General features: G+C 41.8%; 64 protein-coding genes and 1 pseudogene (1 of these 65 running past the window's edge). 10 read left to right on the top strand and 55 right to left on the bottom strand.

What is annotated here, in order from left to right; genetic code table 11:
* The 14 genes and pseudogenes from QFZ77_RS00005 to QFZ77_RS00060 form a co-directional block, all read right to left on the bottom strand.
* A partial coding sequence (locus tag QFZ77_RS00005) for a hypothetical protein (protein WP_307434293.1) occupies window positions 1-1,453 on the bottom strand: 1,453 nt, incomplete at its 3' end.
* 462 nt (window positions 1,454-1,915) lie between these two features.
* The gene (locus QFZ77_RS00010; RefSeq protein ID WP_307434297.1) at window positions 1,916-2,182 is read right to left on the bottom strand and encodes a hypothetical protein; all 267 of its coding nucleotides are present in this window, start codon (window positions 2,180-2,182) and stop codon (window positions 1,916-1,918) included.
* A gap of 74 nt (window positions 2,183-2,256) precedes the next feature.
* Window positions 2,257-2,610, bottom strand: coding sequence for a hypothetical protein (locus QFZ77_RS00015; RefSeq protein ID WP_307434300.1), 354 nt, complete (start codon window positions 2,608-2,610; stop codon window positions 2,257-2,259).
* 336 nt (window positions 2,611-2,946) lie between these two features.
* Window positions 2,947-3,309 (bottom strand): hypothetical protein, encoded by a 363-nt coding sequence (locus tag QFZ77_RS00020; RefSeq protein WP_307434303.1) that lies wholly within the window; start codon window positions 3,307-3,309, stop codon window positions 2,947-2,949.
* Window positions 3,239-3,388, bottom strand: a pseudogene (locus QFZ77_RS37680) (hypothetical protein); the annotation flags it as partial. The pseudogene QFZ77_RS37680 and the gene QFZ77_RS00020, both read right to left, overlap by 71 nt.
* 208 nt (window positions 3,389-3,596) lie before the next feature.
* On the bottom strand, window positions 3,597-3,956 hold the full coding sequence (locus tag QFZ77_RS37685; protein ID WP_373462545.1) for an HNH endonuclease: 360 nt from the start codon (window positions 3,954-3,956) through the stop codon (window positions 3,597-3,599).
* A 285-nt stretch (window positions 3,957-4,241) separates the two neighbouring features.
* Window positions 4,242-4,964, bottom strand: coding sequence for an endonuclease/exonuclease/phosphatase family protein (locus QFZ77_RS00025; protein ID WP_307434306.1), 723 nt, complete (start codon window positions 4,962-4,964; stop codon window positions 4,242-4,244).
* Between the two features lie 83 nt (window positions 4,965-5,047).
* Complete coding sequence (locus tag QFZ77_RS00030) at window positions 5,048-5,239, bottom strand: zinc-ribbon domain-containing protein (protein ID WP_307434309.1); 192 nt, start codon at window positions 5,237-5,239, stop codon at window positions 5,048-5,050.
* Window positions 5,240-5,922: 683 nt separating this feature from the next.
* Entirely contained in the window at window positions 5,923-6,414 is a 492-nt protein-coding gene (locus tag QFZ77_RS00035; RefSeq protein WP_307434312.1) for a hypothetical protein, read from the bottom strand.
* A gap of 298 nt (window positions 6,415-6,712) precedes the next feature.
* Complete coding sequence (locus QFZ77_RS00040) at window positions 6,713-7,045, bottom strand: hypothetical protein (RefSeq protein ID WP_307434315.1); 333 nt, start codon at window positions 7,043-7,045, stop codon at window positions 6,713-6,715.
* 119 nt (window positions 7,046-7,164) lie between these two features.
* Window positions 7,165-7,335 (bottom strand): hypothetical protein, encoded by a 171-nt coding sequence (locus tag QFZ77_RS00045; protein ID WP_307434320.1) that lies wholly within the window; start codon window positions 7,333-7,335, stop codon window positions 7,165-7,167.
* Window positions 7,336-7,643: 308 nt separating this feature from the next.
* Complete coding sequence (gene rlmD / locus QFZ77_RS00050; RefSeq protein WP_373462546.1) at window positions 7,644-9,212, bottom strand: 23S rRNA (uracil(1939)-C(5))-methyltransferase RlmD; 1,569 nt, start codon at window positions 9,210-9,212, stop codon at window positions 7,644-7,646.
* Window positions 9,213-9,459: 247 nt separating this feature from the next.
* A complete protein-coding gene (locus tag QFZ77_RS00055) occupies window positions 9,460-9,756 on the bottom strand; it encodes a helix-turn-helix domain-containing protein (RefSeq protein WP_307434323.1) in 297 nt (98 codons plus the stop codon).
* A gap of 194 nt (window positions 9,757-9,950) precedes the next feature.
* Window positions 9,951-10,313 carry a hypothetical protein gene (locus QFZ77_RS00060; RefSeq protein ID WP_307434325.1) on the bottom strand — a complete coding sequence of 121 codons (363 nt, stop codon included), beginning with the start codon at window positions 10,311-10,313 and terminating at the stop codon, window positions 9,951-9,953.
* Between the two features lie 151 nt (window positions 10,314-10,464).
* On the opposite strand from QFZ77_RS00060, the gene QFZ77_RS00065 reads away from it, so the two are divergent.
* Window positions 10,465-10,815 carry a helix-turn-helix domain-containing protein gene (locus tag QFZ77_RS00065; RefSeq protein WP_307434327.1) on the top strand — a complete coding sequence of 117 codons (351 nt, stop codon included), beginning with the start codon at window positions 10,465-10,467 and terminating at the stop codon, window positions 10,813-10,815.
* A gap of 16 nt (window positions 10,816-10,831) precedes the next feature.
* Here QFZ77_RS00065 and QFZ77_RS00070 read toward each other — a convergent pair whose 3' ends face one another.
* A complete protein-coding gene (locus QFZ77_RS00070; RefSeq protein WP_307434331.1) occupies window positions 10,832-11,197 on the bottom strand; it encodes a hypothetical protein in 366 nt (121 codons plus the stop codon).
* 144 nt (window positions 11,198-11,341) lie between these two features.
* Between QFZ77_RS00070 and QFZ77_RS00075 the strand changes: the two genes are divergently transcribed.
* Window positions 11,342-13,201: a TnsD family Tn7-like transposition protein gene (locus QFZ77_RS00075; RefSeq protein WP_307434334.1), complete on the top strand. Its 1,860-nt coding sequence runs from the start codon at window positions 11,342-11,344 to the stop codon at window positions 13,199-13,201.
* Window positions 13,202-13,366: 165 nt separating this feature from the next.
* On the opposite strand, the gene QFZ77_RS00080 is transcribed toward QFZ77_RS00075, so the two are convergent.
* From QFZ77_RS00080 to QFZ77_RS00095, 4 genes are read right to left on the bottom strand one after another with little or no spacing between them, the layout of a single operon-like run.
* Window positions 13,367-14,323, bottom strand: a complete 957-nt coding sequence (locus tag QFZ77_RS00080; protein WP_307434337.1) for a TnsD family Tn7-like transposition protein — start codon at window positions 14,321-14,323, stop codon at window positions 13,367-13,369.
* A gap of 4 nt (window positions 14,324-14,327) precedes the next feature.
* The gene (locus tag QFZ77_RS00085) at window positions 14,328-16,076 is read right to left on the bottom strand and encodes an ATP-binding protein (RefSeq protein WP_307434341.1); all 1,749 of its coding nucleotides are present in this window, start codon (window positions 16,074-16,076) and stop codon (window positions 14,328-14,330) included.
* Window positions 16,073-18,235: a transposase gene (locus QFZ77_RS00090; RefSeq protein ID WP_307434344.1), complete on the bottom strand. Its 2,163-nt coding sequence runs from the start codon at window positions 18,233-18,235 to the stop codon at window positions 16,073-16,075. The genes QFZ77_RS00085 and QFZ77_RS00090 overlap by 4 nt, the downstream gene beginning before the upstream one ends.
* Window positions 18,232-19,041 carry a TnsA endonuclease C-terminal domain-containing protein gene (locus QFZ77_RS00095; protein WP_307434347.1) on the bottom strand — a complete coding sequence of 270 codons (810 nt, stop codon included), beginning with the start codon at window positions 19,039-19,041 and terminating at the stop codon, window positions 18,232-18,234. Before QFZ77_RS00095 ends, QFZ77_RS00090 begins: the two co-directional genes overlap by 4 nt.
* 330 nt (window positions 19,042-19,371) lie before the next feature.
* On the opposite strand from QFZ77_RS00095, the gene QFZ77_RS00100 reads away from it, so the two are divergent.
* From QFZ77_RS00100 to clpP, 3 genes are read left to right on the top strand one after another with little or no spacing between them, the layout of a single operon-like run.
* Window positions 19,372-19,956, top strand: a complete 585-nt coding sequence (locus QFZ77_RS00100; RefSeq protein ID WP_060649270.1) for an ArsR/SmtB family transcription factor — start codon at window positions 19,372-19,374, stop codon at window positions 19,954-19,956.
* 13 nt (window positions 19,957-19,969) lie between these two features.
* Window positions 19,970-20,263 carry a hypothetical protein gene (locus tag QFZ77_RS00105; protein WP_171644946.1) on the top strand — a complete coding sequence of 98 codons (294 nt, stop codon included), beginning with the start codon at window positions 19,970-19,972 and terminating at the stop codon, window positions 20,261-20,263.
* Between the two features lie 31 nt (window positions 20,264-20,294).
* Entirely contained in the window at window positions 20,295-20,876 is a 582-nt protein-coding gene (clpP, locus tag QFZ77_RS00110; protein WP_047684586.1) for an ATP-dependent Clp endopeptidase proteolytic subunit ClpP, read from the top strand.
* Between the two features lie 119 nt (window positions 20,877-20,995).
* Here the strand turns inward: clpP and QFZ77_RS00115 are convergent, their stop codons facing one another.
* From QFZ77_RS00115 to QFZ77_RS00235, 26 genes are all read right to left on the bottom strand, one after another.
* A complete protein-coding gene (locus tag QFZ77_RS00115) occupies window positions 20,996-21,820 on the bottom strand; it encodes a carbohydrate ABC transporter permease (RefSeq protein WP_307434352.1) in 825 nt (274 codons plus the stop codon).
* A gap of 22 nt (window positions 21,821-21,842) precedes the next feature.
* A complete protein-coding gene (locus QFZ77_RS00120) occupies window positions 21,843-22,718 on the bottom strand; it encodes a carbohydrate ABC transporter permease (protein ID WP_307434355.1) in 876 nt (291 codons plus the stop codon).
* A 73-nt stretch (window positions 22,719-22,791) separates the two neighbouring features.
* A complete protein-coding gene (locus QFZ77_RS00125; RefSeq protein ID WP_307434358.1) occupies window positions 22,792-24,117 on the bottom strand; it encodes an ABC transporter substrate-binding protein in 1,326 nt (441 codons plus the stop codon).
* Window positions 24,118-24,225: 108 nt separating this feature from the next.
* A complete protein-coding gene (locus QFZ77_RS00130) occupies window positions 24,226-25,503 on the bottom strand; it encodes a helix-turn-helix domain-containing protein (protein ID WP_307434360.1) in 1,278 nt (425 codons plus the stop codon).
* Window positions 25,427-25,687 carry a response regulator gene (locus tag QFZ77_RS37690; protein WP_373462547.1) on the bottom strand — a complete coding sequence of 87 codons (261 nt, stop codon included), beginning with the start codon at window positions 25,685-25,687 and terminating at the stop codon, window positions 25,427-25,429. Before QFZ77_RS37690 ends, QFZ77_RS00130 begins: the two co-directional genes overlap by 77 nt.
* Window positions 25,659-27,446: a cache domain-containing sensor histidine kinase gene (locus tag QFZ77_RS00135; protein ID WP_307434365.1), complete on the bottom strand. Its 1,788-nt coding sequence runs from the start codon at window positions 27,444-27,446 to the stop codon at window positions 25,659-25,661. Before QFZ77_RS00135 ends, QFZ77_RS37690 begins: the two co-directional genes overlap by 29 nt.
* Before the next feature lie 111 nt (window positions 27,447-27,557).
* A complete protein-coding gene (locus tag QFZ77_RS00140; protein ID WP_307434368.1) occupies window positions 27,558-28,739 on the bottom strand; it encodes a M24 family metallopeptidase in 1,182 nt (393 codons plus the stop codon).
* A 62-nt stretch (window positions 28,740-28,801) separates the two neighbouring features.
* The gene (locus QFZ77_RS00145; RefSeq protein WP_307434370.1) at window positions 28,802-29,284 is read right to left on the bottom strand and encodes a hypothetical protein; all 483 of its coding nucleotides are present in this window, start codon (window positions 29,282-29,284) and stop codon (window positions 28,802-28,804) included.
* 17 nt (window positions 29,285-29,301) lie between these two features.
* On the bottom strand, window positions 29,302-29,727 hold the full coding sequence (locus QFZ77_RS00150; protein WP_307434373.1) for a hypothetical protein: 426 nt from the start codon (window positions 29,725-29,727) through the stop codon (window positions 29,302-29,304).
* Window positions 29,724-29,870: a hypothetical protein gene (locus QFZ77_RS00155; RefSeq protein WP_307434376.1), complete on the bottom strand. Its 147-nt coding sequence runs from the start codon at window positions 29,868-29,870 to the stop codon at window positions 29,724-29,726. The genes QFZ77_RS00150 and QFZ77_RS00155 overlap by 4 nt, the downstream gene beginning before the upstream one ends.
* Window positions 29,871-29,886: 16 nt before the next feature.
* Window positions 29,887-30,036 carry a hypothetical protein gene (locus QFZ77_RS00160; RefSeq protein ID WP_164484210.1) on the bottom strand — a complete coding sequence of 50 codons (150 nt, stop codon included), beginning with the start codon at window positions 30,034-30,036 and terminating at the stop codon, window positions 29,887-29,889.
* Between the two features lie 15 nt (window positions 30,037-30,051).
* Window positions 30,052-30,951 (bottom strand): hypothetical protein, encoded by a 900-nt coding sequence (locus QFZ77_RS00165; protein ID WP_307434384.1) that lies wholly within the window; start codon window positions 30,949-30,951, stop codon window positions 30,052-30,054.
* 13 nt (window positions 30,952-30,964) lie between these two features.
* Window positions 30,965-31,897 (bottom strand): hypothetical protein, encoded by a 933-nt coding sequence (locus QFZ77_RS00170; protein ID WP_307434386.1) that lies wholly within the window; start codon window positions 31,895-31,897, stop codon window positions 30,965-30,967.
* A 2-nt stretch (window positions 31,898-31,899) separates the two neighbouring features.
* A complete protein-coding gene (locus tag QFZ77_RS00175; protein ID WP_307434389.1) occupies window positions 31,900-33,468 on the bottom strand; it encodes an ATPase, T2SS/T4P/T4SS family in 1,569 nt (522 codons plus the stop codon).
* Between the two features lie 25 nt (window positions 33,469-33,493).
* Window positions 33,494-34,729, bottom strand: a complete 1,236-nt coding sequence (locus QFZ77_RS00180; protein WP_307434391.1) for a CpaE/TadZ family protein — start codon at window positions 34,727-34,729, stop codon at window positions 33,494-33,496.
* A gap of 70 nt (window positions 34,730-34,799) precedes the next feature.
* Entirely contained in the window at window positions 34,800-35,507 is a 708-nt protein-coding gene (locus tag QFZ77_RS00185) for a CpaB family protein (protein WP_307434394.1), read from the bottom strand.
* A gap of 413 nt (window positions 35,508-35,920) precedes the next feature.
* A complete protein-coding gene (locus QFZ77_RS00190; RefSeq protein ID WP_307434397.1) occupies window positions 35,921-36,880 on the bottom strand; it encodes a PfkB family carbohydrate kinase in 960 nt (319 codons plus the stop codon).
* Window positions 36,881-36,887: 7 nt separating this feature from the next.
* A complete protein-coding gene (locus tag QFZ77_RS00195) occupies window positions 36,888-37,484 on the bottom strand; it encodes a TetR/AcrR family transcriptional regulator (RefSeq protein WP_307434400.1) in 597 nt (198 codons plus the stop codon).
* A gap of 27 nt (window positions 37,485-37,511) precedes the next feature.
* Window positions 37,512-38,675, bottom strand: a complete 1,164-nt coding sequence (locus tag QFZ77_RS00200; protein WP_307434403.1) for a YhgE/Pip domain-containing protein — start codon at window positions 38,673-38,675, stop codon at window positions 37,512-37,514.
* A gap of 474 nt (window positions 38,676-39,149) precedes the next feature.
* On the bottom strand, window positions 39,150-40,493 hold the full coding sequence (locus QFZ77_RS00205) for a NosD domain-containing protein (RefSeq protein WP_307434406.1): 1,344 nt from the start codon (window positions 40,491-40,493) through the stop codon (window positions 39,150-39,152).
* A gap of 322 nt (window positions 40,494-40,815) precedes the next feature.
* Window positions 40,816-41,115 carry an ROK family protein gene (locus QFZ77_RS00210; RefSeq protein WP_307434409.1) on the bottom strand — a complete coding sequence of 100 codons (300 nt, stop codon included), beginning with the start codon at window positions 41,113-41,115 and terminating at the stop codon, window positions 40,816-40,818.
* A 49-nt stretch (window positions 41,116-41,164) separates the two neighbouring features.
* Entirely contained in the window at window positions 41,165-42,664 is a 1,500-nt protein-coding gene (locus QFZ77_RS00215; RefSeq protein WP_307434412.1) for a glycoside hydrolase family 32 protein, read from the bottom strand.
* 39 nt (window positions 42,665-42,703) lie between these two features.
* The gene (locus tag QFZ77_RS00220) at window positions 42,704-43,549 is read right to left on the bottom strand and encodes a carbohydrate ABC transporter permease (RefSeq protein ID WP_307434415.1); all 846 of its coding nucleotides are present in this window, start codon (window positions 43,547-43,549) and stop codon (window positions 42,704-42,706) included.
* A 16-nt stretch (window positions 43,550-43,565) separates the two neighbouring features.
* Window positions 43,566-44,447 carry a carbohydrate ABC transporter permease gene (locus QFZ77_RS00225; protein ID WP_307434418.1) on the bottom strand — a complete coding sequence of 294 codons (882 nt, stop codon included), beginning with the start codon at window positions 44,445-44,447 and terminating at the stop codon, window positions 43,566-43,568.
* A 69-nt stretch (window positions 44,448-44,516) separates the two neighbouring features.
* Entirely contained in the window at window positions 44,517-45,887 is a 1,371-nt protein-coding gene (locus QFZ77_RS00230; RefSeq protein WP_307434421.1) for an ABC transporter substrate-binding protein, read from the bottom strand.
* Window positions 45,805-46,380, bottom strand: coding sequence for a DUF2961 domain-containing protein (locus QFZ77_RS00235; RefSeq protein WP_307434425.1), 576 nt, complete (start codon window positions 46,378-46,380; stop codon window positions 45,805-45,807). The genes QFZ77_RS00230 and QFZ77_RS00235 overlap by 83 nt, the downstream gene beginning before the upstream one ends.
* Before the next feature lie 191 nt (window positions 46,381-46,571).
* Here QFZ77_RS00235 and QFZ77_RS00240 point away from each other — a divergent pair, with 191 nt between their 5' ends.
* Window positions 46,572-47,465 (top strand): helix-turn-helix domain-containing protein, encoded by an 894-nt coding sequence (locus tag QFZ77_RS00240; RefSeq protein WP_307434428.1) that lies wholly within the window; start codon window positions 46,572-46,574, stop codon window positions 47,463-47,465.
* A 432-nt stretch (window positions 47,466-47,897) separates the two neighbouring features.
* Here QFZ77_RS00240 and QFZ77_RS00245 read toward each other — a convergent pair whose 3' ends face one another.
* The 6 genes from QFZ77_RS00245 to QFZ77_RS00270 all read right to left on the bottom strand — a co-directional run bounded on the left by QFZ77_RS00245 (window position 47,898) and on the right by QFZ77_RS00270 (window position 52,017).
* Window positions 47,898-48,062 (bottom strand): hypothetical protein, encoded by a 165-nt coding sequence (locus tag QFZ77_RS00245; protein WP_307434431.1) that lies wholly within the window; start codon window positions 48,060-48,062, stop codon window positions 47,898-47,900.
* Window positions 48,063-48,529: 467 nt separating this feature from the next.
* Window positions 48,530-48,841, bottom strand: coding sequence for a hypothetical protein (locus QFZ77_RS00250; protein ID WP_307434434.1), 312 nt, complete (start codon window positions 48,839-48,841; stop codon window positions 48,530-48,532).
* Between the two features lie 314 nt (window positions 48,842-49,155).
* Window positions 49,156-49,779, bottom strand: coding sequence for an MBL fold metallo-hydrolase (locus QFZ77_RS00255; protein ID WP_307434437.1), 624 nt, complete (start codon window positions 49,777-49,779; stop codon window positions 49,156-49,158).
* Window positions 49,780-49,790: 11 nt separating this feature from the next.
* Entirely contained in the window at window positions 49,791-50,357 is a 567-nt protein-coding gene (locus QFZ77_RS00260; RefSeq protein ID WP_307434440.1) for a thioredoxin family protein, read from the bottom strand.
* 77 nt (window positions 50,358-50,434) lie between these two features.
* Window positions 50,435-51,034: an undecaprenyl phosphate transporter UptA gene (uptA, locus tag QFZ77_RS00265; RefSeq protein ID WP_307434443.1), complete on the bottom strand. Its 600-nt coding sequence runs from the start codon at window positions 51,032-51,034 to the stop codon at window positions 50,435-50,437.
* A gap of 71 nt (window positions 51,035-51,105) precedes the next feature.
* A complete protein-coding gene (locus QFZ77_RS00270) occupies window positions 51,106-52,017 on the bottom strand; it encodes a LysR family transcriptional regulator (RefSeq protein ID WP_307434446.1) in 912 nt (303 codons plus the stop codon).
* A gap of 119 nt (window positions 52,018-52,136) precedes the next feature.
* Between QFZ77_RS00270 and QFZ77_RS00275 the strand changes: the two genes are divergently transcribed.
* From QFZ77_RS00275 to QFZ77_RS00285, 3 genes are all read left to right on the top strand, one after another.
* The gene (locus tag QFZ77_RS00275) at window positions 52,137-52,613 is read left to right on the top strand and encodes an HPP family protein (protein ID WP_307434449.1); all 477 of its coding nucleotides are present in this window, start codon (window positions 52,137-52,139) and stop codon (window positions 52,611-52,613) included.
* 110 nt (window positions 52,614-52,723) lie between these two features.
* Window positions 52,724-53,170 carry a cupredoxin domain-containing protein gene (locus tag QFZ77_RS00280; RefSeq protein WP_307434452.1) on the top strand — a complete coding sequence of 149 codons (447 nt, stop codon included), beginning with the start codon at window positions 52,724-52,726 and terminating at the stop codon, window positions 53,168-53,170.
* Between the two features lie 190 nt (window positions 53,171-53,360).
* Window positions 53,361-53,678 (top strand): hypothetical protein, encoded by a 318-nt coding sequence (locus QFZ77_RS00285; RefSeq protein ID WP_060649298.1) that lies wholly within the window; start codon window positions 53,361-53,363, stop codon window positions 53,676-53,678.
* Window positions 53,679-53,739: 61 nt separating this feature from the next.
* On the opposite strand, the gene melA is transcribed toward QFZ77_RS00285, so the two are convergent.
* Window positions 53,740-55,038 carry an alpha-glucosidase/alpha-galactosidase gene (gene melA, locus QFZ77_RS00290; RefSeq protein ID WP_307434456.1) on the bottom strand — a complete coding sequence of 433 codons (1,299 nt, stop codon included), beginning with the start codon at window positions 55,036-55,038 and terminating at the stop codon, window positions 53,740-53,742.
* Window positions 55,039-55,185: 147 nt separating this feature from the next.
* Between melA and QFZ77_RS00295 the strand changes: the two genes are divergently transcribed.
* Window positions 55,186-56,040 (top strand): AraC family transcriptional regulator, encoded by an 855-nt coding sequence (locus tag QFZ77_RS00295; protein ID WP_307434459.1) that lies wholly within the window; start codon window positions 55,186-55,188, stop codon window positions 56,038-56,040.
* A gap of 54 nt (window positions 56,041-56,094) precedes the next feature.
* Here QFZ77_RS00295 and QFZ77_RS00300 read toward each other — a convergent pair whose 3' ends face one another.
* The 3 genes from QFZ77_RS00300 to QFZ77_RS00310 all read right to left on the bottom strand — a co-directional run.
* Window positions 56,095-56,511 carry an exosporium protein C gene (locus QFZ77_RS00300; RefSeq protein ID WP_307434461.1) on the bottom strand — a complete coding sequence of 139 codons (417 nt, stop codon included), beginning with the start codon at window positions 56,509-56,511 and terminating at the stop codon, window positions 56,095-56,097.
* Between the two features lie 147 nt (window positions 56,512-56,658).
* Entirely contained in the window at window positions 56,659-56,952 is a 294-nt protein-coding gene (locus QFZ77_RS00305; RefSeq protein ID WP_307434463.1) for a Dabb family protein, read from the bottom strand.
* Between the two features lie 215 nt (window positions 56,953-57,167).
* Window positions 57,168-57,671 carry the 3' portion of an NAD(P)H-binding protein gene (locus tag QFZ77_RS00310; RefSeq protein WP_307434465.1) on the bottom strand. The gene runs 177 nt beyond the window's last position, so the window shows 504 of its 681 coding nt (coding positions 178-681); its start codon lies off the right edge, out of view; it ends in the stop codon at window positions 57,168-57,170.

The raw sequence follows: 57,671 nt of genomic DNA on the forward strand, positions 1-57,671 counted from the left end.
TCAAATTCAGTTGTGGAGTGTTTCCGATTTTCGCCCATCCTGATACCTTCCCACTATCATCAAAAAAAACTAAGGAGTTGCCATAAGTGAAAGATTTTTGATTCGCTGCGTTCGGCGTCCCCATTGCGTCAACAACTTCTTCTTTTGTGGACCCAAGTGTAAATGGGAATGCCCCACTCTTCTTCTCGCCGAGAGATACATTTATTTTTGTACTGCCTATGGTGGCCCAACCTGATACATGCCCTTCATCATTAAAAAAAACTAAAGAATTGCCATATGTATATGATTGCTGATCGGCTGCCGTCGGCGTGCCCATCACATCGACAACTTGACTTTTTGTGGAATCAAGAGTAAATGGCCCTGCCTCGCCCACCTTGTCACCGATCGATACCTTTAGATTCTGAAGACCGATGTTCGCCCAACCAGACACTCTGCCATTGATAAAAAATACAAGTGAGTTAACATAAGTAAAATCATTTTCGGATTTCCTACTAGGTTCTCCCATCACAGAAATGACCTCATCTTTAGAGGAACCTAAAGTAAAATACTCGGCTGCAGACGTTATGTCTATCAAGCTGCCTTCGCTTATCGGAGTGCTTTGCTTCTGAGATGGAGTAGTGGATTGTGTTGGAGTTGGGATTGGAGCTGATTTTTGATTTGATTTTTGTTCATCGATCGGTTTCACAGCGTCCGTATTGATACCGGTGACTGGTCCGTTGCTGTTGCGCGTACTCGATGAACTAGGAGTTCCGGAATTGCTAGGTGCATCGTGGCCACTCTCGTCACCATTTCCGAAACCTGCCTGCCCAAAAGCATCTTTGACCTGGATAGAATCTGAAACGGATTTAGGCGCTGAATTGCCGCCGGAAACTCCTCCGGCGTTGAATTTATTACTGTGATTTGATGGTGCGGTCTTAATTGCGTTGCTTGGCGGTTTTGGACTAGTCATTTCCGAATAGGCTACCCACCCAGTAATACCAAAAAATAATACGATACATGCACCCACAAAGATGTTAAAGACTGATTCAAAAATATTATCGAGAAATTTAATAAACCGAAATGACTTAGGTTCTTTCGGAAACTCTTGATCGATAAAGTAACGATTTCTTCTTAAATTGACATGTGTGTAATCAAATAGTACTCCCCATCTTGCTCGTTCCTTCACTTGGAGAGGATAAACTTGTGCTCCAGCCAAGTTCATCATTTTTGTAAATTGCTCAGATACTGGAACAGTGTCTCTTAGTCGATCGGGAAATGGCTGCTCAATTAAAAGGAATTGTTCAAGAGTGTCATTCCTTGCAATAGCATAAAAAACCACTTCTTTTATTTCTCGTGGAGTTCTAAGATTTATCACGCAGCGGTATTGATCAATGAGTTCCTGATTTCGAATAATCTCTTTCTTCATTGCCTCACGCATATTTACCCTTGCAAGCTCCCGTATGTCCTTTTCCACTGTAACCCGCTCCTGGTATTTTTCATAAGTACTAAGGCATCCCTCCCATATTTATATGTCGCTTCGCGGGCTCAAATTCTCTGTATAGCTTGCTGCCAGTCCCGATAATCATTTTCCAACTGCGCTTTTGCTACTTCAATGCTGCCCTTCATCGCTTTGTAGTCCAGATAATCTTGATGGGCTTGCTCACCTCGATATCAGTTGAAGATACTGGTATGAACATCGACTGATCATTTCCCTTCCTTAGTGTATCTATTATGATTTGGCGCCGCTGTTTTCGGGATTCAATATTTGCCTTGAATTCCTTCCGGATGTCAATAAATTCTTCGTCCATCTTTTCGTTTACCCCTCGGATACCTGCCTTAATTTCCTGTAATACTTCTAGAATCTGTTTTAGATATTGTTAAATCTTCCGATCATCCATAAGCAAGTTTTACAACTCCTTTGATTTGATTGTCTGACCTATGCTAAGCCTACAACGTTAGTCCATAGCAGTACACCATTGATCACTAGTACCCCTACATTCAACCACAGTAGCCCACGTGATCTATTCCAGGACTGATACAGCCCCCATACAGCTACTAAGATTAAGACAACGTTACCACTGGTAATGAGCCTAGTTTCTAAGTCATCTACGTGCGTCAAGAAGGCTATCAGACGTACAATGGCAATGACGAAAAGACATACAATGAATGACTTGAGAATCAAGGCTAGAAATTTCATTTTCATATAAGCTTTAATCCTTTCTTTTAAAACTAATGATAGATACTTATGTGATCTCCCAGGAACCGCTGCCGCTGGCTTCAAATGAATTCTTTGAAAATATTGCTCAAAGCACGACTCAAGCCGGTTCTATTTTTTGTTTTCTGTGTTCGCGTATTCTTCTTTGGTTGCACTTTATTTCTTATTGACTTATTCGTTTGATGTTTTTTCTTTTCTTCTACTGTTTTCACTGTTGCTACTTTTTTGTTTTTTATATTCATTGTCCTATTAAGATCCCAAACTACATCCCCATTTTGAAGTGCTTTTCGTATGATATAACCGCTTTTTTCAAGCTCGGTGAGGCCCATCTTTATAGAACGATCACTATCGACTTGACCCATTGTAAATTGTCTGGGGCGATGTGGATTTGCTAGTTGTGCAAAATATAACTCCATCGTTTTACGAAGATCTCAAGGCGCCTGTTTGGGTTGCCATCGATCTCCAACAAGATAACAGTGGTGTCGAAGTCTACCTACAAATAAAGCAAGAACCCGCTCCTGGAAGCGGGCTTTTCCTTTAATGGCTCTAAAATGATTCATCAACACCATAGCCGGATAAACAGGTAGTCGGCCCCGGATAAGCTGGGGTTTTGCCTAGCGGTTCCCGCCACGCTGTCGAATACATCTTCACCACTGCAGATAGCTTAACATCTCACATGCTGTAGCCCATTCATCTCAACCTAATGCGTCAATGGCGTAATATGTTTCGAAATGGGACGCTTCTCCGCCGTATTACCACCACTTCCACCACTTCTTTTTACGAGTTTCCGTTACCGTAAGCTCATGAACTGGGCTCATAAGCCGTTCCTCCCAATTATTTAGCGGCTGCTCAATATATTGCCGCTGTTCTGAGGCCTGCTCCTCTGCAGCCAGCTGCTGCATTGATTTATACTTTAATCCATCATATTTTTTTCGTAGATCCCTCTTGCGGATTGCACAATTATGCCATGTTTCTGTTCCATTGTCGAAATATTCCAAACGTTCATTGTACAGATAAGTAACGACTCGAAATTCATGCCCATCTTCAATCATTTTTTCGATGGAAGTAAATGTTGCTCCGTGAGTTACCTTCCATCCCTTTTGCTTTAAATTCAAATTTCAGTTCCCCCATGTTATGAATAGCTAAGCTTGAAACAATTACGTCAAATGTATTTTCTCCAAATGGCAATTGTCGTGCATCAGCACACTCTCAATTATCTTAATTGGCTGCCGCCATCGGCTACGTGGCACCGATGTATTAATAAATTCGTGAAGGATTCAATATTTTCCTTTAAAGTGAATTGCTGCACTGCACTTAATGGCCAAATGAATAATCCATTATAAACCACGATAATGCGCATATGTTTGTGTCGCCGGACACCATGGGTGTCCAAAGCACCCTTTTAAAAGAGGAACGACCCCTGATACATACATTTATTTTTGTACTCGACATACTCCAGGCCGATCTTATGTTTAACAATTATTTTCATCCCATTAATCTTTTGTGTAGCGTCTACATGATGAGTTCTACCAGTATTATAGTCAATTCCCATTGCCCCGGCTTGGATCGTTTCGTGACAGTTCGGACACATGACTAACATGTTTTCTTCTCTGTCTGGTCCCCCTACAAACCGCGGTTTAATATGATGAGTCTGAGATATATAGTGTTGAGCTCCAGTATTTCGTTCTCCGCACGTTTGACACTGGTAACCGTCTGCTGTGAATTGCACGAATCCTTGATATTTCCGTAATCTCACCCTCACGGCATTTCATTTAATCGCTAAACGCTTTGATGGATTCAGTGGATTTTGCTTAATTCCGATGTTACCAGTGGGTTGAATCCCATTTGATTTTCCTTCCGCGAATACGCTTTCATATTTTCCTCAGTAAAAATAATATTTCGTAATACACACAATACATTTACTAAAAGATGTTTTCAATCAATTAACTTATAGAGTTTAAGTACAACTAATTAACAATGCATATTAAAACACGACACTTCAAAGAAAGTGTCGTGTTTTAATATGCATTCAATATATAGAGTTCCTCTAAAGGTCCATTATCAGAGGAACGTGATCACTAGATTTGATCCATTCCTCTCGCTTTTCGATAACTATACTCTTTAAATTATCAAGCAATGTTTTTGAACAGAAACAGTAATCGATATGATATGGGGCATTGAGATTTTTCCTAAAAGACAAAGTATGTTGGTTTTCGGCACCAAATTGTAATTGATTATATTCGTGATAACTACTGTGAATTTGATATTCCCTAAACATGGATAGTATGTCTGAAAAACTACCAAGATGAGTTTTAAACTCGTTATCCCAAAAAGTATGGTTGTTAAAGTCACCGACAATAACAGTAGGATGTGATAACAAGTTAGAAAACCCTTGAAACGTACGATAAATTGGACGTACTTTATCTAACACACTATTTCCACCACGATGATTCATGGCCCACACAGCAAACAAATTAAAATTAAAAGTATCTCCTTCGAGCTTGAAAGGTAGTACCCAGCGATTATTATTCGTTAAATCGCATTCCAATTCTGTCAATGTATGAGTTATTGAAAAGTTAAAAACTGATATGCCTTTTTTAACTTTATCCCCACACCAAAAATATTGAGTTGGCCTTCTCTTCAGTCGATCTAGGTCAACTTGCTCGAATTTTTCGCTTTCTTGAATTACGATTATATCAGGCACGAAAGACAAAATGAGATCACATTTTTTCTTAAAGGACTGATTACAGTTCCAAGTTATAATTCTCATTAAGCTGATCTCCTGATTTCATATTTTCAAAGTTTTCCGATAGGATAACGGTTTAGGTTGTCTACTTATTCTTGCTAGTGAAATCAATTTGTAAATAGTAGTATAGCATAATAGTAACGATAGGTAATGTAAACAGCAACAGATAAAACGGCATTGTTAGACAGTCCTTTTTCGGAGCCATACATGACTTGGTCAGGTGTTAAGTACCCGTTCTTAGTAGGATGCCATAATTTTGCTTTATCTGGATTCTTAGATGCCATGGATCTGAATTCCAAATAACGACCTCCTTGATTCCATTCTGAAATTTTCATTAAAATGTGGTTCTAAGCAAGGGTTCTTAAGAAATTGATGGTCTGAACCATAACCTCGCCAACTCAATTTATGTTATTCTTCTGTGATATCCATCCAAAGTTTGAAATTGATTTCATTCCTTTTAGTACACCCTATTTACTGCTGTTATGTTTGTTCAATCGGTCTTGACGTCTCCTTTCTTTAATAACAACTGTATTTCTCTTTATGTTTGCTATTCTTAGATCTTTATCAAACTTTTCCTTTTCGGCCTTTAGAGCCTTCTTTTTCATATAAATATGTAAGATCCAATTAGCAGCGACTAAAAACAAAATCCATACAGGCAAAGAGATATACCAGTAAATAATTAAAGGGGTTAGTAACTCGAGTATTTTAGTTATTAAAAATAATATGAATGGAGACGCAATTAGTGAAAAAAGCATGAATGCGTATAAGTTGAATGCTCGTGTTCCAGTTCCCAATTAATTCCACCCCACATTTGTATTGTTAATTTGGATCATATATCAATAATGGGTGCATTTGGTGAAGCACCGTTTTAGAAGTGTATCAGCATTGTTTTCACTCGACTTCGTTGTAGATGATTGCATGATGTCTATTTACATTCAAACAACATCTTGAAACGATGTGTCCTGATTGTGAATCATTTTTCTTATTGCATAGTTTTAAACCTTCTAGTAATATCTTTACTTCCGACTGGTTTTGTAAAATAATTATCAAAAGCTATTTCTGCTTGTATACGAATAAATTCTTCCGTGTTCCCATTAGTAGTAGTCATTCCATGAAAAGCAATAAACCATGAATAACCGTTATTTCTAGCATCGGTATCAATATTAATACCCTTTTCTCCGTCAAGATCTAAACAAATAGTGAAAGAACCATTATATTTCTTGTTAAATAAGTGACTTTTTATTCTCTCTCTAACGTTATAGCCTTGTCCCCTATAAATAGCTGGATAATTTTTATTACTATCATTTAGAAAACAAGTGCACTTATTTTCACGTAATGTATAGTTGCTGAAGATAATATAGAATCTAGGTTTACGAGGAATTTTTTTTAGATCAGCAATACTCTGTATTTTTGAGATTTCCACATTTGTGTAAGTTCTTTTCGTTGAATACTTTACCTTTTCAAAGAATGCCATACAATCATTTATCAGTTCTTCTTGAGCTAAGCTTAATTTGCAAGCATGTCATTAATTGAGTATTTCGCAATTAACGTAATCTCCCAATTCGGTTTAAATCGTTCAATAAACTAAGGTGCATTAAAGTCATTGAAGTCATTGATAATCAGTGCCTTTTTTAATTGGAACCACTTTTATTTAAACGGACAATACGGAATAGTCTGACTCTGACTTTTCCACAGAGCTTCATGGACAAAAACCATTCATTCTATATTTTTATTATCCATTGTTCACGGAAATTTTTCAGCTGACTCAGAGTTTAATAATAAACAACTGAGTATCCATCTTCTAATTTGCGTAGTTTCAAGAGCCCCTTGTGTGGTAAATCGAATTTCAAATATAGCTTAAAAGCTTCCACAGCTAAATTTTCATCAAGAACAGCATAATTATCGTCTGCCAGATGTAACCCAAGGGGATAAAGCTGTCCCTCGAATCTTTCCATATCGCCAGCACCTAACCAATGATCATCATCATCAAAGTCAGTTAGTCCCTTGGACCAAAGCTCAACTTTTTTGCATACAAATCTATCATCTGCATCTGGAGCGGTTAAAGATATTATAATGGTATCTACTTTCCATTGACTTAGGATCAAAGATACCACGTTTCTTGTATCAACATTGCTTGGATCTACATTTGGATTATTTTTATCTCGCTAACATAATTTTCAAGTGAGTTACGTAATTCAGACAAACCAGAAAATAACTTTTGAACCTATGCCTGCCGTGTCTGAACCAAATGCAAATCATCCCGTAATGCGTTTGTTACAGTAAATCCTTCTTCAATGTGATTGGATATCCGACTTTTAAGTTCCTCAAGCTCCTTAATCAAATCATCGATCTGTTTATCTCTCGCGTCTTCACTGGATATAACTAAATTTGTCATGATGGTCTCCTAAAATTCTTTTTTATGAAGAACATATTCTATTGAAAGTTGGTTGATAATCGGCGTTATTATATTCGTTAATAATTATCGTAATCCTCTAATTGATTTTTTCAAAGAATAAGCCATGTGTATAAAATTGTTAATTTCTACCCTCTTATTAAAAATCCACTTCGACTTCTTGGTTCCTGCACCGAAATCAAACCTCGAGTTAAGCGCCCCCCCCGATCCCAGCAAGGAAATTCGTTCCCGTTTCAAATACAAAAAGTCCCTTTGCATACTAGTGCAAAGGGACTTTTTATTTTCTACTGTTACTTCTCCGTATTCTTATTGCCTTCCCATACTAACAGTGAACAACACTCAACATGCACTGTGTGTGGGAACATATCCACAGGCGTCACTTCCACGACGCCGTAGCCCCCACCAACCAGCACGCGTAAGTCTCGCGCAAGTGTCGATGTGCTGCACGACACATAGACGACGCGACGCGGCTGCAGCTTCAAGATTGTCGCAAGCAGAGCAGCGTCACAGCCCTTACGTGGCGGGTCCACCACGATCACTTCAGGACGAACTCCCTGACGTGTCCACTCTGGGAGGACCACTTCCGCGGGGCCTGCTTCGAAATGCACGTTCGTCATGCCATTCAACTCGGCATTCTTCTTTGCATCCACGATTGCCTCTTCCACAATCTCAACGCCGTAGACATGTCCTGCACGCTGCGCTAGGAACAGGGAAATCGTGCCGATGCCGCAATAGGCATCGACGACAACTTCATCTCCGGTCAACGCAGCATACTCCAAAGCCTTCCCGTACAAGACTTCCGTCTGAACGGGATTCACTTGAAAGAAGGATCGCGCGGAAATAGCAAATTTCACATCACCGATATAGTCATATATGACCTCGCTGCCCCACAGGACGCGAGTCTCATCCCCAAAAATTACATTGGTCTGTTTCAAATTAATGTTATGGCAAATGCTCTTCACCATAGGCAAAGCCTCGCGAATATCAACAACCCACTCCTCAACGCGAGGAATCTCCGCGCCATTAGTTACCAAGACAACCATGATTTCGCCAGTGCGGAAACCGACCTTGACGACGACGTGGCGCAGTAGTCCGGTATCGCGCTCTTCATCATAAGCGCGAATACCTAGGCGCGCACCGATCTCTTTTACCCGAGAGACGACTTCGTCGTTAGCTTCATGTTGGATGAGGCACTCATCCATATCGATGATGCGATGGCTCCCTTGCGCATAGAATCCGCCGATAAGGCCGCCGCGCTCTTCCCCAAAAGGAACCTGAGCCTTGTTCCGGTAGCGCCATGGATCGGACATTCCAAGCGTGGGATGAACAACAATTCCTTCATCACTAACGAACGTCTCTTCCGTTCGCCCAATTACACGCTCACCCGCCACCTGCAGCTTCCCAATCCGCTGCAAATTATCCACAACCTGCTGTCGCTTTACGCGGAGCTGGGCCTGATAGTTCAAATGCTGCAACTGACAACCGCCGCACTCTTCATAAATCCCACAGTCGGGGGCAACGCGTTCGGAGCTCATCTCAACCAAACGAAGCAGCCGCGCATACCCATACTGCTTCTTCACATGCTCCACCCGCACAATTGCACGCTCACCTGGCAATGCACCATCAACAAAAAGGGTAAAGCCGTTCACACGGCCTACCCCTTCCCCATCATGGCTAATCCCAGTGATCTCAGTCTCGTATTGGTGTCCAATTTGCACTGGCAGATCCAACATCCAGGCCGGCGCCGCCTTATGCGTAGATTTTCCTGCTCTTTGATCCGCAAACCTCCCCACTCTGTTATCTTTCACTGTTCTTTTATCTTTACCTGACAAAGTGCCAGATTTACCTTTTGCTCTCATAAGTCCCTCACTTTAATTTATAACTATATTTAAACACAGCTTGTTCCCCATCAAATTAAATATCATCATCAACGTCTTAGATCGACTGATCCAATTCATCAACTATGCCTTCCTAGTATACCAATCTACTTCGCTAGTAAACAGACTAATTATCAATACAGATAAAGTATATCAGTTATTTGATGAATTACAAAAATGGCACTAACTTTTTTTACGTTAGGAAAAAGTGGCAGATATTGAAGTCTGATTACTCAAAAATAACATCTATCATTTCGTGTAAAAGTTTTTTTATCCTTTTCTTTTTCTCAACAGATAAGATACATAGTATATCTTTATCTGATTTATACTCTTTATCAGTTTGTGCATTTGTTCCAAGCCATTCTAACAACGAATCTTTAGGGATAAGAATTCTATTACGTACTCGAACAAAAGGAAAACCCTCTTGTCTTATTCGAACCATACTATAAACAGTATCGCGACTAACACCAATTAATTTGGATGCTTCAGCTACATCCAACATTCTTTTGGGTATATTTGCTTCCATTTTACTCCTCCATAACTACATTTATTGAACTTCGAAATATCACCACGTTATTAAGTTATTTACACTTTTATACTTCACTAGACAATATATAATAATTAATTTTCACTTCTGCTAAAAGCTGAATTGTACGTATATAGATAGGTCAAACAGGTGTCCGAAATCCTTCCTTCGCATGTTAAAAAGTAGTTACTAAATTATCCCCCCTCTTTCCAAATCCCATTTAATTCTTCAATCTTCCACTCAAGTTTACGCATATATTCAATCATTTCATGCAGTGTATTTTTTGTAACAAATCCGGGTATCATCTTCTTTTCTAATTCGATCTTCTTTTCATAAACAAAGCTTTCCTTAGCAAGTAAAGTGCAGCGAGTGTTTTTGAACTTAATAACTACTTCTAAAAATTGCCTCCAGCACTCTAACTGTTTATGTAATTGAATTAAGTGATAGAAATGATCACAGTTTGATGTAAAAGGATAGTCGTAATATTTTTTATTTCTTTCTATATTTAATTTAAGTGTGCTAATCTTTTTCTCTATGTAACTAATTAATTCATCCATTAAAGCCTCCTTATTAATTAAATTTAGCTTATGATTGCCTAACCAATTCAAGAATCATATAATACTTATTTGCATTAATTAAACAATACTTATAAACCCATTACTTCATCCGTATCCCTTATCTAAACTTTATATAAAGGTGGGATACTAAATGTCAACTTTACTTATTCGTTTAGGTGAATCTATTCGTGAACTAAGGAAGCTAAAAGGTTTCTCACAAGAAGAGTTAGGTGAAAAATCTGGATTTCATTTTACCTACATTGGCGGATTAGAGCGGGGCGAACGCAATATATCATTAAGTAATCTCGAGAAAGTCGCTGATTGTCTTTCCGTTAATCTCTCAGATATATTAAAGTCCGCAGAATTAAATGATCTAAGCTTGCTTTCTTCTGAGCATGAAGCAGCGACGAATGAAATTATGAATGCACTAAAGAAGCTTGAAGTCAACGAAGTACTTATGTTTCAAAGTATTATTCGTGAGGTATTGAAAGTATATAAATAAGTCAGAATTGGTGAATTCAACTGCAATTATTATTGTCAGCAACAATAATTGTACGTTGAATTTTTCTTTTTTTTACCTTTAGATGGTTCTGTTTTAAAATTTGTATTTTCGTATGATACTCCTCAACTTCCTCTTGTGTCATCGTATCATCCTCTTTCAATAAGTAAGCAAAGCAGTACTTCCAGTCTTCTAATTTTAATAAAATCCTCTCAATTGAGAGTGGCTCGTAGAGAACTTCCACAAGCTTTCGATCCACGCAGTTTTCTGGACTAAACAACTGTTTTTTTAAGGCAAATTGACATGTGTAGTAATTATCTTTAAATAAGAAACCTTTGTTTGTGATAATTGCTTCATCACAGAGCATGTACTCTACTTGTTCCATATACTTTACATCTCCCTCTATTAAACTATTAGATCGATTTAATATAATTATTCCCAAAAATGCAGCAATAAATACTTATATACATTATAAAAACAATACTTTTTAATTACTAAAATTCTTAATTTATAGAGGCAGGTGTACAAATTGGATACTCTTATTTATTTTCCTATTTTGTATCCGAATGAAGACTTGAGAAGTATAATCATCAGATATCATAGAGACTCAATAAATGGAGTGTTTCTCCACTCAAAGTTTGAATTGTTCTCGGTAAATACATTTAAAAACGAAGATGTACTACCAAGAAACATGGAATTACTTTTCCAAAAATTATGTTTCTCTTATGATGAAAAACAACACTTCATTGACAATCATACTTATCTCCCCTTCATCAAGCCATTTATAACTATTAAAGAATTTAGTAAAATCTTAACCAATCCATCTTTAAGATGTAACTACTCCATTAATAACTTAGTCAATCCAATAATAAGATATTGTCCAATGTGTATATGGGAAGATGAAAAAATTTATAAAGAAATATATGTTCATCGTTCCCATCAATTATATTTTCTTTCCTCTTGCCCAACTCATCACATTTCACTTATAACGAACTGCCGCGAATGTGATGTGCCTTTTGCAGAGAAATGGAATCAGAAGTTAATTTCACTTCCACAATGCAGTAATAATCATCCCGTATCACACTCTGAACACTCCCAAACTGATGTACAAGTATTAAATATATATGATTCGCTAATTAAAATTTCTAAGCGTTCCTCAACTCTGCATGCAGAAGAAATACTCAATAGACTGCTTACATACGCTGGTTTAAAAGAATACTTACATTTCAAAGGAGCTGTTCATAAAAGGCTCTTGTTAAACGATCTATTTTCTTTTTATGGTGAAGATGTTTATTCCATACTAGGAATTACGCGAGAATTAGTTAATTCACAATATTTTTTGACTGAATTTATGACTATCAATCAAATGGCAAAGTACATACCTTTCTATATTTCAATCATTTTGTTTTTCGCGCAGACAATTAATGAATTCCTAGATACAACGGTAGCCTACTCCTATCCTTTACCATTTGGTTGTGGGCCATGGCCATGTGTAAACAGAATATGCCCCCAGCATGGACCTGAAACTATTACTTTTTGTAAACGGTATATACATGATTATGTTTCTGGATCATTTACATGTCCTGTTTGTGGAATGAGTTACTTTAGACAAAGCAAATATGGAGTTGAAAATGAGGGGGATTACTCGATTGATGACATGGGCTTCTTATGGAAAAACACCGTCGACAAGCTGTATAGTAGTGGGCATTCAATAACTCAAATAATAGAGGTTGTACAGTCTAAAAGACATACAATTTCAAAGCATCTAGATACAAAGCACAAGTCGTTATATATAAAATTCAACAGGTTTTCTGAGGATTATGAGCAAAAAAAAATTGACCTCCTTAAACAAGATCTTGTAAAGTTACTTGATCTACAAAAAGGTCTAAACAGAAAACAGATTAGAGAAAGTTTGGGTCATAGGGGCTATAATCTTCTAATGAAACACGAAAAAATTTGGATGGAATTAATTTTACCTAGTCGGAAAGATCGGAAAGACCGCCCCAACCAGCTTAATTTTGACTCTCTCGACAATGAGCTTCTTATAAAAGTCCAAAATTTACATCATACTATTCTAATTGAAAATCCGATGCGTTCAATATCAAAGCATTCAATAATTAGAAGACTTTCAAAAAATGATCAATGGAGGCTACTATCAACCGAAAAAAAGAGATCTAAACTTCCTAAAACAATTAAATACCTAGATGGTATCTTCGAAGCGAAGGAGGACTACCAAAAAAGAATATTCCCTAAAGTTGTTGAAAAAGTGAAAAATTCAGGAAAAACACTGACAGTTAATTCAATCAGAAGATATAGTAAAGCATATAAAAATTGCTCACCTCATTTAGAAGAGTGGCTTAAAGCTCAAATATTGAACATACCCTCGTAGCATAACAATTATTCAGAAGTTCCCTCCTCAAACTATCTACAGACGTTTTAATCTTGTATCCAAAATACAGAGAGACAGGTAATGACATTAACGTGTGTCATCACTTGTCCCTGTTTGATATCACTATATAGATATTCTAACAATTACATGTTAGCTAATGCATTATTATGCCACCTTTTGAACTTCCTGAATCATACCAATTACTGATCCAAATAGGAATCTAATAAACAACACATGTTTTAAAGGATGATTATAGTTTTTATTAAATAAATGCTGGATCCAATTTATATGAGATATGTCACACTGCAGTAGTGCAAGAGTAGATTTTGAGTAGAAATTCATAAAATCATTCGTTAAATCTCTTTGTTTCAATCTTCCATTCAATGAGCTATAAGTAGTTTTACTTAAATATTCTTTGTATAGCTGCCTAAAAGAACATCGCTGACCAACAATATCATAACTTTTAAACAAATATGCAATATCCTTGCTAATGCTAATCAATTGCAATTGTGCCCTGTATTCATCTAACGAAATTATCTGACTAGCTCTATCCCACGAAAGATCACAGCCACAAGTGCAATAGCGCGGTAAAATCAATAAGATATTGTGTGTCTCAAACTTTAAATTACAACTTGGGCAACTATTCTTTAATCTTTTGCAATGCGTTGGACAATATAGCATTCCAGGAACTTGATGCAGCCTATGCCAGTATGGAAATCCGTATTCTAAGTCATCCTCCTTAATACAATCGGGACAATAATTTAGAACAGATGTCCAAAATTTATTTTTTATCCCTAAGATAAAATGTGGTCTATATATTAATGTTCCTTCAATCATTTTAAAAATATTTTCCGACTGCCCCTTATCTAGAAAAGGATGAAAAAAGGGATAAATCGTGTGTAGCCCAATAATACTTTCGATGCTAATATCCCAATTTTTTTTATTACAAGTCGTGACAAAATTATTGAGACGGGACGGGAAATGGCAGTTAATTTCAGTGTGAGCAACCCCAAAAAGGTCCTTTAAAGACTGGAGGATTGACTCATTGCTGCTTTCATTATGGTACCGAGCACAACAGCTATAGAATAATTCATCAGGCAGTAATTCTGGAAAAAAAATCATCTCCTCACCTTATCCTATAGTAAAATTCAATTGGATCTTTGATTAAGCCTGCATCACTTAAAGATTCTTCAACCGACTTCTTATTCTGATTACCAATTTTTACAATATAACGAATATCGGATGTTTCAAGAAGCGGTAGCTCAGTATTTGATTTATTTAATTTCGGGAATTGAGTGACGTTATTTTTTTTCTGGCTACGGTTTACAACATTCGATTTGTCCATAACCATCTGTGCAACTTGTTGATACATAGCATCTAATTGTCCCATACCACTACTTGCTTCAAATACTTTGTGAGCAATCGACTCTGCCAATTCAGGACTATTCGTCATTTTAAGTCCAAACTGTATCAAATCTTCAAGGATCTGAGTACTATTTTTTTGTTGAATCGCACGGTCATGCTCCTGAGCGAGCTTACCATGAACATATATACGATGAGTTGCCTCTTTCAAATACTCATTGAACTCAGTCCAATCTGGTTTAATATCTTCAAATTCAATCAGAGCAGCGGATTCCCCCATCCTAACTCTCTCAAAAATTGGTTGAAGAAGCTTCAAGCTTTTGTTTGCTACGGATTCAATAAGCTTTTCGGTAATGCGCTCAATGCCGTTTATTATTGCTTGGCATTGAACATGCATAAACAGTTTAACTGCAATATCAGGAATTCCAACACTATGATGATACATCGCTTTTTTAAAACTTATATCTATAGGAACATATTTTAGCGTATATTGATGCTCCCATAGAGCTTCAATGAAATCATCCCATTCTGTTTTTATATCTTCTTCTTCCGTCTCTCCCTCTATCATCCGATCTGTTATATTTTCAATATAGCTATCGGGGATTGCTCTCCTTGTATTAGCCAGAGATTTATTAAATAGATATAAGGACTTAAACGTCCCCACAATAACGACAGGAATGCCTATTGTGTTGGTTAACTCTGTAATAAATTCAATCATTCTTTCGTCACCGCCAGAATGTGCGCGGTGCACCTTTTGAATTTCATCTATTAATAAAACTCCGAGGTTAATTTCATAGGCGACTTTAACCATTCTCGCCGCCAGCACCTCGATTGTTCCCCCTTTTTCTGCGTATTTTTCATAATATTTAGAGCCAGGGCCTAAAGCCTTATCTACCGCCGTGAAAAAATTCCTGCTTAATTGACCAACTGATTTACTACTTGGGCATTCTATATGTAGCCAAACAACCTGAGTTCTGGTTAATTGTCGTCCTTTATATGATTTATGATGGATTACCTGCGGGAATAACTGTAAAATCCTCTTATTCGTAATGGTCTTACCCATGCCACTAAGGCCAATATCTGCAAATCCTTCAGCGGTATGATTCACCCCGGCAATATTTCTGCCCTTATCATCAATTCCACCCTTAAGCACTTTATCCAAACCGAGCACATATTGTCTGTTAAAGATTGGTGAGAATGGATTTCTAGATTGATATCCTATCTTTATCATATTGTAAAATTGACGATATCGATAAAAATGTGAAGATAGCGGGAGCCAAAAGCTCTTACGAACTTGTTGAACCAAGGCCAACCGATCTTCGATATCAACCTTTGATAAATCACCTTTAAATTTAGGTGTACTATAGAGCACCTCAAACAGCTCATCTCCACTTAAACGATCTGGTAATGCTTCAATATAGGGGTGTCCTTGATTTTCCGGGACTACCTGCTCTTTATATACTGCATCATAGTGGTAACCTGTAAGATAAACTTCGTCTTCATGATTATTCATGCATGTGAACTCCGTTTCTTATCTTTATATTTGTGTCTTAAGAAATCACTTAATTTATTCTCGGAAGGCAATTGAGCATTGCTTGCAGCCTTCTCAACAATTTCTGATACTTCTTGAACAACTTCATGAGGTTGCTCAGGCCATTGATTTGTAAAAGCATCCGCACTTTTTCTAGAATTCGCTTCTTTAGCCCTAGCCTCACGTTTGCCTAAGGGTTTATCTCCCTCTAATGCTTTTGCAGCTTTTTTTGCGTCGACATCTGCCTTAATATATGGTATTACCAATGCCCGCCTTTCTCTCTTTGCTTGTTTATTACTTTTAGATAGTGCTTTATATTGTTGCGTTCGATACTCAAACATGGCTTTTGCATCATCAAAACTAAGGCCCTTATACTCATTAAATTTTTCTGTTAAAAAACAATATACTAATTTGCCAGATTTAAGACGAATTAATATTGCACTGCAGTCTCTAGGATCATATGAAATTTCAATTTCTTTATAACCATCAATTGATTCACTTATAAACCAACCTTCATCCTCACCTTCTTTACACGCGTAGTATAATTTGGTATTTGCTTTTAATTCAAAGCCAAATCGAGTAACCTTCGCGGTCATTTTTGGAAGCAATGTATAATGAATCAAGTTCTTAGGACGCTCATGAAGTAGATTCTTAGTAGCCCCCCATTCCCAGAGTCTATTCGGTGTAAGTTCAACGTGTTCTTTAAACATTTCCGGGCCTACAACAAACTCACGTGGGAGTGACATTTTGTTAAAAGCAATAATATGTTCAATCATAAATATGATAAAAGTATCTAATGTTATTGCAGCAGTATCATCTGACTTAGAATCCCCTGGCTCGCGTTTATCCTTTAGAATTGCACCGTAATTTCGGAAAAAATCTCTAATCGTTCTATTAGTTATATGAAAATGCTGTTCAATTACGCCTTTTAAATCTGGTCGGTATGAGGGTGTATTAGCAATATCAACACCAATACCAACTAGCCCATTCGGATATTTACTTTTCATCTCACCTCGGTCAGCAACAATATTCCGTGGAAGATGATAACAATCCCATTCTTCTGGATCAATATCGACTCCGTACTTTTTGCAAAACTCAACTTTATCTGTGGCTGCATTCTCCAGTGCCATCATAGCTCCTTCAACCCAACTTGCATGATTAACACTCACATGGAACCCAACTACTTTTCGTGAAAAGACATCTTTTACAATAAATAATGTTGGCCGACCAATAGGTGTTTTATGATCGATTGCTAATAATGATACATCAGCAGGAGTAGAATCAATTTGATAGAGATAACCTGGACCTTCAATGTACATACTGTTGCTACCCAATAATGCCCTGAACTCTTTTTTCATTCTTCTTTGACCAAGGGAATGTCCTTTTCTTTCCCTAAGCGAATAGTTCTTATTGTACCAATATCGAAACTGCTTTTCTGAAGGAGCTTTGGTTTCATCAACTGATGGCACCAGTTTCCCTCTTTTTCGATAAAAGGAAACAGCATAATATTCCTCGCACATCCTCAGGTGTGTTTCTACAATGTTTAATTTCTCACCAATAAGGAATTTATCTACTGCTTTTTTAAAGTTTTTAAAGTCTCCATCATCTAGGATTTTAATATTCTTTCCTTTGCGTCCAGGTCTCGTTTTATATTCCCTATCCTCCCCTTCAGCACCGGAGTCGAAATAATTTGGTAGTAAACCGTTTATGCATTTCCCATAAAACCAATATCGCTTTAGGAGGTCATAAAGGACGTTATACTCTACTCCTGTTTTATCTTTTATACTCTGGAAAAGTCTCATTCGTTCAGTTGAAAAGTATATATCCGGTTCTATAGGTACGATATCCTTAATTAGATTCCATTTGTCACTTAACTTTTTTGCATACTTCTCTAGGTATTCATTCGAAGGGCTTATTATACGGAGATCTTGTTCATACTCGACTTTTTCCGCTCTAAATTCTTGCAAATCGTTTATTAAATCTTCCATTTTCATGGGGTAAGGCAGTTCCATTTTCTTAGAATTAGTAATATTAATAACGAAAAGTTCCTCTGATTTTGGAGAAATCCAGCATACACGAATGAATTTATTATTCTCACCTAGACCAGCTAAAAGCTTAATGACGGAATTTACATATATCATATTATAGCCACCTTACTTATAAATAGTGGGTTGGCACTTCTTATTAATTTTTGCATATCTGTATGAATGACCTTGTTTGCTAACAAGTGTTTTAAAATAAACATACAAGAACCCGATTCTAGACCATATTTATTATCCGCACGTAAACATAGTTTCTGAATGGGCGTCGCAGCTGCATCATCAATAAGTAATTGAATAAATGAACTCTTTATATGCTCTACCAATTCACTGTCTAATCCAGCACGGCTAGCCAGAAATCTTCCATCAAATATCCAATCTATATTTCTAACCATAATGGAAGGTAGCCTTGATTCAAGAATAATTCCCCACTCAATACCTTGTTCCTCAAAATAACGTCTCTCTACTTCAAAAAGCTCAAGTGTTCTTGATGTTAAGTCAGTTACTACCTTAACTGTTCTTACAACATCCCTTAATCCCGTCGATGTTCGAATAGTTATCATAAAGTCTGTTGTTTGATATACCGGAACACTGTCAAGATTTGCATGTGGTATATGCAACTGTTCAGAAATTTCTAATGTTCTATTAATTTCAAGCGGAAATTGTTCTCTAATGTCAACGACTATTTCCATCCAATTTAATAGCATTAAATATTTATACTCTACTTTTGAAAGAGTGTGGTGAATTCTTTCAGCTTTCCAGCCGAGTGATCGAGTGAGATAGCCATCACCTGGAGTCTTGTTATCACTTGCTTGAATAAATGGGATATAATCCTTGCCAGTTCCTTGACCGCGTCCATCCTTCATCTTATTTTCTTGATATTTTCTTACAGAGTTACCTCTAGTCATGTTTTCACTCTCCTCCTAAGGACAAAAACAAAAGCCCCGACCAAATTGTTGGTCGGGGCTCTGATGTACTCGATACTAATTTCGAAGAATAGTATCGATGCTCTAATGGTTTAATAATATCTTTCCCTCAAATATCACAAGCTAAACCTCTATTTCAAAACTTTATTTGTCATTTCAAAACTTTGTTTGTCATTTCAAAACTTTATTGGCAATTTCAAAACCAATTTGTCATCCAACAGGTGTTGTCATCATAGCCCATTGACATTTCACTCTCCACGTAATAAAATATTTTTACGTAACACATACTTTGTATTGGAGGCTATCCACTCCATGCTAAAAGATATTCAAGACAGCTATTACATCGAGTCTCCAGAGCAAGCTACCGTCTTGTTGAACCCTATTCGCGGGGAGATCATTGCTCAGCTTCTGGAACCTGGCTCTGCTGCTGAAGTGGCTCGAACACTCGGGGAAACGGCCCAACGCATTAACTATCACCTCAAAGCTTTGGAAAAAGCAGGCTTGGTTCAACGCGTAGGCACTCGTCAGGTGCGCAATCTGGTCGAAGTATTGTACAGAGCGATAGCCAAAACATTCGTACTGGCCGAATCGTTAAGTATGAAGCCTGAAACCTTGCAGAGGTTGAAGGACCAGAGCTCTTTGGCTCACCTTGTGACCACATCCGAGCGGATTCGTAGAGATGCGATGCTGCTTATGGAGCAATCCGATGTGGGCGAAGTAATTCCTAGTGCTACGCTTCAGCTGCAGGTCCATCTGTCTGATGAACAGCAAAGGCAAACATTCGTTGAGGAGTACGCTGCCATGGTGCAGCAATTGGTGGATCGATACTCGGGCTGCAAAGACGGAAATGATGCCTATCAAGTCTTGTTAGCCGTATATCCCAAACCGAAAGAATGAGGAGGCAACCGCCATGAATCATGAACAACAAACAAGTAAACCGCAGAATGACGCAGTACCTGCAACACCTGTTATTGCTTGGGAGCAAGCCGTTGATCGTACTCCTGAAACCTCAGGAAGCAACGTGATCTCGATCGACTCATATCGTCGTCAAGGCACCTCGCCTAATGAATCAGAGGCTACCTTCACCGTTCGTGAATTTCAAACCACCCATGGCGAAGAACCGATCCGTTTAATCATGGTATCCTCTGGTTTTGGTCAAAAACGTACGGTCCACAGTCATACCGTCCAAAGCAAAGCTTCTTAAATATAATACTTAAAATGAAAGGATGATTCCTATGAGTTTCATACCTATGGTTGTCGAACAATCTTCGCGCGGCGAGCGCTCTTATGACATTTATTCCAGACTGCTCAAAGATCGCATTGTGTTCCTTGGCACGGAGGTCAACGATCAAGTGGCCAATGCGATTGTTGCCCAGTTATTGTTCCTTTCCGCTGAAGATCCAGAGAAAGATATTTCTCTCTACATCAACTCACCCGGCGGTTCTACTTCTGCAGGACTGGCGATTTTCGATACGATGCATTTCATTAAGCCCGATGTATCCACCATCTGTGTAGGTATGGCCGCATCTATGGGGGCTATCCTGTTAACAGCAGGTGCACCTGGCAAAAGGTTCGCTCTCCCTAATGCCGAGGTCATGATTCACCAACCATGGGGAGGCGCCCAAGGTCAAGCCAGCGATATTCATATTCGTGCCCAGCACATTCTCAAAACACGGCGAACACTCAATCGAATTCTTGCCGAAACAACTAAGCAGCCGATCGAGAAGATTGAATTAGATACAGACCGTGATTATTTCCTAACCGCTGAAGATGCGAAAACGTATGGATTGATTGATAAGGTTATTGAGAAAATCTAATCGTTCATCCTATAAATCAAGATTGAAAAACCCTAGCCACTGGCTAGGGTTTTTCAATAATAAATGATCCCTCCGAGGGAAGGTAGATGGAATCCTCGTTCGAGTGTCTCCAATTATCCTTAACCTTTTACCGCGGAACCAGTAATACCTTGTATGATATATTTTTGTCCAATAAGAAATATAAGCAGCATGGGGACAATGCCAGCAGATGTTGCCGCCATCATTCCGTTATAGTCAATATTGAATTCTAGTATGAAATTCTGCATACCCAGCGGGACTGTATACAGATCACGGTCAAGTAGGAAAACGAGGGCATTCTCATAATCATTCCAGTGCCAGGAGAAATCAATAATCGCTAAGGTAGCCAACGCCGGTTTGGCCAGAGGCAGCATGAGCTGAAAGAAAATACGGAAGTGACCAGCCCCGTCCACAAAGGCCGATTCAGTGATCTCCTGTGGGATCGACATGAAAAATTGTCTCATCAGAAATACCCCGAAAATGGTAAACAAACCAGGAAGAATAAGTGCCCAGTGCGTATTATAAATCCCTATTTTATCAAACAAAATAAATTTAGGAACAAATAACACTTGCGGTGGAACCATCATCATAGATAAGTAGAACATGAAGAGCAGGTTTCTTCCCTTAAACTCAATTCGCGAAAATCCATAAGCCGCTAAGGAGGATAAGAATGTAGCACCAACCATGCAAATCAGAGCTATTTTCAACGAATTCATATAATAAATAAGAAAGCTTTCCTTGCCTGTCCATACTTTAAGATGATGTTCAAACGTCACCTTCTGGGGTATCCATTGGATCGGGTATTGGAACACTTCATTTGGTGTTTTAAAAGATGTACTTATCATCCAAAGAAACGGCAAAATCATAAAAAGACCCAATACTAGCATGGCAATCGTATATAGTAATTTTGTCGATTTTATCTCCATATGTCTCAACTCCGGTTTTTACTTAATAGTGAACCCATCGCTTCTGACCAACCCATTGAATCATCGTGATCAAGAAGATAATACCGAATAAGACCCATGAGATGGCTGAAGCATAGCCCATTTCATAGTAACGAAACGCATTGTGGTAAATAAATAAGGATAAAATCGTTGTACTGCCGCCAGGTCCGCCTTGCGTAACAGCTTGAATCATGCCAAACGTCTTCATAGACGTAATTAAGCCCGTAATCATTAATAAGAACGTGGAGGGACTAACTAGAGGAAAGATGATTTTCCAAACCGTCGTCCATGAGCTGGCTCCATCGATTTTTGCGGCTTCCAATTGTTCTTGCGGTATTTCTTGAAAGGCTGCCAAATAAATGATCATATTATAGCCAAGAAGAAACCAAATCCAAATAATGTCTATGGCGTACATCGAAGAGGTCGTCGTAGACATCCATCCTGGCGGATTATCAATGCCAATGGAACGAAGAAAGCTGTTAATAGGTCCCTGCGACGGCTGAAACAAAAGCATCCATACAAAAGCAACAGCTACACCGCTCGTAATGTAAGGCATGAAAAACATAGCCCGTAACAGACTCTTTACATACACACTGCGATTCAATACAAGAGCTACAAGAAAGGCCAATCCGATTGAAACAGGGACAGCGGCAAGAAATAAGGCTGTTTTCTTCAATGAAACATAGAATACTGGGTCATGAAATAACCTGTTGAAATTGTCGAGACCGATCCACTCGATATCCGGCGATGTGTATTTATAATTCGTGAACATAATCCCCAACGAAAATATGGCAGGGATGACAAAGAATAATATGACGCCTAGCATATTAGGTAAAATGAACAAGTACCCTAATCTACGTTGTTTTTTTGCCCAGTTCATTCCATAAATCACTCCTTTTTTGAACAAAAAAGGGAGGTGCCTCTTACTTGATGCATCCCCCCATCTTTTCTTGCTATTTCTTGTTTTTGGATAAGTAGTCGTTATGGCGCTTGACCGAATTCTTAAGGGTGTCATCTAAGGACTGTGCCTTCAAGAAATACTTTTCATATTCTTCTTTTCGCGCATCCACAACCTGTTGCGGAAGCGTTGCTGTAAACGTAGGGAATTTGCCGAATACAACCTTTTTGAGCGAATCCACATCATATGTTTTTTCATTGTCTCCAAGGAGCAGTTTAATTGCTTCTTCCACATTCGCATCCTTAGAAGAAGGGATGCGTCCGCCAGCAGCAAGTGGCATCATTCCACCATCTGCATACCATTTCAAAAACTTCCAAGCTTGCTCTTTATTCTTCGAGTTTGGATTAATGGAAATAACGTCGCCAAGTCCTCCCGGATATTTAAAACTAGTCTGTTCTTTCGTCACTTTAGGAACCGTGGCAAAAGCAATCTTGAAGTCGCGCGGGAAATCTTTCATGTTGTTTGAACTGCGGAATATAAACTCGCCCGCCCCAAGCATGGCTGTTTCGCCTTTTAAAAACATCGAATCGGTAGGCATTTTACTCGTCATTTGTTCGCCAAGAAGAGGCATTGATTTATCATTATGCATCATATCAAACATAGCTTCGTACGCCTTACGAACAGTCGGTTCGTCGAGATTGGATGTCCCATCCGCTTTCGTGAATCCGGCTCCGGCACTAGCTCCATCAATAAAGTTGGTGTATCCGGAGATATGTTCTGTAAAGCCCCAACGTGTGCCTTTTTTGAGCTTGGTCGCATATTGCTGCAGATCAGCCATCGTCCAATCTAACGAAGGAACGGCTAGTCCAGCTTCATCAAGTGCATTTTTGTTCAACCAAACGAAAGATACATTCTTTTTGGTTGGAAGCCCGTAATACTTATCTTTTACTTTCCAGTCCTTTGCATCCGTGCCCATTTTATCGTCAATATTGTAGTCTTTAAATTCACTAAGATCGAGTGCTGTTCCAGCATCAACACGTTTTGATAAACCCGATAAGGTATAGTTGACATATAAATCGATACCTTGATTTGTCGTAAGAGCCGTATCTAGCTTTAGATTTCCGGCATCATCATTGACAAAACGCTCATATTTCACCTGAATATCGGGGTTCTTTGCGTTCCAATTATCAACAACCAACTGCGGACCGGCTTCGGCAGGTACGCCACCCCACATCGTAAGCGTGACCGCTTTCTTAGTTTCTGAAGAAGCAGCGGGACTGTTCTTAGCGGCATTCTCACCCGATGAACCACAGCCTGCAGCAACTCCCAACACGACAGCCGCAGAGAGTAGACTTAGCGTTGTTTTCTTCATATTCATCATTTGACCCTCCTGTATTTCATATCCTTACTGGTTATAAATCAACTATATCACCAGCTTTTTAAGGTTCGAAGGAACAATGTATTGTTCTTTTAGCACAAAAGTTTGATTTCATAACTTCGCATTTTGTTGTCTGAAAATACTCGGCGGCATGCCGACTTCTCTCCGAAATATGCGAGCGAAGTAATTCTCATTGGCAAAACCGACATTGGCCCCGATTTGAGCAACAGGTTGATCCGTGTGCAGCAGCAGGTGACAAGCCTTTTCAATGCGCAGCCCCATGATATATTCCGTTATAGTTTTACTTGTTTTTTTCTTAAAAAGGACACTCAAATATTTATCATCCATCGTTGCAATACCAGCAAGCAGCGACAGCGGCATCTCTTCTTCAAAATGCTGATTCATATAGGCAATGACTTTATTTATTTCAGCATGATCCGTAACCTCATAGTTCGTTGCCTTCCATTGTGCCATGTACATATCGATTCTCTGTTTAAAAAGAGTCCCCGCCTCCCTATGAGAAAGAGCCTCTACAAAGGTACTTAGGGTGTCAATTGTCGTAAATGCGAGCTCTGCAAACTTGCGATCCAAACGCAGCACTATTTCTTTTACACGAAGCAAAGATAGTTCTACGTCCCTCATCCACGACCAGATTTCCTGCCATGAAAGATCCAGTAATCCTTGGTTCATTTGCTCAAAAGCTTGGATTAAGCTCTTCTCAAGCGACCAAGGCAGGTTGGAATAGGCATTAGCCTTCAAGGTTTTGGGCTGGTGGAAGAAAATGCCCGCTCTACTTGCATACCATAGTTCAGTCAACCGAGAAACCATGGTTTTCCAAACCGTGTGAATAGCCTCATCAGACAACCGCTCTGAGATTAAAACAACGAAATCACAACGCTGTTCGGTGTCCCTTATTCTAATCTTTATTTCATCTGGAACAGAGCATAGGACCGTGGTCATTCCCATCTTGGTAAAAAGATGCATCCTTGCGTTCATTTCCGTATCGAATAAAGGCAGTTGCAGCAAATCTTGCTTATCGAAAATGGTTTGTCCATGCAAAATAAGGATAAGTAGATTGGGGTTAAAAGAATCCCGAATAAACGCCGGGTTTTCAATCGTCCGCACCTGATCATTAGGTTCGTTATATAAAATCTCACAGTAATCGTCTATTTCTTGAGAAATAAGACGCAAGTTTCTTTCTAACTCCCGTTTTACCTTTGTTAGCGCATCAGTCATTTTCTCCGGAGTCAAATAAAGCTTAAGCACATAACCCGATGCCCCTAGCTCCATCGCTTGCTGGATAAACTCAAAATCATTCATGACAGTGAGCATGATGAAGGCTGTTCCTAAATTCTCCCGGCGAACCTGCGAAAGAAGCTCTACACCCATTCAGGACAGGCATCATAATATCGCAAATGACCAAATCCGGCTGTTTATTTCTGATAAATTCCAAGGCTTCTTGGCCATTTCCACATTCCTCTATCACCTTGAACCCATTTTCCTCCCAGGGCATCCCCTTTCGGATACTTCGTCTCACGAAGGCTTCATCTTCTACCAAGAGAACTGTCCACATGTAAGCTTTCCCCTTTCGAATAGGGTGGAGACAACAAGAACGGAATACGAATGCGAACTAATGTCCCAATTGGGATGGATTCTATAGCCAAAGTTCCTTCTTTTCGAAACAGGAGCACGAGTCTCTCTTCGAGATTTTTCAAGGCAATGCCATTTCCTGTACTGGAGGTTGACCCAGCGTTACCTACGCCAACACCATTATCCTCCACATCGATAACAAGCTTATTTTCTTGTTTTTGAACTCTAATTTGGATGCTGCCTGACCTCTCGATCTTCGCAAACCCATGATAGATACTATTCTCAATTAGCGGCTGCAAGCTCAATTTAGGAATAAGCGCATGGCGAAGCTCAGGGTCAAATGTGATATCCACATCGAATTCGCGGTCATAGCGAAGCTGCTGAATACGGATGTATCTCTGGGCAAGTTCAATCTCATGCTCTAGATGAATTAAATCCACATCCAATCGCATTCCTGCTTCCAATAACTTGCCGAGCGACTCGCAAACTTCAGGAATTTGATGATCACCGAGTTCAATGGCAAGCCATTTCACCGTATTTAACGTGTTTAACAGAAAGTGCGGGTTCATTTGTGACAAAAGCATTTGGAAACGCATAGCCTCTTTGTTCCTTTCTTCCTCTTTCAACCGGTTAAGAAGGTTCTCCACATCTCTGACCATCTTATTAAAAGCCTGTATAAAGGTTAGAATTTCACCCTTATAGCTTTCCTCAGGCAATTGAATCTTCAGATTTCGCTTCACAACATCAGACATTTTTCTCTGCAAAAGCTGCAGGGGTCTGGTGATGGTGGTCGAGATCAGAAAGGTCATGACAATAAATAGAACGGCAATAATTAGCGTTGTCAAAATATAGGATTGCTGCAGCTGATTCACTTTGTGAAACAGGTATTTGGTTGGAATGCTCTTGACTAGAAACCAATTCAAGCTCGGAATTTTAGAATAACTAATGATGTGGTCATTCTCGACCTTACTTCCAGTCGGCTCCCAACCTAACGTATTCAATGGGTTTGGCAGCGCAAAAGCACTGGATGTATTGCTGCGCCCGTAGATTTCTCCTTCTGCGGAAGCCAATACATACAATTCGTCATTTATCGGGCTTGGGATAGCGCTTCGAAGCCAGCTTTGATAATCAACGCCAATTCTTACAACGGCATAAACCTGATTATTTTCGTCTCGTAATCCTTTATACATGGTCAATAAAGAGGGTTGAATACCAAAGGCTGAGGTTAGCCCACCTTCTTCTAGCTGCCATTTGGAAAGGGACTTTCCAAGGAAAGCATCCTGTATAACTGGCATTGCCGAAAGAGCAGCGTGGCTTAATATATGAGTAGGTCCATATGAGGTGTAAACATGATCTTCCGCATCAAGAACGGTATAGTAGACGTAGGAATTAGCAATAAAAACACTATTATTAATGGCATTAAACTTCTCTTCGATTTTTAGTCTTTGTTGGAAAGAGGCATAAGAACCCCCCTCTTCGGGATTTCTCAAAATCGCAGTTACAAAAGAATCCTGTTCAATCAGGGTAAAGGTCTTCTCTGAAACACTTAATAAACTGCCAAGTGAGGATGTAATCGTTGTCATTTGTTCGAGATTTTGACTGCTAACTTGTTCTCTCATTAACGTCTCAAACTTTTGAACGTGCGTCATATTTAAGATAATAATGGGCAGCAAAATAACGAGTAGGAATGCTAAGAACAGTTTGTACTTTAACGTTTGTGGTATGAAATGTCTCAATTTCATTGTCCATTGTCCCCTTATGATTTTCATATGGGTCAAGTATACTTGCTTGTTAATTAAAAACAAAGAGACTGGCATGATTTTTCCGCCAGTCTCTCTTTTATGGAAAATTATTTATACTCGGCGAATACCGTCCCTCGAAATGGTCAGCTTTTCATAACCATTTTCGGTAATCAAATACGTATCCTCAATACCAACCACTCCGCGACCGGGGTAGGTGAATTTAGGTTCGATCGCGATGACCATGCCGGGCGCCAGCGGGTATTTGAAGCCTTTGGCGAGAACGGGCAATTCGTCGATTTCGAGCCCAATGCCATGACCAAGGAATTTCACTTGGTCGGCGCCGTACCCCATGAAGTGGGCGCTAAGCCCCGCTTCCTGCACTTGATCCAGCGCGAGCAGATAGAGATGCTCGGCAATAACGCCAGGCTGCAGCCTGGCTTCCGTGGCGCGGAGCACCTGCTCCGCCACGTCATAGGCCCGCTGCAGCTCAGGGTCTAGATCGCCGATCACAAGCGTGCGCGTCTGATCGATAAGATAGCCGTCGATCGAGCAGCCAATATCGACGAGGATTGGTTCGCCGCGCCGAATCGGCGCGCGGCCTGAGCTCTGCGGGCTGGACGGGTGAAGCCCCGTGCCTCCGGCCGGCCCGTCAAAATAGGTGGGCACCGCTGCCGCCGCGCCTGCCGCTACCATTCCGGTTATCAACTCGGAATTGTACGCGCGCATGCGCATCAGCCCTTGGTGCCCGCGCAGCCGGAGCTGATGCTCAATGAGCGCCATCAGCTCAAACTCCGCCATCCCCTCACTAATGTGGGGGATGACCGCTTCCAGCGCTGCGTCGACGACGCGCGCAGCCGCTCGAATCGCCGTGACTTCGTCCGGCGATTTGATCATCCGCTGCTCGCGCACGAGCAGCGAGCCGTCCTCCCAGGCCGCGCCGGGCAGCGCGGCCTGCAGCCTTACATACAGCTGGACGGGTAACACGTCCAGCTCAGTGGCGATCCGCATCGGCGCAGCCGCGGATCCACCCGCGCATCGCGCGCGAAGACGCTCACCCAGCGTCTTCAAAGACCCCAGCGCTTCCACGGCCGCTGACGCTTCCTCCTCCGCTCGGACCAAGCTTCTGCGTACGAGGTAAAGCGCGTCTCCCTCCGCCGGAATAAACAAATACCCCGTCTGCATCGATCCGCAGTAGTAATATATATCGACGTTGTTCGTGACCAAGAAGCCGGACCAACCCCGCTGGATCATCTCACGCTGCAGCGCCTGCTGACGTTGCTGGAAAATAGTCATATGTATCTCTCCTTGTAACCTTGAATTCACACCTCACTTTCTCATTATACTTTCGTATGAGGTCAAAATACCATCTCCGCCGAAGACTTAATCGTCCACGTAATCGGCTGCAAAACCGCATAAGTCCGCGGAAACTCCAAACGGATGAACATAATCACACCAGGCCGATCCAGTGTAACAGAGTAACTATTTCCCGCATTCACATACGTATAAGGAAATACCTCATTATCATTAATAATCTTAAATAATTCCACGACAACCCTACTGCGCAAAAACGTATTCGGCAGCGGATCGTTCGCCGTATTTAATCTTAAATTAGCTTGCAGATATTGCATGGCTACTTCTCTAGCCTTCGTCTCATCAATACTGTGAATACCGCTTGCCAGCTTTACTTGATCACTTTGCTGAGCCGCCGCATGCACCGAATTATTCAATGCATGCTTCCCGTGAAAAAGCGTATGCATAGCCAGTTCTTCATCCGTTTGCAGCCCATATAGCGACATATAAACGACGCTCATCAAGACTATCAAAAGCAGTTTATACAAAACATCACCTCGAGCCCCTAAGGCACATACTCACTCATCTTCATGCCTGTTGCCCCCATACGATCCGATCCGGAAGGGACCGTAATTCCGACAAGCTGATCAATGACAAAAAGTCGATGATACGGATACGTCATTTTTAAACTCAGTCCTGTTCCTCTCCAAACAGGCATTCCTGGATCCATTCCCCCGACCCCCGAAGTCGTATCTACCGTGTAAACGAGATCTCCCGGAATGAAGCCTCTTTCCGCCATCCGATTCTTAGAGTCCTGAATCATGGTGCTATTAATATAACCGTGCCTGCCATTAGCACCGATTTCTAGCAAATAATCGACTTCTTTTTGCAAAACAGCCTGCCGAACAATAATGACATGCTTATACACCGGTGCAAACATAAACCAACAAAGCATTGTTGCAAATAGGATAAACACCAAAATCTGCTTCATGGGTTAATTCGCTCAATCGTCCCATTGATCCTTACTCCGCTGTTACTTACTTGCTTCCGAGTACCTGTGCTGCCACCAACCACACTGTTATATATGACAATCACCACCATAATTAGCATCACCGTAACGAGGATCGATCTCACAGAAAATCTTCCATCGTTACGGCCTTAATGCGGTAATATCTGTATTTGCCTGCGTTCCGTGCGTCGAAATATTCCGCCTCATCCCTGTTGACCCATCATTAATAATCGATGTAAAAAGTAAAGCCACTACAATTAGCATCATAACTGTGATCAATATATTCCTCATAACTTCCCTCTCCCTTTAGTTAATCGCATTAAATAATCGCTGGCCTTCTGCAATCCACGGGTACATGAATACCCGAAATGTGTTCAAAATTGGCAGTCCTGCTAATACAAACAAAAGATAAGACACGGTTTCTTTTTTACTATCTCGAACCAGTTCCATTTTTTCTTTGTAGTCCTGAATTCTTTGCTTTAACAACTCGTAATAGCTCCCATGTTCATTCAGTCTCAAAGCATTCAGCGTCTCCCCAAAGCTGTGTGCTTCATCTGTCCCTAGTCTGATTTTAAAATGGTTAATAGCCTCTTCCGAGCCTTGATACCATTCATTCAACAGCAATTGGAAATGCGACCGGATGGAGCGCGTTTGTGAAACACATAGAGATAGCTTGGCATGTAAATTCAGCCCAGAATCGTTGTAATAGAGAAGATGATGACTAATCACGTAAATCTCTCGGACTATTCGATGTGCTCGTTTTTCCTTTAATTGAGCCAGCACCTTTTTATCAAAAAACAAAAAAATGAGTAAGCAAGCAGTCCCAACCATCACATAAATCGGCTGCATATACAAAGTTAGCACCGGATACTCCAGAGCTAAATACCCAACAGCACCGAGCAAAAGTGCGCCACCCATCGCTATCCTTCTTACACCTTCATAAAGATTAGCATTCATCCAAATACCGCACCCCAGCAGCAGTTGACGCTTTTCCTCCACGATTTTCGTACTCATACCTAAGTATGAGAACATCCATGAAGGAAGTTTTGTTTCTTGCAGTACTCTTTTGACATGTAGTGATCTCCATCTCTTCTTACGTGCAGGCATATGCATGAAAAAGTGATAAAAAACGGTCATGAAAAGAAGAAAGAGCAGCAAATTAGAAACCATCTGCAGCATAACCAGCTGCGTGCTTTCAATAATCACGGAAACAAATCCCTCACATTCTTCGCATAGATAAGTACATGCCCATTAAAAACGAGACGAAAATGAGCAGAAGCGCATCAAGAATCATGTTTCGCCCATCAGGGTCAACAATATAATACAAATAAGCGTTCTCCGTGTTTACCTTGAAATTAATAAATAAGAATAAGGCAAGAAACAATATCGGCGTAAAATTAGCAATACGTATCTCTAAAAGTCGATTTCTTTCCAACTGATCGAATCGCTGCGCTTTCCGCATATCGACAATCAAATCCTTTAAGCTTTCACCGACAAAGCTCCCTTCCGTCAAAGCAACACGCATGACACCGACAAAATACTCGGCCCATGTATGGCCCAAAGTGAGTGAGAAAATGCGTAAGCTCTCCTCCGTATCCCTTTGTGTCATGAGATTACGATATAATTGCTCAAATACGGGCTTGATCGGATAAAGAATTCGGTTCTCTTCTAAACAATATTTAAGAGCCATTTTCATGTTTTTATTGGGATCCACCATATAGTACTGATAGAACACTTCAACGGCCGGAAGAAACTCCAATCGGGTTTGCAGCCTGACACTGACCAGCTTCAACCGAAGCAACATATAAGGAAGTGAAACACAGATAGAAGTAACGATAACAACCCCTTTTAACGTCTGAAAAAACAACATCCCCGCCAACAATCCTACTAAAAACAAAACGAAACTGACTGTCATAATGCCACGCATGCTCATTTTGGATTCGACGGATTCCATCATTTCCTTTATATGCTTAAATAAAGTACTTCTATTTCCCAAATATTCGCTGAATCTAGCGACGAACGTGGAGGTTTTGACATAATGCAGCCTATATCTGGCTTTGCGTTGTCGGATCAGTACGTGTAAAAGCGATTGAGTAAGCACAAAAACTAGAACAAGTAACAACAAGAGAAAGACATATTTGGCGAAAATCATGGCTAAAACTCGCCTTCTTTCTCAATAAATCCGAGTTCCCTCAACAAAGCAAGACTCTCATTGTCTGCCTTGGCTATTTTCCGCGATGCATGATGCGACAATTTCCCGGGAAATGTCCATTCATCTGTCGACTTGTCATAAACTGAGAGATCCGTGACGCAAACCTCCTCATTTTCATAACGATATTCGACGATTCGCATAATCTTTCTTTTTCCATCAACGACAGCCATCTCCATACCGATTTGTGTCACAAACTCTGTAATCCGTTTCGTTAGACGAAGTGGATTCATCCCCCTGCCATCCAACATACACATATCTGTAATCGCATCAGGCACATCCTCAAGTTCACTCACATGAACCGAAGTAATACTGCCCTCGTGACCCCGCGTACAAGCCCTAACATAAAGATTGGCGTCATCATCCCGAATTTCAGCATGACAAATGCGCTTAGGCGATTGCCTCAATGCCAATTTAAAAGCTTGCAGCCCAGAATGCCGCGGATCTTCCTCGTCAATTTCGTATTCGACGATATTTTTATGCGGAAAATCGCGCTTTAAATTCAACTCGAATCTCGATTCGATCGTAATAATTCGTTCATTATCGTCCATTTCGGCAATTATCGCTTTGATTAAATTCGTTTTCCCCGAGTTGGTAGGACCGATAACAACCATATTGAAATAGGATCGGATCAAGATCAGAATCAGCTTTTCCATCCTTTTATCCATCGTGGCTAGTTCCGCAGCAGCAAGGGACGCCAAATCAAACCGCTTAATCGTATAAAAGCGAATCGTTAATGTCGGTTCAGCCGTAAATCCGAACCCAGTCATCGTAACGCGGGATCCGTCCCGTAGAACTACCTCTGCCCATCGCTTCCTGGGATTCAAAGTATCATTGTTAAACAGAACCAAATTCTGCTGAATCCTCTCTAATTCACGCACAGAAGGCAACGAATAGGCAGACGGCATTGCCATCCCATTGCGCACCTCAAAAATCTGTCTCCCCACAACCTGAATCTCTTCAAGTCCCTCCTTATGCTTTAGTACTAGTTCAAGAACGTTAAGCCCAATAATCTCTGCAAAAATGGCTTCTGGCAAAGTCGTATATCCACTCGTCCTCGGAGGCACATCCGAAAGCCTTCTTTTCGAAACCAGATCATGGATAATCGCAAGAAGCTTGCCTCGATCCTCCTCATAACCAAGAATCGCACGATTCAAAGTCTCGTTATATTGCTGCTTTTCGGCCTCAGTCCTGCCCTTCATCGAAACAAGTTCACTTCGAATATCCTGTACCCATTGGTTAAAAAGAGCATCCCCCTGCATCTGCTGTTCAGGTCTTTCTCCATTGGAAGCTCCAATACCCACACTTGATCTTAGACATCCCTCGCCATCTTCCTCTTCTCCCACATGGCCCAGAGTCCGCCCGCCATGCTCTGCCCCAAAACCAGATCTCACCGAGCCATAATCGGATCCTCTTCTCTTTTCCATCTCAGTACTTGAAGTCAAATCAACCACTGTGCCCTCGCTTTTGCGTTCATGCATGTATGTAATGATTGAAAACCTTTCCTCACTCACTCCCCTCACCTCTTTCCAACTTGATTTAAGTTGCAGCTCGTCTGCCTGTTATGATCTTCTGCAGCCATGTTACTTGTCGTAAACTCACCTTCCTTGGCAGCTTATAGTAGTCAATGAATTTTCGAGAAACCGCCCTAACCTCCTCATGCATGGCGTGGGTCGGCACGAACATGTCCAACAGTTTGCCTTGATTACAACGGGAAAGCGCATCAGCATGCCGAGATACTTGACCAATCAGATGCAGCTGTGTTTCCTTGCGAATATCTTTAATCGTGAACTCACTATGCTTGGCATGTCGATCCGTTTGAACAGCCATTAACTCAAAGCCATCCGGCTGAAGACCAAAAACAGCGCCAACCTGCCTAATCCACCTCGAAAAATCCTCTTGAAAATGGGCGATATCCGCTGTCGTTACCACAATTTTGCTATCCGCTTCTAGCAATCCACAAACCGTCGCCGCATTGTCCCAATAAGCGCTTACTTCTATGATGCATACATCAAAAGTGCTTCGTGCCACACGCAATAAATGAATAATCTCCGATGGCGTAAAAAACTCCGCCTGCTCTCGAAGCATATTCCCATACAGGATATGCAGCCCATGTGCCTCTTTCAGTTTATCGCAAACCTGCTGCAGCCTTTCCGGTGTAAGACTTTGCGCCTTTAGCTCCGCTCTCAGACCATCCAACGTAAAAACATGTTCATCTCGACCTAAATAACGATGAAGTTTAGAGCTTTTTAGATTGAGACACAAATATCCGACTTTCATTGATGTCTCTAAGGCTAGCGCGTGTGCTACACCAAATGAAGCTAACGTCGTACCTATGTTTGGCGTAGAGCCAATGAAAGTAATTAATTTTCCTAACGATTTTTGATTCGTATGGTCTACCCCGGAACCATCAACCCAGGCCCGAATGTCGTCAGCAATAACAGCTGTGCTGCGCCCTGGCTGAACATAATCAAGCTTCATCAGCTTGCACATTTTCAAATATTTCTCATTTATGGAAGCATCGTGATAGTTCGAGAGCAGAACAATGATTTTTAAACCTGCGTACTGAAGTTGTAACTCCTCAAGAAACTCTTCAAGATCCCCAAAATCCATCTCCCGATCCGAAATAATCGTATGCGAATAAGGCATTTCCGTTAATTTACCACGTAAATCATCCGCAGCCGAGCAGATCATCCAGTCTAATGGCTTCGAATAAACCACATTCGTAATCTCATCAATTAATCGTTGATCCGTCGATAGCAGTCCTATATGCAAATCTCATACCTCCTTTCATTCCTCGCCGATCTCATACACCTTTCATTCTTCTGCCAACCTGATACCCATTTCACTCCCCAGTCAAAATAGAAGAGGAACTGAACGCGATGACTAACCTCGCTTTCTTCGAGCTGCATAATTGATCAATCTGAAGCCACTCACTCTCTGCTAAATTTAAGTTGATTTGGTCGATAGCGCCGTTCGCTTCCAATCGGGAAGCATACATCTTTTCCTTATCGCCTTCCACCTTGGATAGCAGATTAGAACTCTTCGGGTTGTCCACCTCCACATTCGCCGAGGACTTCACGGAAGCAACCGTAATTTCCTTCTCATCAAAAAGCCTGCGCGAGCTGCCATCAGCCCCCGACACGTAAATACGCACCCGATCCCCGGCACGAATACCATTTGAAACCGACAACAAATATTCCTTGGGAATTTGAAAAGTAGCCTGCTGCTCATTGGGAAGCAAATGATAAAGATTCACCTTCCATTTCAAAATAGGCTCCTGCTTACCAAGCGGTATCAACGTCTCCTGCCCAACCACCTCCGTCAGTTTCGTCATCATTCCTTCTGTGTAACTGCCCTTCTGAACAGCTCTAAATTCCACCATATCCTCACGAATCAAGACACCGGCCCGAATAAAATCCTTCGGAACCACAACCTGAACAGTCTGCTGCAGCTCGACCTGGTTCACTTGCATGACATACACCCCATACACAAGCACCCCCGCCATAACCGCAGCAACCAAACTAATAAGCAGGCTTCTCCTGCGATTCAAAACCTCACCCCCTTTTTCTCGCCAAAACAAAAAAAACGCAAACCTCGGACATTCATCCGAAATTTGCGTTCTTCGCAAATCAAAACATTCTTGATATAAAGTTCAAAATCTACAACCTAAAAGTATCACATAAACTTCCAATTTTCAACATATATTTACAAGCTATGGAGATTAGGGCAATACATCCATTTCACAAGCCAATATCTGGTCACTATCCCTTAGACTCAGGAACTCTAAGTTTTAACTCTTCTATGCCACGGTTTCCATCATTCTACTTTTGTAGATACCACAGAAAAAGCCTCTATCAAACATATGAAGGAGTCGGCTTACAATCTCTAACATCTGAGGTGACATCTTCGACCTTCCAAGTTTTCTGAGTAAAGGGGATAGCGATCCATATCATGCAAAGCCGATTATTGCACTTCCGTAAGCGTAGGGAGCGCAGGAATCGCTCCCCTGCGCGTCGTCGTAATTGCGCCTACGCGGTTGGCGAAGGCGAATACCTGTTGGGCGGCTCCTGTTTCAGCGAGCACGTCGACGATGTTAGCTGGCGTAGCGCCAAGCGATACCAGCTGATAGAGCATGCCGCCGACAAAACTATCGCCGGCGCCAGTCGTGTCCACGGCTGCCACAGGCGTGCCGGGGATAACGACATCCTGCCGTGCGGTCACGACACGGCAGCCCCCAGGACCTAAAGTGATGATAATCACTTTAGGTCCGCGCTGCAGCAGCTGCTGCGCACCTGTGGTCGCGTCCACGCCGAGGAGGAATTCGACTTCCTCCTCGCTGACTTTGACCACATCCGCAAGCGGAAGCTGCGCCAGGATTTCTGCCCGAGCCGCGTCAGCGCTCGGCCACAGTGCAAGGCGTACATTGGGGTCGTACGACACCAATGCGCCAAAATCTCTCGCTCGGCGCGCTGCGTCCAGCGTCGCGGTACGGCAAGGCTCGGCGATCAGTGATACCGAGCCGAAATGATAGACCGCGGCGTCTTCCAGCCACTGCGCCTGGACTTCGTCCGCGCGCAGCAGCATGTCCGCCGCCGGGTCGCGGAAAAACAAGAAGTCGCGCTCACCATCTGCGCGCAGTGAAACAAACGCCAGACCGGTCTTCGCCTCATCGGTCTGCACAACTGCCGTATGCACGCCAACTTCGTCTAGCGTGCGCACCAAAAAATCGCCGAATGGGTCACGGCCGATTTTACCGATAAACCTTGCGTCGCCGCCCAGCTTGGCGACCGCCGCAGAAACATTGGCCGGCGCTCCGCCCGCCGCCCGCTGGAAGCTTGTAACGTCAGCCAACGCTTGCCCGTTCACCTCCGGTACGAAATCAATCAAAAGCTCACCCAAACATACGATATACGTTTTACCCATTTTTCCATCAATCCCCTTTATTTTGATATCCTAATGCATTCATTACATAAGTGGTTGTTTGCGCAATTAACGTCTGCGTATCCGGCCGATCCTCCGTAAACATAAGCTCAAAAAACTCCCTCTGCTTATAAAAAAACATCGAGCCAAGCACAAACATAAGCGTGCTATCCAAGGATTCAAAATGAAAAATCCCATCCTGCCTGCCTTTCTCTAGTAAATCCCTTACCTTTTTCCATAATGGATACACGAGTTCTCTCATTTTCTCCACACGTGGAGTAATCGTAATTATCTCCATTTGAATAAGAGTAATCATTTGAGGATCAGCACTTCTGATCTCTATAACACCCTGAATAATCGTCCGGATACCTACAATGGGATCCTCAATGGCAAAAAAATCAATTAACTTGTTCTTCGGAAAAAACTGATTAAATATCTCATAGAAAACGCTCTCTTTTCCGCCAAAATAATAGGAAACCAGAGCCACATTGGCCCCGGCCTCCTCGCATATTTGACGAACACTTGTCGCATCATAACCATGCTTCGCAAACAGCTTCTTTGCTGCCAAAAGAATTTTCATTTTCATATCTAATTCTGGTTCAGCCATTTTATCAACGCCCTCCTCGTACTTGAGCTAAGCGGTTTGTGGACGTTGTTCCATGGCAGGCACTGCCTTTGCCTTTTTCGCAGATACAACCAAGATATCGATTACTAGTGCAACTGCGGCAATAAGAAACAAGAAACCGGCTTCCTTTGTAACACCTGGCCCACCAAACAAGATATTCATTAACCCATTCACTGCATAGGTAGCTGGGAAAGCATTACTGATTGTATGATAAAAATGCGACAAAAGCTCCCTTGGAACAATGGCACCCGAGGACACCAATTGCAAGGACAACATCGCGATGTTAAATAGCATACCTGCGTTCCCAAACAATGTCAAAAACATTTGAGCGACGAGCGCAAAGGTGAGTAAGAATAAGGTTTCGAAAGCCCAAAGGGATAAAAAGCCTTTCTCCACATGCCCGCCCAAGGCAATGACCATCGTTGCACTGATCAGTCCCACAACAACAACGGCAATAATAGTCACAACGATACGCGCGGTCATTTTGCCCATCTTATTAACAGATGCACCCAGTATATTCGTAGATACATTAAAGTTCATTCCCATGATCATCGTACCCACAATAGAAGCAAGCACTAGCATCATAGGAAGCATCTGATTTGGCATATCCTTTACTTTATTGGTGCTTTGAATGTCCGAGGTCACCTTAGTTGCGAGTCCTTGAGCTATTTGCCCTGCTTGCTCAGCTGGTAATTTCGGATTCATCTGTGTTAGAACTGCAGATGCCCCAGCTGCTACTGCCTCTTTGTTCACAGACGCCGTGACATTCCCGGCTACCGCTTGCATCACGGACTTCGTCATAGAAGGATTAGACTCATTAATTGTATAAGTAATAGGTACCGTCTGTCCTGGTGTTTGAAGCTGTTTAGAGAAATCAGCCGAGATATGCATAACCATCTGAACTTGACGATCATTTAACAGATTTTGTGCTTGTTCATTAGTAGTCACTAACTCCGTTTGAAACGGAAGATTGCCTTGCAGGTTCTGAACAATTTTGCTCCCCAAACCTTGATCTTCATTGACGATCGCGATCTTTAATTGGCTCGTATTATCGGTTACTCCCTTATAACCCGTCATCCAAATCAAACTAAACAACAACTGAAACGTAATGGCTGTGATAATCCCGACCTTCGTCGTTGCTTGTTTTAGAAATGCACCTAATGCGTGTTTCATATTTACCACTCCTCTTTGTTAAACGACCGTTTAAATTAAACGTTTGTTTAAATTATAGATTGGAGCTTAAAAGCTGTCAATACGTCTTTTTAACTACTGTACCTCCTGTGTCCAAGGATTTTTTTATGGAAAAGACAGATAGAGGCTCACAGTACCTTTCTTCTGAACTCCGTCAATTACAAGACCATTTAACCATCGTAGTTTTATAATCCTAGAAGACCTCATTCTGCCATTGTCATGCTTTCTCCAAACTTAAAAGAAGACATTTTCTGGCAGTCTTCCTAAAGAAACATTCCTTTTTTCTGTCTACTTTATTGGCATTTATCCAAATATGGGAACCACTATAAAAAGAGGCACTTCCATCGCTAGGAAGCACCCAAAAAAATTAAATGACAAACGAAATAATTCAAGTGTCCGACTTGCAATTGAAACTTTGGAACAAAACTACCACAAAAACATAGTTGAATATATTATTTATGCTCCTGGCGTTGGAGTGGCTCTGAATGCATTTACAGTCTTGTCCATAACAACCTGTGCATCACTTCCCGAATCAAGAATCGTATTTTGAAGCGATTCTTTTTCTACCAATACTGTTGTTACGGTAAGCGGCTCTGATGCTTCGGTAGTCAACAAAGCGTCTACTTGCGCAGAGAAACAAGAATCACTTATCTTGGCATGAACCTCCGTGGCAACAACATGATTATTAGAAATATAATTTCCATTACCCGAAACAATACGTATGATTACAGGTGTTGCACCTACCGGCTTAATGTTCTGAGTATTAATTCCTTCAGAAAAGTGATTAGCAATTACAGAATTATTATTGCCACTGATATAGAGGAGACCATACAAATCATCTAAACCATTGTCTATTCCCAGAAAAGGAGTCCAAGGTTCATGGTCACGTAAAAAGTGATTTGAAGAAACCAAGTTTTCCGAACAATTTTCCCTGAATACCACCATTCCTGGATAAAATGAATGAAGTCTATTATTTGTGATACTGGAACGTGTCACACCATCAAAATGGATACTGCTCGCACCTCGTGGAAAAACATTATTCGCTGTAATCAAAAGTCCACCAAAATTTTGAGCGTAAATTGAATATCCTTTAAAACCGGCTCCTATCAAGTTATCGGTTATTTTTGAAGCCTGTCCCCAACCTCGTAGTTCTATACAGTTACCACATTCAGCTATGAAATTATCATGTATAGTCAGTGCATCTGCATGATAAATAGTAATTCCATGCTCTAAATACACAAACCCCATGCCTGTAATCCGAAATGAGTCACAAGCACTTGCAACATAAATACCCGTTTTCCCGTTAGTGTATGTGTTTTCCGGATTTGTTTCTCCTGAACCATCTTCAATAAAATGCAAACCATCAATACAAAAGTCAGAAAACTCTACCGAACTTATTCGGGGATTTCCACTTCGTTCAACATAAAATGCAGCTCCTTTATATTCCTCGTCATTTACTTCTAGGGGAATATCTACGAGTATGCGACTTCCTCCCGGCCACAATTCATGCAAATCCGCCCATTCATTCTCAGAAGTATTAAAACGAATACTCGAAGATGTAAACCCGTGTCCAGAACCCATAATTTTAAGATAACTGATGTCTATAACTACTTGACTGCCAAGATGATAATCTCCCGGTGGAATATAGATAACCGCACCCGGCTTTCCGCCTTTATTCACATCAGTGTCCGTTTGCCTACTTTTAATATCTGCTATAATGCTATTGATTACCTCACCAATATCCTCATACGGATTACCGACAGGCCACTCTGTTACGTCGTAATAATTTTTACTAGCCATAAATAAATTCTCCTATCAATTAAGTATGTTTGTTCATAAACTACTTTTTCCTTGATATAGCTGGAAGTAAAGCCTTACGAATTCGTGCTTTTCCTGCCTACGCAAACTGCGCTTGCAGGGCCTAGCCGACGCTTACTTACGGCAGCTTCAAGATCCACGAATGAATGAACTATCCTTTAAGAACGCTTCGGTTTATTGGTCGATTCCGTAGACTCGGAAAGTTATAAATTCTTATATGGTCAAAAAGATCGCCAATATTCCTTGCCAAGAAGGCAGGATGAGGCGATTTTCTTACTTTCACAGAAACAATAGACCCTTCGGTTTATTCGTTAGATGTTTTCAACGCCTTCAAACCAAGCGCCAACGCCCCGCACAGTCCGGCATTATCCCCTAATCCCGGAGCGATATTCGTAAGAATGGCTTCCGCACTAACGTATCCGTTTAAATTTCTCTGCACCTCGGTTCGTATCATCGGAAGCAGTTGCTTCTGTTGCATAACGCCTCCGCCCAAAGTGACCTTTTTTGGCGAAAGCATCAGGATTGCCGTTGTAACCGCCTGACCGATATAGAAGGCCTGTACAGCCCATGCCGGATGATCTGCAGGGATTTCGCTTCCCTTCATGTTGCATCTTTTTTCAATCGTCGGCCCCTAACTGTTCCTATCCCTTCCTTCACCATACAGAGTGAAGTTGCCATATATCAAGAGAAATGAGTTCCACCTTATCTCCGAGGCTAAAAAGTTTCAAGTTTATACTGTACGGATTGGGATATATGTTATTGGTCATTGTCGTGCGCCCTTCATCCGCAAATACTTCAACAACGCAATTATCTACGTAGATATGCAGCCTTAATGTATCCTTATCGGCAGATTCCAGTTTACATTTTCGAATCCCCTGACTCCATCCGTCCGATCTGTTTCTATCAAATTGAAGCTCTCCGGTCTTAGGCGAATAAGAGAGTACCGTCTCCTCGTTGCCGTCATCCGACACCCGCATTTTGAAGCCGAATTCCTCCGCGTGGCAATTTTTCAGATTGAATTCCGCCACAATCTCTAAACTATCCCCTTTTATCGATTGGGGAAGCGCTTGTATTTCCCCTTCAATCGCCGTACGGTCAAGATGGAAATGTCCCCCCCGTAACGCCTTTAATTCTTCAACTGGAAGAAATCTCAAATGTCCGTCATCGTCCATTTCTACAGTTCTTGGAATGGACATCGCGCCGCACCAATTGTTTTTAAAAGTGGGACCGAAATTTTGAAACCACGGCATCCAATCCCAAGCGTTCAACCAACCTATAATAATTCGTCTTCCATTATCATCAAGGAAGGATTGAGGAGCATAGTACTCGAACCCGCAATCCACTTCTCCACAATAATCCCAAGTAAATTTCCCACTACTATAATCTAATGAACCAGTTAAATAACTCGCTTTTTTTTCACCCATTCCCATTGGGGAGAACATTAGTACATAACGATCGCCAAGCTGAAAAATATCCGGACATTCCCACATCGTACCCATCGTACCGTCACTCTCAGCCAATACACTTACATACTCCCATACATACAGGTTATTCGAGCGATAAAGCAAAGCTCTTCCTTTTCCATCTTTACTTGAACCTACGACCATGTACCATTTATCTTCGTGTTTCCATACTTTCGGATCCCTGAAATCAGAGGAACTCCCTTCTGGAGGAACAGAGATAACCGGATTTCCTACATATTTTTGAAATGTCACGCTATCGGTACTGGAAGCTAAACATTGGGTTTGAATGACACGCCCTTCCTTCATAATCGTGCCGGTGTAGATCAAAGTCAATATCCCGTTGTCATCGACGGCGCTTCCGGAAAAACATCCGCCTTTTTGGTCACGATCATAGACTTCACTTGGCGCAAGTGCAATAGGAAGGTGTTCCCAGTGAACCAAATCTTTACTTTTTGCATGGCCCCAATGCATCGGACCCCACTCGGCTGAATAGGGGTGAAACTGGTAAAACATATGATATTCTCCTTGATAGTATATAAGCCCGTTAGGATCGTTCATCCAATAGGCGGGAGGCATAAAATGAAACTTTAAGCGCATAGGGTCTTTACCCACATGATCCTTTATAGTTGCAACCGATTGTTCTGCTTTACCTAACATTAGGTTATGGAACGTATGGTGATCATATTGCATCAATATTTCCTCCACTCTTTAATTGATCATTCAAATTCTCTATTCTTTAACAGCACCCATTGTCATTCCGCGAACAATGTATTTTTGCATTACAAACGAAAACAGCATGACAGGCACGCTAAATATGGTTGCCGCAGCCGTCATGGGGCCAAGATCCAAACCGTAAGCTGTTAAAAACTCTGAAATTCCTACTGGCACCGTTTTGGCCGAAGTGCTTGTTAAAAGTAATGCGAACAAGAAATCATTCCAGGAAAGCATAAAGCTAAAAATTGAGGTAGTTGCGATTCCAGGCAGCGAGATCGGTAAGATAATACGCATAAAAGTTCCAAACATCCCGCATCCGTCGACACGCGCAGATTCATCAAGCTCTTTTGGCAAATTGTCAAAAAAACCAATCATCATCCAGATAACAAACGGAATGTTTATGCTGGTATAGACTAAAACTAATGCTAATTTTGTATCCATTAAACCTAATTGCCCAATAATACGATACATCGGTATTGCAACACTAATCAGAGGCGTCATACGAACACCCAAAGTAAAAAGTAGAAATAAATTCCCTAACTTTGATGCAAATCTGGTTAAGCCATAAGCAGCTAATGAACCCAGAAAAACACTCAATAGTGTACCTGACATTGCAGTTATAAGACTGTTAACAAAATATTTGCCGATTGCCAGTTGATGAAACAAGGCATTATAATTGGCTAAAGTAAAAACAGAAGGCAATAACGATGGGTTTGTGGAGATCACTTCATTTGGCGGTTTCAATGAAGACAATACAAGATACGCATATGGGAATAAAGTAACTAACAAAAAGAAACTTGATATGACGAAGACAAGTATCTCGGTAACTCTGGATTTTTGTTTACTCAAGGTTACAATCATCTTGCTGATCTCCTTCCTATCGAACCGCTTTCTTATGAGGATTCCAGAATTGTTTGAAAAAGAATGAGCATATCGCCAGCAATATAATCATAAAGATTACCGCCATTGCGCTTGCAAAGCCCTCTTGATTGTATCTGGCTACCGATTTATAAATTAAAGTGCTTACTAAGGAAGAGGAACCATTCGGACCGCCTTGTGTCATCACCCAAATAATATCAAAGGATTTAGCTGCATCAATCATACGTATGACAACTGCAACTAAAATGACCGGTTTTAAACTTGGTAGTGTGATATGCAAAAAGTTTTGAAACTTATTTGCTCCGTCCATGCGGGCAGCTTCGTATAAACTTTCAGGTATACCTTGTATGCCCGCTAATAATATCAACATCATAAATGGCGTGGTAAGCCATACATCGGCAATCATGCAGGAAATTAAAGCCAACTTGCTGTCAGATAACCACAAGATACTTTGAGGATTCTTAATCAAGCCCAATTTGTATATAATTACATTTAAGATACCAAATTGGTCGTTTAGCATAAATTTCCATATTAAACCACAAACCAAAGGAGAAATCATTAACGGACTCAACAGCAAAGTACGAATGATGTTGGCGCCTTTAAACCCTGTACTTAGCAGAAGAGCAAGAAACATGCCCAATATTAACTCAATTGCAACTGCACCTATCACATACACAATTGTATTGTGTAAGGATTGATAGAATGTGTCCGAAGTTAAAGCGTGAGAATAATGCCGTAGACCAATAAATTTTGAAGGATCTTCATCATCAAAAAAACTATCTTTAAAAAGTAACATCATTGGGTAAACAAAAAACAAGATCATGAAGACGAAAGCCGGTAGAAAAAATAAGAAAGAAAGCTTCTGATCTCTTAGGGACATATCCATCATCCTTCTGTGAGAATTGGAATTCGGTTAAAAAGGGGCTCGAACCTGAGCCCCTTTTTCCATTTATTTTCCTTGTATCTCGTTAATTTTTGCTGCGGCTCTGTTTAATGCTTCTTGCGGTGTTTCCTTTCCGGAGAGAGCTACTTGAATTGCAGAGACTAATGCTTCATTTTCGATTTCGTTCCAATGTGGCAATATTGGACGATTTTGTGTTTGGCTGGCAGCCAGTGTAGTTTCAAGCGCTTTCAGGTGTGCATATTCAGGTTTTTGGCCGTATTTGTCAAAGACCGATTTTCGTGCAGCCACTCCTAATGCTTTCATAAACAATTCATTTTTTTCATAAATAAATTTCACGTATTGTTTTGCGATATCTTGTTTTTTGGAAGTGCTCGGGATCACTTGATACCAAGGTCCTGGTACAACCCCTACCCCGGATTCTCCGGCAATCATTGGCGCCGCCCCCACTTTCCCCGCTACTTTCGATTTGGCTGGATCGTTAGAAGGGACAAAGAAATGAGCCCACTCAAGCATCATAGCCATTTTTCCATTCCAAAACATTTCAGAAATTTCAGAAGACGCCATGTTTAGTGCACCTTCTGGCGCAGACTTATCTTCACGTAAAATCTTTGTTTCAAATTCCAGAGCTTTTACATATGGTGCCGAGTTGACTAAGGCTTTATTATCTTTGCCCACAACCAACGGTTTGGCTCCTGCTTGCGCGGCATGATCCAACCAACTGGCAACTGAATCCCCGTTATTCATTCCTAATACGCCTGTACCATATAGATCAGTTGCCCCATCATTATTCGTATCACGAGTAAAGAACTTGGCGACATCCCTATATTGCTGCCAATTCGTAGGCGGCTTCAAATCATATCCATATTTAGCCTTAAATGCATCTTGTTCCTTCGGATCATTAAACAAATCGGTTCGATACAATAAAATTTTTGAGTTCGTCCAAACCGGCATGCCCAGAATTTTACCGTTCACTTTACCGCCATCGACTACATTAGGTACAAAATCATTTTTGACCTCATCCGTCATTAAGTCATCCATAGCTACCAAGTTTTTTGCCAAAGCAGGAAACCACAAGATATCGATCGTGGCAACATCGTATGCTCCAGAGTTAGCTTTCATTTCTACATTCAATTTGTCATAGACACCGATGTAGGGAACCGTTTCAATCTTCACTTCATAGCCAGTCTTTTGCTTAAATTCTTCCGCCGTTTGGGTAGCGACCGTGTTCGCCGGACTTCCACCCTCAACCAATACTGTCAAGGACTTGCCAGAGGATTTGGCGGTGTCGCTCTTTGCACTTTCTGCCGGTTTAGACGTTTCCGATTTATCGGCATTACTTGAACAACCGGCCAAAACCGTCGACAAAACCATACAACCAGCAAGTATACCAGACCATAATTTCCCTTGCACTTTCATGAAGTGATACCCCCTCAATAAAATATAAGTCATTCGGAATTAACATCCCGTTGAAGACTCTAGCTTTCCGGCTAAGAACGGCACCGTTACCGAAGGGCATCGGAAAATAGCTGTTCATCGCGGCTGCAAACGGCCCCTTTGGACCCCTTTTTTCACCCATGACCATGCTTAATGGCAATGAAACGTATTGTTTACATGTAGCATGCCCGATTCCGAAGAAATCACCGAGAGGCACCCTCCCACTAGGATTATCTTCCCCGTCCCAATACATCTCAATGATCAGCTTGCGCAAATATTGCGGGGCGTAGCAGCGTGTAGTCAACCAAATATGTTTAATACGTCCTGCACCCTTGATATCGGCTATAATACATGTTTCCCCCGGTTCAACCACTTTAAAGTCCCGGTTTCCCCCCGTGCGATCCCAGCTTGATTCACGTAGTCTGCGAGCATCTTTGATAAATGGTAATCCGCCTAATGGCTGTTTTGTTGCCAAACGTTCATGTCCTGTTCCTGCTGTAATTTCATGACGGCATTGCTTTTCTTATCAATAATTTCGGATCAGTGGAAGCGCTTCACTCATCACATATACATGTTATAATACATTTATGGATTTGTATTTAGGAAGGATTATTGATTATTTGTCATATATTGCTTTGAAAAATATTCAGAAGGGAAAGACCTGACATGAACATTCAACAATTATCGCCGTACGTCCGGATAGCAATGGATAGTTATATCCCATTCCCTTGGTATTTAGAGGAGAGAGTTTTATTTGACTATGAGTTACTTTACGTTAAGGAAGGCAGAATACAAGTAACCATCGAGAATGATGTTTTTATTGGAGAACCGGGGGACCTCTTTCTTTTTCGTCCAAAGCAACGACACTCTATTAGAAAGTTAGGAACAGAATTAGTACGACAACCTCATTTGCATTTTGATTTGTTCTATAAGGAGGATAGTCCGGATGTGAAGGTTTCCTTTAAAAAACTTGAAGATATGACTGCGGATGAAATGAAATGGTTTCGAAACGACGATCTTGGCCAAATTATCCCTCAGATTTCCAGTCACATTCGGTTAAGGAATACCTTGGTTATCGAAAGAATGATCTTTGAAATCATAAAAGAATTTCAAATGACGTTACCCTTTTATGAAATGAATATAAAAGGACTGTTTTTGCAATTATTGAATGTACTTTTACGTGAAAACTACTGGAACTGTAATCCACATCTAGTAACCAATATGGGAGAAATGGAGCAGCTGCGGATCTACTTGAAACACAATATCGACCGAAAGGTAACCTTAGATGAACTTTCCAAAATTTCGGGAATTAGCAAATACTATATGATTTCATTATTCAAACAATCATTCGGGATGAGCCCAATCCAATATCATCTTTTACAAAGAATAGAAAAGGCGAAGGAAATGATTCAGTTCACTAATGACCCGTTAATGCTCATTGCCGGAAGTATCGGCTTTCCGGATATTCATTCCTTTAGTAAAGCCTTTAAAAAAATAGATGGGGTTAATCCTTCCTTTTATCGTAAAAAGAAAATCCATAAACATGAACATGAAAATTAGAATTATTCACTGTATTTCACCTGGAGAGCCTAACAGGAGGATGGTCTAATTTCACGAATTAAGGGTATCGTTTGTGGGTATTTTTCCAGGTGTTTTGGGGTAAATGAGGATTGTTGATGAAGAGGACGGGGCTCAATTCCGCGAAAGATGGGCACCTGCAGGTTGAGATCTAAGGTAAGTAAGCTTCAAAATTCACTTTCATTTATTTTTCACAATAATTCACCACTATTGCACATATATGAGGGATTTTCTTGTCGTCCGCATGTTTTGTAGGGATATTCATGTCGCAAAAAAAACGACAACAAAATCCCTACAAACACAAAAAACCTTGATTTAACAAGGTTTCGTTATAGGTACTTTCATGTCGTTAGACTACTGCTGCTACTACTATGATATAAATAAAAAACTCCCCATTTCACGGGGGAGTTCGATTTATGTTGTTTGTTGTGTGTCAAAATTTGATGCTGGGTCACCGTAACCATCAAGCTTTTCATCGCCAATGATATCGACAAATTTTTTCGCTCCTTCTGGAACGGAGAGAATATCTGATGCCTCAACAATTGTTTCTAAATTTCCTTCAAACGTTTCTATATCCATTTTTATGCCTCCTTCGAAGAATAATATTGATATTATGTACCAACATTTACCTGAACATACAATGAATTATTTCAAGGTTCAGTAAAGCCATGTGAGGCCATAGAAATCATCCTCCACGAATCTTCCCCAGTCACTCTATCAAACTTGATATACGCGGCATCCTCATGTTTGTCACAAGCATGTAGTTCATAGTCAACATTTCCAATTCGAAATGTCGCTGGTTGATCGCAGTAAGAGCATATTGCCGTATTTACTATTCCTATTCCCATGCCCATTAACACCCACCGTTCAATACATCATATAACGTCCATGATGCCACCTTCTTGGCATTTCTATACATAGTAAAAAGTGAAACGATACGAGACAGGAATGCTCCCAGTGGCTCCATACTTATGAAACAAAAAAGTAATCCAATCCGGTCGAAAATCCCCAGAAGTGGATTACTTTTTTATTGACGATCAATGAAATTAATATTTACAAATCCCACGCGTAATAATCACAAGCAAAATGAACAGAACGAGAATACTTCCGACTGAGTTATAAGAGCTAACTTTTGCTACAGGGTGGTGTACAGCAACCGGTTTTGGGAAAACATAGGATGTTTGTTGGTAGGATGCGTGCAAATGGATATCATTGTGGACCGGGCTTTGCATCATAGGAGCTTGCGGCTGTACCGATAGCGGCATTTGGGTTGGCATCGACATCGGCATCGGCATTGGCATCGGAGCTGGCATCGGCATCGGGGCTATTGGGTACGTTGGAGCTTTTGCATATTCCATGAAAGAGCACCTCCTCAAAGTTTTCCTTAAGGAAAACTTTCATCATCAAATTAAATGGTCTTAAACAACTTTGTTTTCGTTTAGGTTTGGGTGAATAGCTTACAACATCAGTCTATGGGGGAGCACCTACCTTGAACACGGTAAACACCCAGATCCAAATAAAATGGTCTGATGTCATGGGCGAACGAGCATGCATGCATGGGCAAAAACGATCCAAAACCACGCGAAAGGGAACTCGATTCGTTATCGTAGTTCCTCTTAGCTCATTTCCAACTAAAAAGGACTGCCCCACAACGGGAGCAGCCCTCTCATATTTACACATATGGATTGTTTTCTCGTTCGAAACCAATCGTTGTTTTGGCGCCATGTCCTGGATACACAATGACGTCATCATCGAGTAAAAACAGCTTATCTTGAATGGAATCCAGCAGCACGTTGTTATCCCCACCGAGAAGGTCCGTTCGACCTACCGACAGTTTGAACAGAACATCTCCACTGAACAGGTGCTTCTCGTATAAGAAGCTCACACTTCCCGGTGAATGACCGGGGGTATGGAATACCTTAAGCTTAATGCCAAGAAACTCGAGCGTTTGCCCTTCGTCTAGCGCATATTCAGCCGGGTCCGTTTCAATCGGAGCTCCTAGATCAGGCCAGCGAGCTGAGCCGTTTTTCTTTGGATTCGTCAGCCAGTCGGCTTCCAGATCGTGAATATACACGGGGCAGCGTTTGAGCTTACGGATCTCATCGACCCCACCGATATGGTCAAAATGAGCATGCGTGAGGAGAATCGCTACAATATCCAAATCGGCAATCTTTTTGATAAGTGATTTAGGATTCATGCCTGGATCTATGATAATGCCTTTTTTCGTTTCGGGATCAGATAACAAATACGCGTTCGTACTTACCGGGCCTAGCACAAATGATTCTATTTTAATCATATGTATTCACCTTAGAACGACTCGATTAATTCACGAAGTTCCTTCACAATAACAGCATGATATCCGTTACCTTCACCATATTGACGGCCCATTTCGGCTCTGGCTACTTGAATTTTTTCGTTATAATCTGCCGCTTCACGATCTGGATTTTCTTTTTTGAATTGATTCATGACAGCTTGCACGTGTTTCGGACGCGGACCCCATTGTCCCAAAACAAAACCGCCTGTATCTGTAAATATAACAATTGGAATCGCACGACCGCCACCCGTCAGGAACTGGTCAATAACGTCGTAATTTTGTTCAATAATAAGTACTTCCGTAGGAATACCGCTGTTCTCCAGCGCTTTGAATACGACAGGTACGTTACGAACAACGTCGCCGCACCAATCCGCAGCAACGATTAGACAGCGCAGATCATCCCGGTTGTTTAGAGAATCGAAATACTCCTTGTCCTCTTCATTATCCCATTCAAATCCATTGTAATAAGCTAAAAATTGCTCTTGATTTTTCTCCATGCTGTCAATGAACTGCTGTGGCTTTAAGCCAGTGCGTAGTTTGCTTGCAAGATTCGTACTCATCGCTGATCATCCTCTCATATCGTCATTCGTTTCTTTTATTGTAGCAAATGCACGCGAAAGCTCCAAATCTTTGTGGCTTATATCTTCGCTTTTCTTTTCAAATATAATTGATAACCCACATACAAGATCGTTAAGACAATCGCTGCGATAATTAATGGCTTAATGTATGGTCCTGCGATTTCGTCAATCGTTTCCCAGTTATCTTTGAGCTTCATGCCCAAGTAGACATAGAGAATGGAATATGGAATTAAAGCTAGACCTGTGTAGAGTGTAAACTTACCTAGTGGCATTTTGGCCATACCCCCGGGAAGGGATATCGCATGACGGACAATGGGAATGAATCTAGCTGTGAAGATCATGCCTGTCCCATAGCGGTTAAACCAAGACTCAGCTACATCAATATGATGTTTGCTGATAAGCAAATATTTACCGTACTTCTCAAGGAAGGGTCTACCTCCGTAGCGACCGATCCAATAGAGCACCACTTGCGCTAAGGTACCGCCGATTACAGCACAAACTATAGCGCCAACAAAATTAATCTCACCTTTAGACACCAGATAGCCTGCGTATGCTAAAAGCAGTTCGTTAGGGATAACTTCCAACATTAATCCGAGGAAAATCCCCCAATACCCAAGTCCTTCCAAATAAAGCAGTACATTGTGAATCAACTCACTCATCCATGAAACCTCTCTCCACTTAGAATATCCGTTTCTAGTCTATAAAACATTCTATCACAGACGGGCTCCTATCAACCAGTTCCACGCTCTTTTTGCGCTAAAAAGTAGGATATAATATGCTCCTTGCAGGCATGTACGGGTGCACTTAAATCTTTGCCTGAGCGATGAATGAGCCCATGCTCTAGCAAAATTGTTTTCTCCTGCTGCAGTCTCAACAATTTGCCCGATTGAAGCTCTTCCTGAACGGATGTTAACGGCATTAAGGAAAGACCCATTCCAAACATCATGGTCTGTTTAATCATTTCCGTGCTGTCGAACTCCATCGCTGTAAAGGTGGCTAACCCTTTGTCTGCTAAGACCTGAGAGGCCATCGTTTGGTAAATGCAGCGGCTTCCAAAGCCAATTACTTTGGTATCCGCTATTGCTTCCCAACCATCGTTCTCCACACGACTTACCAATGCAGGAGCCCCTACCCATACCAATTCATCTTGGATCAGAGGTATAAAAGTAAGATTGTTAGCCTTCGGGTCGCGAGGAACAATACCAAGGTCAACGCGGTACGCAGACACTTCTTGGATAATATCACGTTGATAACCGGTTTCCAGTTGCAATTGTATCTGAGGATATTGTTCAAATATAGTAGGCAGCAGCTGTGGAAGATGCGGCACGCAGAAGGATTCAAGCGCTCGGAGCCGCACCACGCCTTTGGGTTCATGCAGACCGGTTAATTTATCTTGAAGGGATTCGCCAAGCTGTAGGTATCGATACGCATAGGGGGCAACTTCTCTGCCCGCAGCAGTTAATTCTACACCTCGGGGCAAACGCCTAAACAGAGCTTGACCCAATGTTTGCTCAAGTTGATGAATATGCATCGTAACCGTTGATTGCACGTATCCGAGCTTGAGGGCTGCCTTGCTGAAGCTTTTCTCCTCCATCACCGTGATGAAGGTTTTCATGCTGCGCCCATCCATATGTTCAAGCATTGTACGCCACCCCTACCTATCGAATTATCGAATATCTATTATCATAATCATTCGTTATTCAAATGATTTAACTCATGATACCATGAGAATTAATAAAGGAAAAGAGGTGTACACAAGCAATGAATAGCCCTGCATCATTCCCAAAAGCATTCGCTCTGCTCATCCCCGGAATCGGCGGGTTTCTCGCCATTCTGGTTTGCAGCTTACTCGGCGATTTCACCCGAGTCTCGCTGCTTATGGCGCCCTTCGGCGCCTCATGCGTCATCGCCTTCGCGCTCCCGCAGAGCCCGCTCGCGCAGCCCCGCAGCCTTGTCGGCGGCCACCTGCTGAGCACGCTCGTCGGGCTCTGCGCGCTCTCCGCCTTCGGCGTCCACGCGTGGAGCCTCGCCCTCGCCGTTGGCGCCGCCATCACGCTCATGCAGCTGACGCGCACGCTGCATCCGCCGGCCGGCGCCGACCCGCTGCTCGTGATGCTCACGGGCGCGGGCTGGGGCTTCTTGCTCACGCCGGTGCTTCTCGGCGCCGCGCTGCTCGTGCTGGTTGCCCTCGTTTATCACCGGGCAACCCGAACCCATTACCCCACAGCATGGTGGTAATTAGAACCCTCACTTGAACATCGGCTTGAACTGTTCATCAGATCATAATCATGCGCTGACAAGCCTCCGCATAAGATGTACAAGAACCTTGTACAGGAGGCGGACCAACGATGTCCCGAGTATGGATTATTAAACGTAAGCATCTCTTTCTGGCAGCCGCTGCTCTGCTGCTGCTCCTCTCCGGCTTGCTGTATATGAACCGTGGGAGCATCGTCTCAACGGCAGCCGAGCCGACTGCGGAAAGGACGATTCACATGGTAACCGGAGAGTTCAAATCAACCACCGCAGACGGTAAAACAATTGAAGCCTATCGATGGGATCCGGGCACCGTCGTTGTCCAAAAGGGCGAGAAAATCAAGCTAAGCATCTATGGTGTGAACGGTCAGAGCCACCCTTTTCTCATCGAAGGGCTAAATATTAGCGGTGAAGTCAAAAAAGGGAAAGAAACCGTTGTACATTTTACGGCCAATCAGGAAGGGACTTACCGCATCATTTGCTTGACGCACACGGATATTGCCCATAGCGGTCCAATGATTGGCTATATCGTGGTGGATTAGCCGCTTCCTCGTTCGCGACATGCTGTTTCCAGCTCTGATGACTTAACCGGAACCAGTCATCAAGTTCCAACATAATAAGGCTGTTAAATCGATAATCCTCTACCCAAATGGGCGGCTTAGGTTCCTGTCCCCAGTGGCTCTGCGCCCTCTCCATGCATACAAATAGCATAGAGGGAGTGTGGATACAGTCATGATCAATAACAAGCCGAGTGAAAAACATAAGCAGCAGTTCCCCAGTGCTCGCGGAATTCGGAGAGCTTGCAGCAAGGAATTATATCGAACTGTTAAGCGCTTGAAAGTATGGATTTCCCCCGAGCAGATTAGGGCTGCTGAGGAGCTCTATGTGAAAAAGGTGATGCTGAACCTTCCATTCATCATGGAGAACGGCAGCAACCGCAAAGCGCTTTCCGATTGGTTTGACGAAAACGTAGGGCCCGAAATTGCCCCGCTTTGGAATGTGGAGCTTGAAGCATTAAACCATGCGTTTCGTGACGCATTTGGTGGTTAAAGCAAAGAAGGCCATGGGTATGTTAGACATACGCCATGACCTTCTTTTTCATATGAACATTTTAGTGATATTCAGGCAGCCATTTGCCGTGTGCTTCAATTAACTCATCACACATCGCAACGATATCGTCCATCGACAGCTCTGCTGATGTATGTGGATCCAACATAGCCGCGTGATAAATATGCTCGCGTTTACGTGTGATTGCTGCTTCAATCGTCAGCAGCTGCGTATTGATATTCGTACGGTTGAGCGCCGCTAGCTGCGGAGGCAGATCGCCAACGTAGGTAGGCGTAACTCCATTACGGTCTACTAAGCAAGGAACTTCAACGCATGCTTCGCGCGGCAAGTTCGTAATTAAACCAGTATTCATCACATTACCGCCGATTTTGAACGGAATATCGGTCTCAATCGCTTCGAAAATGTAGGAAGCATACTCATGGGAACGATTGTGTGTCAGATTCGCATCATTTACCAGATCCTCGCGCATTTGTTTCCATCTGCTAATTTGCTCGATGCAGCGGCGTGGATACTCGTCGAGTGGAATATTGAAGCGGTCTACCAGCTCTGGATAATTGCGTTTGATGAAATACGGATGGTACTCCGCATTATGCTCGGAAGACTCGGTAATATAATGACCGAATTTCAGCATCATTTCATAACGAACCATGTCCCAATGCTTCTCTTTTTGCTTTTCCGCGGCCCGCTTCTTAATCTCTGGATAAAGGTCAACGCCATCCTTGGTTACTTCCAACAGCCATGCCATGTGGTTGATGCCGGCGATTTTGGCTTTAACGCCTTCCTTTTCCAAGCCCAGACTTTTGAAAAGCTCCGGAATACACGCTTGTACGCTGTGACATAAGCCAACTGTACGAACACCGCCATACGTGTTCATAACATTGGTTAATACTGCCATCGGATTCGTATAGTTGAGGAACAGGGCATCTGGACATACCTCGCGAATATCCGCTGCGAAATCCAGCATCACAGGAATCGTACGCAGATTTCGGAAAATACCGCCGATACCGACCGTGTCGGCAATCGTTTGACGCAAGCCGTACTTTTTAGGGATTTCAAAATCCGTTATTGTACATGGATCATAGCCACCTACTTGGATAGCGTTCACCACATATTTAGCTCCGCTCAGAGCTTCCTTACGGTCCGTATAAGCTTTTATAACAGACGTACTTCCGCTAGTCTTTTTGATGTTATTCAGCATGTTAGCTGAATCCTGCAGACGTTCGTGATCAATATCAAAGAGAGCGATTTCAAAGCCTTGCAGCGCAGGTGTGAGCAAACAATCACCAAGTACATTTTTCGCAAAAACCGTACTTCCAGCACCTAAAAAAGTAATCTTGGACATGTGTGAATCTCCTCCATAGTGAGTTCTTTTTTCTTATCCTCACTATAGCGCAGGACAACTCCCAAAAACATGGATCGAATGAACTCCTATATGGACATTTGTAGTTTATTCATGTACCCTAGAAACAAAACCTAAAAAGAGGCTTCTATGAATCAGGATCATTCCTATTTCACCCTCCATATCAATCCGCTCCATAGCACCAATGAATTATCCGTACTTTTCAGCGGTGAGGGCAAGCCTATTCCTCTGCATAAAATGGGACCGGCCGTGCATGATTATTACCTCATCCATACCGTACATGCGGGAGAAGGCACATTCGAGATGCATAACCGCACTTATCGATGCTCCGCCGGAGACACCTTCGTTATTTATCCCGGAGAGTTGTTCAGCTATATCGCAGACAGCGATCATCCCTGGCACTATACGTGGGTTGCCTTTTCAGGCCGTGCTGCAGGAACCTTGCTTTCGCAAATTGGCGTTTCCCCTCATCAGGCCGTCATATTGGGGAGCAACCCCCGCTCTATCCGTCATTATTACCGACACATTCGCTCCAGTTTCCAGCATTCTGACACTCCTGTGCTTGAGGATATGGAATCCGCTGCTTGGCTTCGCCTCTTAATCCGGGAACTCGGGCGCATGAACATCCACCAGATTGCCTTTAAACCAACGACCGAAACCGATATCGAGCGTCAAGTCGGACAAGCCATCCGATACTTAGAACTGCAATACACACAGCAGGTATCTATCGAGGAACTCGCACACACACTAGGCTATCACCGTACGTATTTATGTAAAATGTTCAAACAATCTACCGGCTTAGCCCCTATGCAGTATCTGTTAAAAGTTCGCATGGAACGGGCCAAACAATTGTTAGAGACATCTATGACTATTGACCAAGTAGCGTCTTCTGTCGGATTTAACGATGCCCTCTATTTCTCCAAGCAATTTCGCAAATGGAGTGGAGCAGCACCTTCGGTTTATCGCAAAGAACAGAAAACCTGATAAGTCAAAAGAAAGCCTCCAACCCTCTGTGTTCTGGGGCCGGAGGCTTCTTTATTAGAGGGCGTTAATAACTAAAGCGCTCAAATTAATAGGACCAATGACAACAACTGCTAAGCCTGGAGTCAAAGACTCAATAGATAAGGTATAGCCATGAGATCCTGCTGGTGGGTTAACATCGATTGCTTGAATTGTCGGAAGATAGTATTTCTCAAAGCCAGATTCAAGACCAAGTCGTGCATAGTAAATGACTTGACCATCGCGGAAAATTCGGAATAATACACTTCCTGTACCTACATCTCCTCTTAATCCAATGGTTGCTTTCAATTCTACAACTTGAGGATATGTGGCTGGAACATCCACTCTGACTTCCGCAAGTCCTACTCCTGCCGGAGTTAATGGGACAGGAATTTGCACCCCATCTGTAACGGGCGTAACCGTAAGACCAAAGTAACTTTCGATTTGATTTGCCATGCTTCTTTCATCTCCTTTTCTTGTAAGATACTATATTGTATGAAGATGATAGATTTATAGATTGGACAAAATAATCAATTATTTAATTTATCCGCATAAAAAAACTGCTGATAAGGATGGATCCCTATCAGCAGTTTTTTCGTATGATTAAATTTCAATATCAACAATCAAGCTATCGACTCTGCCTACTTCTCTAATATATGCAGCAACCGCTTGGTGCTCCGGATTTGGACCGTAAGCCTCAAGCGCTGCTCTATCCTCAAAACGTACTGATAATACAACCTGATAGCCTTTGTTCTTCTCTGAAAAGTTAATGCCTGCTTGAATATCTACAATGCCTGTTAAATGCTCTTTTAACGCTTTAAATCTATCAACGACTTCTTGGAGCTGCTCCTGTGTCGTTGTTTCACCGAATTTTACAAGTACAATATGATCGATCATGATATAAAACCTACTTTCCCTGTGTGTTTATATTTAACGTTTGATTAAGCGCAGAAAACGCGCTTTCAGCGAGAGCGTAAGGAGCCGAAGCTCGTCAGTAGAGTCTGAGAAGCCGAAAAACAGCTTCTCTGCAGATTGTCCCGCGCGTCCGTGCTGCTTAGAGATTAACGTCCTTAATCATATCAGGTAGGCGTGTTCACGTCGATATGGAACCTCTACTTCGAAGCAAGCTCAGCAATCTGAGCTGACAGCAGCACATGTGTGCCGAACTGACCTGACTTTGCGGATTTAATTAATCCCGTAGCGATCGTTTTCGCATGGATCGGCCGATACGTACGGAGTCCACCGATCATAAGCGGGGAAATGGCTCGCGACACCATGCTTCCCAATTTCTCACCCCGTCGAAACTCATCTCGTTTACCTAGAATAAGTGAAGGACGAAGCATGTAAAGCGCATGGAGCTTAAGCTCCCTTAGGCCTTCCTCCACCTCTCCCTTTACCCGATTGTAAAAAATCGAGGATTTGCGGCTCGCTCCCATCGCAGTTACTATGGCAAATGCCTCTGCCTTACCCGAACTAGCTATTTGCCCCAATTTCATAGGGTACGCCAAGTCTACTTTTCGAAACTGCTCTTGGGATCCTGCCTTCTTAATTGTCGTACCTAACGTGCAAAATACATGAGCATGCTCCATGTCAGACGGTTCAATAAGGGCATCCAG

The sequence above is a fragment of the Paenibacillus sp. V4I3 genome, from assembly GCF_030817215.1.
GTDB lineage: Bacteria > Bacillota > Bacilli > Paenibacillales > NBRC-103111 > Paenibacillus_E.

Bases quoted from the DNA above. Each gene is read 5' to 3' on its own strand.
- QFZ77_RS00285 (WP_060649298.1), top strand. From the start codon at position 53,361: ATGATCAATAACAAGCCGAGTGAAAAACATAAGCAGCAGTTCCCCAGT.
- QFZ77_RS00135 (WP_307434365.1), bottom strand. From the start codon at position 27,446: ATGAAATTGAGACATTTCATACCACAAACGTTAAAGTACAAACTGTTC.
- QFZ77_RS00125 (WP_307434358.1), bottom strand. From the start codon at position 24,117: ATGATGAATATGAAGAAAACAACGCTAAGTCTACTCTCTGCGGCTGTC.
- QFZ77_RS00025 (WP_307434306.1), bottom strand. From the start codon at position 4,964: ATGAGAATTATAACTTGGAACTGTAATCAGTCCTTTAAGAAAAAATGT.
- QFZ77_RS00200 (WP_307434403.1), bottom strand. From the start codon at position 38,675: ATGAAACACGCATTAGGTGCATTTCTAAAACAAGCAACGACGAAGGTC.
- QFZ77_RS00295 (WP_307434459.1), top strand. From the start codon at position 55,186: ATGAATCAGGATCATTCCTATTTCACCCTCCATATCAATCCGCTCCAT.
- QFZ77_RS00080 (WP_307434337.1), bottom strand. From the start codon at position 14,323: ATGATTTTTTTTCCAGAATTACTGCCTGATGAATTATTCTATAGCTGT.
- QFZ77_RS00010 (WP_307434297.1), bottom strand. From the start codon at position 2,182: ATGAAAATGAAATTTCTAGCCTTGATTCTCAAGTCATTCATTGTATGT.
- QFZ77_RS00190 (WP_307434397.1), bottom strand. From the start codon at position 36,880: ATGGGTAAAACGTATATCGTATGTTTGGGTGAGCTTTTGATTGATTTC.
- QFZ77_RS00225 (WP_307434418.1), bottom strand. From the start codon at position 44,447: ATGTCCCTAAGAGATCAGAAGCTTTCTTTCTTATTTTTTCTACCGGCT.
- QFZ77_RS00105 (WP_171644946.1), top strand. From the start codon at position 19,970: ATGAATCATGAACAACAAACAAGTAAACCGCAGAATGACGCAGTACCT.
- QFZ77_RS00255 (WP_307434437.1), bottom strand. From the start codon at position 49,779: ATGATTAAAATAGAATCATTTGTGCTAGGCCCGGTAAGTACGAACGCG.
- QFZ77_RS00220 (WP_307434415.1), bottom strand. From the start codon at position 43,549: ATGATTGTAACCTTGAGTAAACAAAAATCCAGAGTTACCGAGATACTT.
- QFZ77_RS00055 (WP_307434323.1), bottom strand. From the start codon at position 9,756: ATGGAAGCAAATATACCCAAAAGAATGTTGGATGTAGCTGAAGCATCC.
- QFZ77_RS00060 (WP_307434325.1), bottom strand. From the start codon at position 10,313: ATGGATGAATTAATTAGTTACATAGAGAAAAAGATTAGCACACTTAAA.
- QFZ77_RS00150 (WP_307434373.1), bottom strand. From the start codon at position 29,727: ATGAAGCAGATTTTGGTGTTTATCCTATTTGCAACAATGCTTTGTTGG.
- QFZ77_RS37690 (WP_373462547.1), bottom strand. From the start codon at position 25,687: ATGTGGACAGTTCTCTTGGTAGAAGATGAAGCCTTCGTGAGACGAAGT.
- melA (WP_307434456.1), bottom strand. From the start codon at position 55,038: ATGTCCAAGATTACTTTTTTAGGTGCTGGAAGTACGGTTTTTGCGAAA.
- QFZ77_RS00130 (WP_307434360.1), bottom strand. From the start codon at position 25,503: ATGGGTGTAGAGCTTCTTTCGCAGGTTCGCCGGGAGAATTTAGGAACA.
- QFZ77_RS00300 (WP_307434461.1), bottom strand. From the start codon at position 56,511: ATGGCAAATCAAATCGAAAGTTACTTTGGTCTTACGGTTACGCCCGTT.
- QFZ77_RS00095 (WP_307434347.1), bottom strand. From the start codon at position 19,041: ATGACTAGAGGTAACTCTGTAAGAAAATATCAAGAAAATAAGATGAAG.
- QFZ77_RS00140 (WP_307434368.1), bottom strand. From the start codon at position 28,739: ATGACTATTTTCCAGCAACGTCAGCAGGCGCTGCAGCGTGAGATGATC.
- QFZ77_RS00270 (WP_307434446.1), bottom strand. From the start codon at position 52,017: ATGCTTGAACATATGGATGGGCGCAGCATGAAAACCTTCATCACGGTG.
- QFZ77_RS00260 (WP_307434440.1), bottom strand. From the start codon at position 50,357: ATGAGTACGAATCTTGCAAGCAAACTACGCACTGGCTTAAAGCCACAG.
- clpP (WP_047684586.1), top strand. From the start codon at position 20,295: ATGAGTTTCATACCTATGGTTGTCGAACAATCTTCGCGCGGCGAGCGC.
- QFZ77_RS00280 (WP_307434452.1), top strand. From the start codon at position 52,724: ATGTCCCGAGTATGGATTATTAAACGTAAGCATCTCTTTCTGGCAGCC.
- QFZ77_RS00245 (WP_307434431.1), bottom strand. From the start codon at position 48,062: ATGGATATAGAAACGTTTGAAGGAAATTTAGAAACAATTGTTGAGGCA.
- QFZ77_RS00015 (WP_307434300.1), bottom strand. From the start codon at position 2,610: ATGGAGTTATATTTTGCACAACTAGCAAATCCACATCGCCCCAGACAA.
- QFZ77_RS00045 (WP_307434320.1), bottom strand. From the start codon at position 7,335: ATGACAAATTTAGTTATATCCAGTGAAGACGCGAGAGATAAACAGATC.
- QFZ77_RS00240 (WP_307434428.1), top strand. From the start codon at position 46,572: ATGAACATTCAACAATTATCGCCGTACGTCCGGATAGCAATGGATAGT.
- QFZ77_RS00085 (WP_307434341.1), bottom strand. From the start codon at position 16,076: ATGAATAATCATGAAGACGAAGTTTATCTTACAGGTTACCACTATGAT.
- QFZ77_RS00065 (WP_307434327.1), top strand. From the start codon at position 10,465: ATGTCAACTTTACTTATTCGTTTAGGTGAATCTATTCGTGAACTAAGG.
- QFZ77_RS00100 (WP_060649270.1), top strand. From the start codon at position 19,372: ATGCTAAAAGATATTCAAGACAGCTATTACATCGAGTCTCCAGAGCAA.
- QFZ77_RS00090 (WP_307434344.1), bottom strand. From the start codon at position 18,235: ATGATATATGTAAATTCCGTCATTAAGCTTTTAGCTGGTCTAGGTGAG.
- QFZ77_RS00115 (WP_307434352.1), bottom strand. From the start codon at position 21,820: ATGGAGATAAAATCGACAAAATTACTATATACGATTGCCATGCTAGTA.
- QFZ77_RS00160 (WP_164484210.1), bottom strand. From the start codon at position 30,036: ATGAGGAATATATTGATCACAGTTATGATGCTAATTGTAGTGGCTTTA.
- QFZ77_RS00230 (WP_307434421.1), bottom strand. From the start codon at position 45,887: ATGAAAGTGCAAGGGAAATTATGGTCTGGTATACTTGCTGGTTGTATG.
- QFZ77_RS00250 (WP_307434434.1), bottom strand. From the start codon at position 48,841: ATGGAATATGCAAAAGCTCCAACGTACCCAATAGCCCCGATGCCGATG.
- rlmD (WP_373462546.1), bottom strand. From the start codon at position 9,212: ATGAGAGCAAAAGGTAAATCTGGCACTTTGTCAGGTAAAGATAAAAGA.
- QFZ77_RS00120 (WP_307434355.1), bottom strand. From the start codon at position 22,718: ATGAACTGGGCAAAAAAACAACGTAGATTAGGGTACTTGTTCATTTTA.
- QFZ77_RS00210 (WP_307434409.1), bottom strand. From the start codon at position 41,115: ATGAAGGGAAGCGAAATCCCTGCAGATCATCCGGCATGGGCTGTACAG.
- QFZ77_RS00205 (WP_307434406.1), bottom strand. From the start codon at position 40,493: ATGGCTAGTAAAAATTATTACGACGTAACAGAGTGGCCTGTCGGTAAT.
- QFZ77_RS00305 (WP_307434463.1), bottom strand. From the start codon at position 56,952: ATGATCGATCATATTGTACTTGTAAAATTCGGTGAAACAACGACACAG.
- QFZ77_RS00215 (WP_307434412.1), bottom strand. From the start codon at position 42,664: ATGCAATATGATCACCATACGTTCCATAACCTAATGTTAGGTAAAGCA.
- QFZ77_RS00070 (WP_307434331.1), bottom strand. From the start codon at position 11,197: ATGGAACAAGTAGAGTACATGCTCTGTGATGAAGCAATTATCACAAAC.
- QFZ77_RS00275 (WP_307434449.1), top strand. From the start codon at position 52,137: ATGAATAGCCCTGCATCATTCCCAAAAGCATTCGCTCTGCTCATCCCC.
- QFZ77_RS00170 (WP_307434386.1), bottom strand. From the start codon at position 31,897: ATGATTTTCGCCAAATATGTCTTTCTCTTGTTGTTACTTGTTCTAGTT.
- QFZ77_RS00195 (WP_307434400.1), bottom strand. From the start codon at position 37,484: ATGGCTGAACCAGAATTAGATATGAAAATGAAAATTCTTTTGGCAGCA.
- QFZ77_RS00035 (WP_307434312.1), bottom strand. From the start codon at position 6,414: ATGGCATTCTTTGAAAAGGTAAAGTATTCAACGAAAAGAACTTACACA.
- uptA (WP_307434443.1), bottom strand. From the start codon at position 51,034: ATGAGTGAGTTGATTCACAATGTACTGCTTTATTTGGAAGGACTTGGG.